The sequence below is a fragment of the Arthrobacter rhizosphaerae genome, from assembly GCF_023062595.1.
Classification (GTDB): domain Bacteria; phylum Actinomycetota; class Actinomycetes; order Actinomycetales; family Micrococcaceae; genus Arthrobacter; species Arthrobacter rhizosphaerae.
On sequence record NZ_JALLAN010000002.1, the window covers coordinates 190099 to 247769 of the forward strand.

The following is a 57671-nucleotide window of genomic DNA, read 5'->3' on the forward strand; positions in this document are numbered from 1 at the left end:
GTCAGCGGACGACGGCGGGACCCACCCGCCGTCGTCCGCTACCCGTCCGGTTCCGCAGCTTCCGCCTGGCAGGAGCGGAGGCGCGCACCCGGGCCAAAACGAAACACGATTCCGGGGAGACACGCCCGCTGTGCTGACAACCTTGGCCATGCCTAATGAGACCGGCGCAGTTGCTCCAGCTGGAGGGCGTCAGTTAATCAAACGCCAGCGCTGGAAAGGTACACTCACAGTCAATCGTCCTACCATTTCTGATCAAGACTCCCGGGAGGTGCGGCCCTAGTGTGGAGCACACATCCACATTTATGATCCCGATCACGCACGATAGGAAACGATAGGAAAAGGCCATGAATCACTTCCAGTTCGATGTTGTAGAGCCGGCGCTCCCGGAAATGGCGGAACTCTAAATGCCCCTCGACAGGGATAAGCAGGAACCAGCCATGGAGTCTTCGATTCCGTTACACCTCACCGCCGAACGGACCCGGGCCAAAGGGGTGGGCGATGAGTACACACCGCCTTACCCGTCCTACTCGGTGCGGTTCGCGGAAGGCGTCAGCAGTCTTGTCTGTGCCTTCTTCGGGGTCCAAAGCAGGCAGCCGCTGTCAATGGAGGCACGAGACGCTTCCGCTGGAATGTGGGAGCTGTGCGGACAGGAAGACGGGCCGATATCCCGTGAGTACGCCGTCCACACGGACGAAAGAGGTTTCGACAACAGAGTCATCATCGCCTATTGGGACGACGCCAGTACCTATGGGCGTTGGTTCGGTAAGCACCGCGATGAACTGATAGGCGCCGGGTTGGAGGTGGAGCACCATGGCCGCTGGATCGAAGCTGTCACTCCGGAAGCGAGCGGGTTTGAGACCCTGTACTCGTCCAACACGTTCCCGGAAGGGGCGGCCCGGGTCGCCACTGGAGGGTACAGTGGGGAAATCCAGGAACACGGGTACTGGGGAAGCATGCGTGACCGGCTCCCGATATCGCAGACTGAGGCCCTCGATCCAACCGGCACTCCGTTCGTCGCAGAAAACGTCCCAGAGAGCTCCGTTCCCGGGAACCCAAAGAACTCTGAGAACTCCAAAATCGTCCGGGTTGAACCTCACGAAAACCTCGCCATCATCCGCTCCGGCCAAGACTGGAGCCTCTGTGAGGCGGCAGAGCGGGCGTCCTATTTCGGCGAGGTGGAACCCCGGTTGAAAGCAGGAATGGATTTCCTGACGTCCGACGGCGCTTCGATCGGTTGCCACGCCAACAGGTACATGACCAGCAGCGACGGCGAGGGCAGACTCCTCGAGCAGAGTTTCGGCTTAAGCTTCTGGCACAGCCTGGCGGACATGGAGAAGTGGGCGGAATCGCACCCTACCCATGTGGCCATCTTCAGGGCGGCCATGAAATTCCTCCAGACAAACGCTGGTGCCAAACTCCGCCTTAGCCATGAAGTGGCGGTAGTTCCACGGAACCGGCAGTACTACGAATACAACAACTGTCACCCGACCACGGGCATGCTGGGTGCCAGCAGGACGGTAGCGATCAATACGGCGTGACCGCTCAGGCAAAAAGACCACATAGGCGAGATGGACGACGGCGGGACCTCCCGCCGTCGTCCGCTACCCGCACGGTTCCACTGGAGCTTCCGCCGGCGCCTTGGCAGCCAGATCACGCAGCCTGGCAATGAGATCCCTGGTGTGAGGGTCTTGTTCGAGTTCGGCGTAGACCGGGGTCATGGCAAGGCGGAAGGCATCCACTTGCTGGCGCGAAGCCGTCACCACCGTGCCGCCGTTCCGGCAATACTTTCGCGCTTCCTCCGAGAGGCCGGGGAGCAGCTCCGAGGCCTGGTGCCTCGTGGAGTTGGCGGCCTCAGAGAGAACTTGCCGATCACCCTCCTCCAGCTCATCCAACGCCTTCATGTTGATGACAAGGGTGTTGGCCTTTGACGAGATGACGACGTTTCCTGTTGCGATGGGCATTCCTGTTTTGGTGCGGGCGGGGCGTAGCTGGGCGGCGTAAGCGAAGGACGACTCGGCAGCACCCAGTTGCCCCGGGTCATCCTGATTGGCGAACTGAAGTTCCTGCACTTCCACCGGCACCGCCCCGAGCGCCGCCAGCGCTTTATAGGAGGTTGTCGACCGGGCAGCCCTGATGACCATTCCTTCAGTGTCTGCAGGCGTCAGGATCGGAGTCCTGAACGAAAAGAGCAGCTGCAAACCCTCAGGAATGAGCGTCAACCCCTTGAGCCCAACTTCGTCCAACCCTGCCAGCATTTCGTCCGCCAGTTCCGGCTCCACAGCATCGTTGAGAACACCGGACGAAGTCACAAGGAACGGCGCCGACAACGCGCGGAGAGACAGTATTCCCTCCGAGTCCCAGGTCCGGGACGGGACGAGAGCCATGTCGAGCTCTCCTGACACGACACTTCGCGCCACCGCTTGGTCATGATCCCAAAGCTCCTGCCCTCCGGCCCGCCACACGGGTTGGATGAGGAGCTTCCCGCCCGAACGCGTCTCCACCTGGCGCGCAAATTCCTCGATTTGGTCACCGGCCGGGCCCTGCCCGTCCTCAGCTGTACCTAGGCGGAGCACGGTTGGGTTTTCGAGAATCTCGTACGCACAGCCGGTCGCGGAAAGGATCAATCCGAACGCCAGGAATCCCGCCGCCCAACGCATCGCGTGCTGCTTCATCGCTGATCCAGGTCTTAGAAGGTTCAGATTAAGTCACGAGGTTCAGGTCAGGAACGTGTCGACTGCCGTCAGGGCCTCATCCACGATGGCCAGGCCCGTGGCGGCGTCGGAGTCGTTCACGTTGAGGGGAGGGGCGATGTGGATCCGGTTGACCAAAATCAGCGGTAACAAGCCCCGATCCAGGCACGTCTTGACGAAGGAAACCATGGGCGCGTTTGCGGCACCAGCGGCTCCTGTGGGCACGAGTGGCTCTTTGGTCACCCGATCGCGCACCAGCTCGATGGTCCAGAGGCCGCCGATCCCTCGGATATCCCCGACGGACTCGTGCTTCCCGGCAAGCTCCCTGAGGCCTGGCCCGAGGACGTCCGTACCGAGTCTGGCCGCGGCGGCGATGGTGTCCTCCTCCTGCATCGCCGTGATGGCGCCGACGGCAGCTGCACAGGCAAGCGGGTGGCCGCTGTACGTCATGCCTGCCGGGTAGGCGCGTTTGGTGAATATCTCGTAGATTGCATCGTTCACCAGCACGCCGCCCAGCGGCACGTACCCGGAGTTCACACCCTTCGCGAATACCAACAGGTCAGGTGCAACGCCCTCATGGTCAACGCCGAACCAGGCTCCGGTGCGGCCAAAGCCAACCAGTACTTCGTCGGCAATAAAGACGATGCCGTGGCGGTCGCACAGCTCGCGGACCCCACGAAGGTAGCCGGGCGGCGGCACGATGACGCCAGCGCTGCCGATCACCGGTTCCAGGACCAGGCCCGCGATCGTCGAAGGCCCTTCCAGAAGGATCACCTGCTCGAGATGGGCGAGTGCCCGCTCGCATTCCTCCTCAAGGGTGCTCGATCCGAATGCTGACCGGTACAGGAAAGGTCCGAAGAAGTGGACGGCGCCCGCCGCTCCGGTGTCCGAGGCCCAGCGGCGATGGTCACCGGTGAGGTGGATCGAGGCCGCCGTCGAGCCGTGGTACGAGCGGTACGCGGCGAGCACTTTCGGCCGCCCCGTGTACAGGCGCGCCATCCGAACCGCGTGCTCGATGGCCTCCGTGCCGCCGGTGGTGAAGAGCACATGGCCAAGGCCTTGCGGCGCAACCTCCACGATCAGGCGGGCGGCTTCGCCCCGGACATCGGAGGCCAAGCTGGGTGCCAGCGTGCATAGCCGGTCGGCCTGGTCCTTGATCGCAGCGACGATGCGCGGATGTTGATGACCCAGGTTGGTGAAGACCAGTTGCGAGCTGAAGTCGAGGTAGCGACGTCCGCTGGCGTCGATGAGGTAGCTCCCGGAGCCGCCCACCAGCGTAGGCACTTCGCGCGGTCCCTGAACAACCCAGGGGTGGAAGACCAGTTCGTCGAGATTCATGACGCCTCCGCTGCTTCAGTGCCGGATCATTCACCGTCACTTCACTCTGGCACCGTCATCCGGCAGCGTCCATAGCGTTACCCCTCGTCGCCCCCGGGCCACATCGCGGGACGCAGTTCGATGGTCTCCCCGGGTCCTGAGAAGCGGGCGGCGAGCTCCTCAGCCCGCTCGCGGGTGGCGACGTCGATCATAAAGAATCCGGCGAACTGCTCCTTGGACTCCGCGTACGGCCCGTCCGTTGCGACTGGCTTGCCGGACTGCCACCGGTAGAGCTTCGACGTCGCCGGGTCGGCCAGCGCCTCGCCGGCAACAAGTTCCCCCTTGGCTTCCATCTCCGCAAGCAGCGCGTCGAAGTCGGTATTCATCTGTTCGCGCTGTTCCGTCGGGAGAGCCAGGTTTTCGGCGACGTAGTCACCAGTCGGGTGACCCCATGGCTGGGGGTTGGAGTGGATGAGTATGACGAACTTCATGAGTCTGACCCTTTCTGCAACGTGGCCGTATGGCCCTGACATGTGGAGGTCGAGGCCGCGGTGGTGAGATCGACATCCCCGAGCCTACTTTCTAGCCCCGGGCCTACTTTGTGAGTAGAGCAGTCAGCTGTTGGACTCTGCTGCTTCCGCCACCCCCGAGACCGCCCAGCTTGCAAGGAGTTTGATGCGCTCTTCATGACTCGTTCCGGGCTCCGCCGTGTAGACGCTGAGAGTATGGACGGAGCGCGGGAAAATCGGCAGGGTCAGGGACTGGTAGGTCAGTTCAAGTTCCCCCACCACGGGGTGCCGCAGCCGTTTGATTCCTTCATGGCGGAAGCGGATATCGTGGGAGGCCCACAGCGTCCGGAACTCAGGGCTCAGCGTGGACAATTCGCCCACGAGTGCACGCAAGGACGGGTCATTGGGGGCTCGTCCGGCTTCAGCCCGTAGCAGCGCGGCCGTGGCGGCGGCACCAGCCTCCCAGTCGGCATAGAAGTCCCGCGAAGCTGCTTCCAGGAAGTGGAAGCGCCCGAAGTTGGCGTGGCCGTGCTCGCTGGTGGTGTCACTGGCGAACATCGGGGCGTGAAGTGCGCGGCCCAACGGGTTGCTGGCCACAACGTCGAGGCAGCCGTTGACGACGAACGCGGCTGACATGGTGATGGAGTCGAGCAGCCAATGGACAGGATCGGCCACTCCAACCTCCTTGCGGCGTGAGGCTGCGCGGCGCATTGGCCGCGCAGCCCGTGCCAGCTCGAAAAGGTACTGGCACTCTTCATCGCTGAGTTGCAGAGCCCGGGAAACAGCCAGGAGGACGTCGTCAGACACGCCGCTGATGTTGCCCTTCTCAAGCCGTGAATACCATTCGGGGCTCACTCCGGCGAGAACGGCTACCTCTTCACGGCGCAGTCCAGGCACGCGCCGTCTGTTGCCTGCCGGCAGCCCTACCTGCTCTGGCAGTAGCTTGGCCCGCCGGCTCGCCAGGAAGTCCCGGATGTCTGCGCGGTTGTCGGGCTGATTGTTCATGAATCCAAGATAGCCCTGGTTCGCGCCCGTTATAGGGGGAGAGTTTGTACCCCCTATGAACACAGCCTTCTTCGTCCGTCCGTTTCACGGTGGGATTGATGAAGAAATCATGCAAGCAGTCCAGAAGGAGAACTATGCCTACCGCTAATGCCTACGCAGCACCGTCTGCCACCGGAGACTTGGTCCCTGTCACCATCGAACGCCGCGACGTCGGGCCTCATGACGTGCTTATCGAAATCAAATTCGCGGGCATCTGCCATTCTGACATCCACACTGTCCGCGGCGACTGGGGACCGCAACAGTACCCGCTGGTCCCTGGTCATGAGATCGCAGGGATCGTCACCAAGGTTGGCGCCGAAGTCACCAAACACGCCATCGGCGACCGTGTCGGCGTCGGCTGCATGGTCAACTCCTGCCGGGAGTGCGCCAACTGTGTGCAGGGCGAGGAGCAGTACTGCCTCAACGGAATGATCGGCACCTACGGCGCTATCGACCGTGATGGCACCGTCACCCAGGGCGGATACTCCAGCCACGTTGTGGTGACCGAAGACTTCGTCGTCACGATTCCCGAGGGCCTGGAGCTCGACGTCGCCGCTCCGTTGCTGTGCGCGGGCATCACCACCTACTCGCCGCTGCGCCACTGGGGCGCCGGTCCCGGCAAGAAGGTGGCCGTCGTCGGCCTCGGCGGACTCGGGCACATGGCTGTCAAGCTCGCCCACGCCATGGGTGCCGAGGTCACCGTGCTCTCCCAGTCGCTGAAAAAGCAGGAAGACGGCCTCCGCCTCGGAGCGGACCAGTACTTCGCCACCAGCGATGAAAACACCTTCAAGGATCTGGCCGGCAGCTTCGACCTGATCATCAACACCGTGAGCGCCTCGATCGACATCAGCGCCTACCTGCAGCTGCTGGCCCTCGACGGCGCCCTCGTGAACGTCGGTGCCCCGGCCGAACCGCTGCCCGTTAATGTCTTTTCATTGATCCTGGGCCGCCGTTCATTCGCGGGATCGGCGATCGGAGGTATCCGTGAAACCCAGGAAATGCTTGATTTCTGCGCTGAACACGGGCTCGGTTCAGAGATCGAGGTCATCCCGGCAAGCAAAATCAATGACGCCTACGAGCGCGTCCTGGCTTCCGATGTGCGGTACCGGTTTGTCATCGACACGTCGACCCTGGGCTAGCGCCTAAAGAGCCAGACGGCAAACGAAAGGGGACGACGGCGGGAGCTCCCGCCGTCGTCCGCTTTCGTTTTGTTCCAGCTCGTCTGTTCTAGTGAGTGACACCCTCGAAGGTGGCGCCGTGCGGAACCTTACGGCTCAGGCTCACCGTGAAAGTGTTGGGCCCGCTGCGGGTCACGGCGATGCCGCATTTTGCAGCGTTGGCACGGGGTGAAAGGTCTTTTACGACCGATTCGAGAGTGTGGTCAATGGCTGACCGGTCCCAGATCTTCAGCGTCACGGAGTCGGTGGTATCGAACGTCATTATTCAGTACTTCCATTCATACAGCTGACGGCCCCAAGTCGTCATTGCAGAGGCCGCATCCTCGTCGGTGAGGAATGCTGGTTTGGGTGTTTCGGGAACGCATCCCTCATTTATGGTTCATGGTGCCCGGTGGCGGTTGCAAATTATTCGTCATGAATGTGAGCCATTACACGCTCTAAGGCCCAACTGTGTCGCTGCCAGCCTGGTCGGCCAGACGCTTGACCTGCTCGGGTCGGCTAGCCGCGCTGAGGGGCCAGCGCGTAGAACGGCGTAAACCTGCCCCTCGTTTCCGGGGAGATATCAGAACGGACAAGTGAAGCAGTCTCGAGCGCTGCCAGGTGGTACCTGACGCAGTCGCGCGAGCAGGAAATGGCGTTGCTGATATCGGATACCCTGCTGGCGCCATGCATTGCCAAGTAGTCAATGATCTCCGGTTTTATGGGCCTGATTCGCTTAACACTTGTGCGGGCGGGGCGGCGGCTGCCGCGTGAAGCAGCGGTGGGGCGGAGGAGCTCATTACTTCGGACTTCAACATCAACAGTCATTTCCATGGCCTTTCATAGGTGCTGGAACGGTCCTCGTCGTTGAGGGCCGCTTTCTGTTTTCGGACGGAATTAGGCGCGTCCTGGTGACCCCTGCCCCCAAAGGCGGGCAGAGGTGCTGGATGTTACGTGGATGCAACTGGGCCCACGCCGGCGGGGTTCCCTGATCGAGCTTGCGAGGTTAGGGGGCGGTTGGGGATTACTTGCTGAGGTTTGCCAGGCGTTGCGGGCTGAGCAGTTCTTCGAGCTGCGCTTCAGTGAGCAGCCCGTGTTCAAGGACCAGCTCCGCTACACCCTTGCCGGTGGCGAGGGCTTCCTGGGCGATTGCGGTGGCCGTTGCGTAACCCAGGTGGGGGTTCAGCGCAGTGACCAGGCCGATTGACTGTTCGACGGTCAACCGGAGGTGTTCGATGTTGGCGGTGATACCCCGGACGCAGCGGGCCGTGAGGGTGCGGCAGGCTGCTTCGAGGTGGGAGATGCTCTTGTGGAGGCTGTGGACGATGATGGGTTCGAAGGCGTTGAGCTGGAGCTGGCCGGCTTCGGCGGCCATGGTGATGGTGACGTCGTTACCGATCACTTCGTAGGCGACCTGGCTGACGACTTCCGGGATCACCGGGTTGATCTTGCCGGGCATGATGGAGGACCCGGACTGCACGGCCGGGAGATTGATTTCGCCCAGGCCGGCACGGGGACCGGAGGAGAGCAGACGCAGGTCGTTGCAGGTTTTGGAGAGTTTCACGGCGACGCGCTTGAGGACGCCGGAGAGGTGCACAAACGCGCCGACATCCTGGGTGGCTTCGATGAGGTCCGGGGCCGTGACCAGCGGCAGCCCCGTGATCTCGGCGAGGTGCCGGCAGGCGGCTGCGGCGTAGCCGGGAGGCGCGTTCAGGCCGGTACCGATTGCGGTGGCACCCAGGTTGATTTCGTGGATGAGCAGGTCGGCTTCGGCCAGCCGGAGCCGGTCCTCACCGATTGTCACGGCGTAAGTGCCGAATTCCTGGCCCAGGGTCATAGGTACGGCGTCCTGGAGCTGGGTGCGGCCCATTTTGACGACGGTGCGGAATTCAAGGGCTTTCTCGCCGAATGCGCCTTCGAGTTCTTCGAGGGCAGCGAGGAGTTCCCCCACAGCCAGGATGGTGCCCAGTTTCACGGCGGTGGGGTAGACGTCGTTGGTGGACTGGGAGAGGTTCACGTGGTCGTTGGGGTGCAGGTGCCGGTACTCGCCCTTGGGGTGGCCGAGGATTTCCAATGCCCGGTTGGCGATGACCTCGTTGGCGTTCATATTCGAGGAGGTCCCGGCGCCGCCCTGGATGACGTCCACCACGAACTCTTCGCTGAGCATCCCGTTCATGACGTCGGTGCAGGCCTGTTCGATCGCGGCGGCGCGATCGGGGTCCAGGAGCCCGAGTTCGAGGTTGGTGCGGGCCGCGGCTAGCTTGACGGCGGCCAGGCCCCGGACCAGGTACATGTTCGAGGAGAGCGGCTGGCCCGTGATAGGGAAGTTCTCCACAGCACGCAGCGTGTGGACTCCCCAATACGCGTTGGCCGGAACATCCCGGTCCCCGAGCAGGTCATGCTCGGAACGGACATCGGGGTTGTTTTCGATAATGCTCACGGGGGTCCTCGCAGGGCTTCGTTGACGGGTTTGGACAGTAATTCTGGATAGGACAAAAGTTCAAGACAAAAAGTTGGTGCGAGCCGGGGCCAGCCTGCGTGCGGAGTCAGGCCATTTGGCTGGTCCGGGAGTTTTCACTCCCCGGGATGATGGTGCCCAGGGCGCATTCAACCCCGTGCAAATGCATTCTCATGGCCTGCGAGGCTTCCTCGGCTGACCCGCGCTCGATCGCATCGAAGATGCGTGCGTGCTCGTCACCTGACTCCTTGCGGCGGTCAGCCACGAGGTTGAGCGTGTTTGACTGGTTTGCCATCGCGTCACAGATATCGGAGAGGAATGATTCGAAGACGCCGTTTCCGCTGCAGCGGGCGATGGTCACGTGGAATTCGGTGTTGAGGAGGACCCATTGATGAAGATCGTCCGCTTCCGACATTTCCCGGAGGATTTCCCGAAGGGCTTCAAGGTCCTCAGTGCTCCGGCGCTGGGCAGCGAGCCCGGCGGCCGGCACTTCCACGTGGGGGCGGGCCTCCACGAGAGCGCTGGCCGAGTACTTACCAAGCTTCAGGTCAGTGGCAACCTTGTCGGCGATGACGAAGGTTCCCTTGCCCGTATGCGTGGCAGTCAATCCCAGGGCGGTGCAGGAGCGGAGGGCTTCCCTGACCATGGTGCGGCTCACGCCGTACTGCTTGGCAAGTGATGCTTCGGAGTCCAAGCGGGTCCCGACAGGGATCTTCCCGCCTTCAATGGCACCCCGGAGGGATGCAAAAACCGCTTCAGCCGCGCCAACGCGGACCACACGGTCTTGTCCAGCTGTCCAGCTGTCCAACAGGTTCTCCATGCCTCAACTGTGGCATCCCCACAGCGTCCTGTCAAAGGGGTACCCGAATATTAGAAGTGGCTTACGTCACAAACCGTGCACGCCTAGCGCGTTGACCGCAACGGCGTATGCGTCAGGCTTTTCAGGGTGAGGTTTCCCCCGCCGGTCACCAGCTTGATATCCCGCTCCTCTGACCTGGGGAAGACCAGTGAGGTGAGGGTCTGCTCCCCGCCGTTGACGAACACTTCAATCGAGGAGTGGTCGACGTATACCGTCAGGTCCACGCTGCCGTTCCTGGCGGGAGCGGAGACGGTCCGTCTTTGTGTAAACAGCGGGCCAAGATCTCCAGCCGCCGGCTGCTCGCGCGTGACGAAGGCGGCCCCGTCCTGGAAGTTGTAGCCAACCGTGGCGAAAATCGCCTCACCACTTGCGAACTGCAGGAGAGCCTCTGATCCGTCACCGCCGCCGTCGACCGCTTTAGTCGTGCGTTCAATCGTCAAATCGAGCCGGTAGGCGCCGCCCGGCAGAGAGGGAAGTCCGGCAGTTCCGTCTGGGGTGATGGTCTCCGGGCCCGACGACGACGGGTCACCTTCCAGCCTGGCCAGGGATTTCGAGGGTGTTGAGACCAGGGCCGGCTTGCCGTCCACGGTCTTCAGCTTGATGTCACGCACGATGGAGTCCATGCCGCCCTGCCAGTCCTCAGTGGGCAGCTTCCGGGCGTAGTCCCAGTTGTTCACCCAGCCCAAGGCCTGCCGGGATTGCAGCCGCTGGCCCTCGGTAAGCCTCGGATCATCCCATGTCACGGCAGCGTAAAAGTCGGACCCGGCGTCCATCCACTGGTGCTTCTCATCGGCAGGGGTGAACGTTGTTCCGTCCCAGCTTCCGGTCCAGTAGGCGACGCCCGTGGTTCTGCCTTCTTCTGATCCGTTGGCACTGGCTGCGAGGACCCACGTTCGCTTGGCAGGGTCGCCGTCGACGTCCAGCTGGAAAAGGTCAGGGCATTCAAGGGTGCCCAGGCCTGACCGCTCGAAACCGGAGGCGTAACGCCAGCTCTTGAGATCCTTCGAGGTGTACATGCCCAGCTTGTGGCCCTCGGCCAGGATCATCAGCCATTGTCCGTTTGCCTCATCACGGACAATCTTGGGGTCGCGCCAGTGTTCAGCACCGGGGTTCTCCATCACCGGGTTTCCTTGGTGGGAAGAAAACGTGAAGCCGCCGTCGGTTGAATAGAAAAGCGACTGCCGCTGGACGCCCTTGTCCTGCTGTGTCAGCACCGAGATGACGGCATCTTTTCCGAAGCCGGCTGTGTTCTCGTGGTCCACTACGGTGCTGCCTGTTTCGATGTCACCAAGTCCGTTTTTGTACTTCTGGATGGCAACGCCCTCGTCCTTCCACGTCACCAGGTCCTTGCTGCTGAGGTGGTACCACTCGGTTCCGTTGCCTTGCGGATGGTCAGCGTTGTAGAGGTAGTAGTAGTGCCAGAGCCCGTTGAGGAAAAAGGGGCGCTGGGGATCATTCATCCAGTCCCGCTCCGGGGTGATGTGGTAGCTCGGGCGGTACTGCGAGGATCCGGCAGGCCGCTCGGGTTTTGTTCCCGGTGCCGGCGAGCGGTCGATCCTGCCAAGGTCACTGAGCATGGCATCGACGGCTGCAGGGGTAATACAGTCCGGCCGGCGCACTTCCCCGGCTCCCGCAGTTTTCGTTGTGTCGTCAAGGCTGGAGCGAAGGAAGATGTCGCTGCCGATCCGGGCTGCTGCCACCCAGCCGTCTGCGCAATTGATACTGCGGAGATCCTCTACTCCGGCGGCGTGGAGCGGTTGCCCTGCTTCGAGCGTGCGATCACCGCCTGCCAACCAGTACGAGCCGTAGGTTCCCCGGGACGTCTTGAAATCCGCCTGGGCGGTGGCAACGGAGGCGAGGGCAGTCTCTGCCCGGCTCTCGGCGTCGTCCGGTGTCTGAACGCTGACGATGAAAGCCACCACGGCTACCAGGACAGTGGCAGCCGCTGCAACTGCAATCCAGAAGTTCCGCTTGCCTGGGAGCGATGTAAGTTTGAGTTTTTCGGACATCATGGCCGTTCAAATAGGACCGGATACCGGCAAAAGGAGCGGGGAACCAAAAGGGAGCGGGGACCCCGTTTCCGGCGCCCCCGCTCATTACTTTGTCAGCGGGTTGCGTCAATCAATGGCAACCCGGCTGTTGTGAATTACTTGTACAGGCCTTCTCCGCCAACCTTGACGTTCGTAGGCAGGTAACCGTACGGGCCGAGGCCGTTCTGGCCAAAGGAACGGTCAACTTCGGAGATTCCGTTGCGGAAGTTGATCTTTACCGTCGGGGAGAGTGAGCCGCCCCTGACACCGTTCACGTTATCGATGAACGACTGCACCAATCCACCCGGCTGCACGTAGTGCGAGTAGGCCTGGAACTGGCGGCCGTTCTGCTGGGGGGTGGGATTTTCCGGTGACTCTGACGGCAGGTTCAGGTCAGTCGGCGAGCCCAGCGCCAGGCCGCTGTTGTTCAGCGGCTGGTAGTCGGACCGGATGCCGTCGCCCACAAAGCCGTAGACGCCGTCGGGACCGCGCACGCCTGCTGCGTAGGTGAACTGGTGGCTGATGGTGAAGAGGTAGTACTTGTTCTTGCCACCTTCGTTCTGGATGAAGATCTGCGGACGCTCAGTCTGGTCATTGACACAGTTGGCAGACAGGATGGGCGGCAGGAACGACCACTTGGTGAGGTCCTTGTTGTCAGCTACAGCCAAACCAACATTCGCCGTCTGGTAGTAGGCGCCGTCGCTGTTGACCTCATTCAGGTTCTCAGCGTGCGGATCGCCGGGCTTGTAACCCAGGTCCTCTTCCTTGCACTTGTATTCGCCACGGGTGCCGCCGGTGTTGCCCTCGAACACCATGTACGTCTTACCGGGGTGGGCCGGGTCCTCGAAGGTGTAGGGATCACGGAAGGCGAAGCCCGGGTTCTGGGCCTTGTTCTGGTACATCTTGCCGTCCGGTTCCAGCAGCTTGGTGTGCTGGAAGCCGTCAAAGGTAACGCCGTTCTTGTCGGCGTGGATGTTGCCCAGCGCCTTGGCGATGGCTGCATCCGGGGCGATTCCGCCGCCTCCGGCGTTGCGCTCGGCGACGTCGTAGAACGTGGTGGCCGTGTAGAAGACGTTGACGTGGTTACCCTGCATCAGGCGGGTTGAGCCGGACCACTCGGTGTTGCCGATGGACGCGCCGTCAGCAAAAATGTGTCCGCCGTAGTTCCACTTGTCCTTGGCCGGATCAGCATTGGTTTTCCGGAAGAAGTAGCCGATGCGGGCGTTCCAGTGGCGCTGGTCAAAGCCGTAGCCGGCGTGGCGGTCTGCCACGAGCGAGAAGATGACGTCCCAGCCCTTGTAGCTGATCTGGTTAGCGTTTTCGTCGGTCAGGGACCACGTGTCCCACACCCAGACGTCCTCGTTCATCGTGGGGAAATCTTCAGGGATCTCCGGCATGGTGACATCGGGGTTCATCGAGTTCTCACCCGGAGCCACGGTGGAATCACTCTGTGCCATGATCTGCTTGGCATCCGCGCGGGTCCACTTCGAGGTGAAGTCCGACGCCGGATCATGCGCCTCTTGGGTGTGCTCGGTGGGGAGCGGGAAACCAGGGGTGGGAGCCGGCATCTGCTCTGCGGCGGGCGGATCCGCCGGCTCGTTGGCCTGCGCCGACGGCACAGCCAGGAAAGTGGTGGCAGCTACAGCTGTGGCCAGTGCCAGGGCGGCAGGGCGCCACAACTGCATTCTTGGCGATTGGGGATGCTTATTCATGAATTCTCTTCTCGCGGAGTTTGAGACAGTTTTCGTGGAAGATGGGCGGATGCCCGGTTCAAAACTCCAGTGCCCCAGTGACTAAAGAGCTGCCGCAGGGACGCCTTTGTTTTGGGAGAGAAGGGTCTTTCGGCCCTTGCCATAGGCCGCTTGGGGTTACCTGTGCTGCGCCTGTCAACACCCTAAGCACGCTTCTCAAGGGCTTTCAAACCTCTTTACATCGGGCTTTTTGCCTTTCCGATGAGAAGTGTAAGCGCTTGCACCCTTCTTCTTTACGCGCGTTGCACAAAAAGGGCGAAGAGGTCAAATGTGTCGAAATATTCACAAGATTAAAAGCTTTGGCCTATGATTCAGGGCCACTTGTTGGCCAGGTCACAGTGGCTTCCCAGGAGTGGTTCAGCATCCCTTTTTGGTGCCTCCTCCGCCTTGTTCCAGCCCATCTTGTTCGGGCATCTTGCCCGGGCATTTTGTTCGGCTGGCGCCTTAATGTGTCCTTCGTGACCTTGTTTCAGCCTCCTCACCTCGGCAACGCGCCGAGGTCCGGGCGTGTCTCGGCTTGCGAGCCGCCAAAGAGGGTCATGATGGCCGTCCGCCCGGTTGGAGAGGTCTGCGAAAAGTGCTCGTTGACAAATGCAAAACGTTTTGTGTAGCGTGGCTCACACCAAATACAAAACGTTTTGCAAAGGAAGTCAATGACGACGAAGGTGGGAATCCGCGAGGTGGCGAAAGCTGCCGGCGTCTCAGTGACCACTGTGTCGCATGCCCTCAATGACGCCACCAGCTTCCGGGTCAAGGCGGCAACACAACAACACATCCGGGAAGTGGCCAAAGACCTTGGCTACGCCCCAAACAGGCTGGCCAGCGGATTGCGGAATCAACGCTCCCAAATCCTTGGCCTGGTAAGCGATGAAATCACCACAACACCTTTTGCCGGTGCCATGATCCGCGGCGCTCAGGATGCCGCCTATGAACGTGGCTATGTGGTGATGGTGGTTAACTCGGGCTTCGACAGTGAGCTGGAATCCCGTGAAATCAGCATGCTTCAGCAACACCAGGTGGATGGCGTGCTGTACGCCAGGATGTACCACCAAAGCGCCCAGGTCCCCACCCAACTGGGCGGGCTTCCCATCGTGCTCCTGGATGCAGTCACCGAGGATGCATCCATTTCCTCGGTTGTTCCAGATGAGGTGGGCGCAGCCGAGACAGCTGTTGAAGCACTTATCCACGCCGGCCACACCCGGATCGGGATGATCAACAACAGTGAGGACATTCCCGCCACGCATGGCCGGAGGGAGGGCTTCCTCAACGCTTTGCGGCGGCATGGGCTGGAGCATGATCCCAGCACCTATGGCATCGGAACGGCGCACACCAAGGGGGGCCGTGAGGCTGCTTTTGAACTTCTTGACCGGAAAGATCGTCCTACAGCTCTGTTCTGCTTCAACGACAGGGTTGCCATGGGCGCTTACCAAGCGGCTTTCGCTTTGGGGCTTCGCATACCGGAGGACGTTTCCATTATTGGGATCGACAACCTTGAAATCATTGCGGACGCCTTGTGGCCAGGGCTCACAACAGTCGCCCTTCCCCACTATGAAATGGGCCGTTGGGCTGTCAACCGGATACTGGACGAAATTGAGGGCTCTGGTAACTCCGGGGTCCAGATGCAATTGGGCTGCCCCCTCATCGAGCGGGGCTCGCTAGGCCCGCCGCCAAGTTAGCCGTCACCAAAACCACCACAGAACACCACAGCATCAACCAGCTTCACCACCCGGGGAGGCAGAAAGGGACGCAGCCGTTGCACCGGCCGCGTCCCCCACAGACCCGGGGCAATCCTCCACGCACAAATCAGCAGAAAGATTCACCATGATGAACAAGCGATTCACCCGGATCCTGGCCACCAGTGTAGCTGCGGCCGCTCTCGTCGGTACCCTGGGCGCCTGCGGCAAGGGCAGCGCGTCGGCTACTTCCGAAGGCTCGAATGAGATCACGATGTGGACCCATAATGCAGGAAACCCGGATGAGCTCAAGGCTGTCCAGAGCATTGTCGATTCGTATAACAAGAGCCCTGACGCCAAGGCCCAGATCAAGGTCCAGGCGTTTCCGCAGGACTCCTATAACGACTCCGTGGTCTCGGCAGCGGCGTCGGGGAAGCTTCCCTGCCTTGTGGACATCGACGGGCCGAACGTGCCCAACTGGGCCTGGGCAAAGTACCTGGCCCCGCTGAAGCTGGACGTGGATCTTTCCAAAAACCTGCCGAGCACGGTGGCGAAATGGGACGGCGAAACCTACGCAGTGGGCACCTACGACGTCTCCCTGGCGATGCTGTCGCGCAAGTCCGACCTCGCTGCGGCCGGCGTCCGGATAGCAACGGTCGAAAAGCCGTGGACCAAGGATGAGTTCCAGGAAGCCTTGACCAAACTCAAGGCCCTGGGCAAATGGGAGCACCCGCTGGATATGGGCACTGGAGGAACAGGCGAATGGCTGCCGTACGCGTACTCGCCATTCCTGCAGTCGTTCGGCGGGGACCTGATCAACCGCGACGGATTCCAGACTGCTGATGGATCCCTTAACGGTGAAGAGGCCGTTCAATGGGCCCAGTGGTTCCGAGGCCTGGCTGACGAGGGCTTCATGGCCACAAAGAGCGGCAAGGACCCGGTGCAGGACTTCGTGAACAACAAGAGCGCCATCGTTTACACCGGTTCCTGGGCTGCGGACACGGCCATGACAGCGGTGAAAGATGACCTGGCCATCATGCCGACCGTGGACTTGGGCAACGGGCCAAAGGTGGGCGGCGGCTCCTGGCAGTGGGGCGTAACCAGCGGCTGCGCCAACTCGGAGGCAGCCATGGACTACCTCTCCTACTCGCTCAAGCCTGAAAACATCGCTGCGATGGCCAAGGCTACGGCCACCATCCCTGCCACCGACGAAGCCGCCGCGATGCTGCCCGAATTTGCCGAGGGTGGCGCCAGCCGGATCTTCATGGACTTCTCCCGCGGGTACGCAGTGATGCGTCCTGAAACCCCGGCCTACCCCTTCATCGCTACCGAATACGGCAAGGCTGTCCAGGATATCCTGGCCGGCGCTGACGCCAAGACGGTGCTGGACAAGACGGTCAAGGCCATCGACGCCAATATCAAGTCCAACGGCGGCTACAAGGACTAGCCCAGCCGCCACCAGTACGACGACGGCGGTGGGCAACCGCCGCCGTCGTCGTACCCCAAGGCCCCTGCGCCCCTGAACCTCACTGTCAACGGAGAATCCCATGACAACCACCCGGCTTCCCGCCGTCCCTCCCAACCCAGCCCCTTCCAGCCCGGCACCCTCCAGCCGCAGGGCATCTGCCCCCGCTGCCCCAGGCAAACCGCGACGCCGACGCCACCTGCGCGAACAGCTCAGCGGCTGGGCGATGATCGCCCCCGCCACAGTCCTCCTGCTCGCATTCGTGTTCCTCCCGGCGATCCTGGGCTTCGGCCTTGCCTTCACGAACGCCCGGCTCGTTTCACCCCGGCCCATTGAGTTCGTCGGCACGGACAATTTCGTCCGCATGTTCACGGATCCCACGTTCTGGCGCTCACTGCTGAACGTCAGCTACTTCGCCCTTGTTGTAGTGCCTGTCCAGTCCGGCCTGGCTCTGGTGATGGCGCTGCTCATCAATAAGAAGTTCCGGGGCGTGAATTTTTTCCGCACCCTCTACTTCCTGCCCGTGGTCACGTCAATTGTGGTCGTGTCGCTGCTGTGGCTCTTCATGTACCGCAAGGACGGGCTCATCAATGAATTCCTGTCCAACGTCAGTTTTGGTCTCATCCAAGGCCCGGACTGGCTCAACGACCCCGCCACGGCCATGCCTGCCATCATCGCGTTGTCCATCTGGCAGGCCGCCGGGTTCCACATGATCATCTGGCTCGCAGGCCTCCAAAGCATCTCCGGCGAACTGTACGAGGCGGCCCAGCTGGACGGCGCAAGCCCCTGGCATCAGTTCCGCTACGTGACCTGGCCAGGTCTCCGGCACACACGCACGCTGATCCTGGTGACCATCACCATCCAGGCCCTCGGGCTTTTCGACCAGGTCAACGTCATGACCCAGGGCGGGCCCCTCGATTCCACCACCACCATCATTTACGAGGCGGTGCGCTCCGGCTTCAAGCAGCAGGAAACCTCCTACGCATCGGCCATCTCGCTCGTATTCTTCGTCCTGGTGCTGCTGATCTCCGCAGTGCAGCGCTACCTGACCCGAGAGAAGGACTGACGTGAAGAACGCTCTCAATTCCAGGGCCGTCGGCAGTGCCGGCACCATGGCGGTCCGCATCCTGTTCGCCGCCGCTGCAGCGTTCCCCATCGTGTTCATGCTGGTGTCCTCGCTCAAAACAGACCAGCAGATCTTCGGCGACATGTCCTCCATCGCCGCCTTCCTGCCCATCGGCAACATCTCCTTCGACAACTACGGAGCCGTGTTTGACCGGGTCCCGGCAGCCCGCTTCCTGATGAACTCCATCGGCATCTCTGCCATCACCGTTGTACTGGGCATTTTCGTCAACAGCCTCTGTGCCTTCGCCCTTTCCCGCATGGAGGTCCGCGGCAAGCGCATCGTGTTCACCGCGATTCTGGCCACCCTGATCGTGCCCTTCCAGACCCTGGCCTTGCCGCTGGTGTGGTGGGTCAACCAGTTGCCCTACTTCGAGCTCAACGGCTTCAGCCTCGAATTCTCCAAGGGTTGGCTGGACACCTATCAGGTCCAGATCATCCCGTTCATCGCCAACGCGTTCTCCATCTACCTCTACCACCAGTACTTCGAGTCCATCCCGAAGGAACTGGATGAGGCAGCAAGGATCGACGGCGCCGGCTGGTTCAAGATCTACCGCCAGGTGGTGATGCCACTCGCCGGGCCCGCCACCGCAACGGTTGCCATCCTGACCTTCCTACCTGCCTGGAACTCCTACCTGTGGCCGCTCATGGTGGTCCAGTCCGAGGAGCTCCGCCCGGTGATGATCGGCATCCAATACTTCTTCCAGCTGAACGTCTCCTGGGGCGAAGTCATGGCGTACGCCTCACTCATCACCGTCCCCGTGGTCATCCTGTTCATCGCGTTCCAGCGCTCCTTCATCAACAGCATCGCCTCCAGCGGCGTCAAGGGCTAAACCTTCATGAAAACAACCACCGGACTCGACTCCCAGTACCGGCCAGAATGGCACTATTCAGCAGAGCGCAACTGGCTCAATGACCCCAACGGACTCATCTACTCAAACGGCACCTACCACCTCTTCTACCAGCACAACCCGTTCGGCGACGACTGGGGCAACATGTCCTGGGGCCATGCCACCTCCGCGGACCTGAACCATTGGACCGAGCACCCGGTGGCCATCCCCTGCGATGACCAGGAGGGCATTTTCTCCGGTTCGGCGGTGGCGGACGTCCACAACACCAGCGGCTTCGGCGTCGGGGGAGTTCCTCCCCTGGTAGCGATCTACACAAGCGCCTATGTGGGGACCTCCCCGCTTGCGGGCCGTCAGGCCCAGTCCCTCGCGTACAGCATTGACGACGGCGCCACCTGGACCAAGTACGCAGGGAACCCGGTGCTTGACCGGGCGTCCTCGGACTTCCGTGACCCCAAGGTGTTTTGGTACGACGGCGAAGCCGGGGGCTATTGGGTGATGGTGGCCGTCGAGGCCCTCCACCGCGAAGTGCTGCTCTACAAGTCAGCAGACCTGAAATCGTGGGAGTACCTGAGCACCTTCGGCCCGGCCAATGCCACCGAAGGAATCTGGGAGTGCCCGGACCTGTTTGAACTCCCGGTTGACGGTGACGTCGCAGACACCCGCTGGGTTCTTGTGGTCAACCTCAGCCCCGGCGGCATCGCCGGTGGCTCCGGCGGGCAGTATTTCATTGGAACGTTCGACGGCGTGACGTTCAGTTCCGAAACCACGGTCACCGAAGGCCTGCAGCCCGACACGAGCAGGATGGCTGACTACGGCTGGCTCGACTGGGGCCGGGACTACTACGCGGCCGTGTCCTTCAGCAATGTGCCGGACGGGCGCCGGCTCATGATCGGCTGGATGAATAACTGGCAGTACGCCGCTTCAACCCCCACGGACGGCTGGCGGAGCGCGATGTCCCTGGCTCGTGAGGTCGGGCTTGTCTCCCGCGGCGGCCGGCCCGTGCTGGTGCAGGAGGCGGTGGATCCGTTCCGGGACCAGGAGCTCGGGCAGGGCGTGGAACTGTTCGCCCTGGGCCGGCAGCCGTTGACGCCCGGGATGACCTGGCTTCCTGCTGAGGCTCACGGCGACGTACTCCGGATTGATGCGGAGTTCGAGCCCGGCCCTGCAGGGAAGGTGGGTCTTGTCCTCCGGGCTGGTATGGAATCGAACCCGGCAGAGCGCACTGTCCTGGCCTACGACTCAGCAACCGGAGAGCTCAGCCTCGACCGGACCGAATCGGGCAACGTGAAGTTTGATGCAACGTTCCCCTCCGTGGAGCGCGTCTATGTGCCACTGGAGAACGGGCGGCTGAAACTTCGGGTCTTCGTGGACCGCTGCTCCGTCGAGGTCTTCGCGCAGGATGGCCTGGCAACCATCACTGATCTCGTGTTTCCAGCCAACTCGAGCAACGCCGTCGGCCTCTTGGCCGAAGGCGACGGGGGAACCCTGGTGAGTCTCGCCGTCGTGCGTTGACCGCCTAAGCCGTCCCGCACAGGGACCAACCAACAAGTAGGAGTCAACGGTGACTGGAGTACGGCGACGTTTTTGGGGGGCCACCGGCGGGGTATCCGGCCGGTGGCGAGCGGGCCGCAGCTTTTCGCGGAGATTGGCGGTGCTCGGGGTGACGGTTGGGATGGTGGCGGCGGGGGTGTGGGTCTTTGACTCTTCCACACCCCCGGCCGTTGCGGCTCCTGCTACTGAGGCCCCTGCTGTGGAGGGGGCGGGTGGACCAAGCTACCGGGATACGTACCACTTCACTGTTCCCGACAACTGGAAGAACGATCCACAACGCCCGGTCTATATCGACGGCAAGTTCAACTACTACTACCTGTACAACGCGGACTATGACGCCGAGATCGGTACAGCGTGGCGGCTGGCGACGACGACGGACAACGTCGCTTTCCAGGACCAGGGCGTCGCGGCGCAGAAGAAGACCAACGCCAACCATGATCTTTGGTCCGGCTCAGCAGTGGTCGACACAGCAAATACGGCCGGGTTCGGGGCCGGCGCCGTCGTCATGCTTGCCACCCAGATGGACCACCCCACTCCGCAGCAGATCGCGAACTCCACCGGCCCGCAGGCACAGTTCCTCTGGTACTCGCAAGATGGCGGGCGTAACTTCCACGCCTACGGAGAGACTCCGGTCATTCCGAACGGCGGACGCACCGACTTCCGCGACCCCAAGGTTATTTGGGATCCTGACGCCTCCCGCTGGGTTGCCCTGATCGCGGAGGGCACGAAAATCAGCTTCTACACCTCACCCAACCTGAAGGACTGGACGCGCGTCTCGGAGTTCGTGGAGCCGGGCCTCGGGATGCTCGAATGTCCAGATCTGTTCAAGATCCGCGCTGATGATGGCACTGAAAAATGGGTGCTGGGCCTGAGTGCCAACGGTTATCTGACCGGAGCCCCGAACACCTATGCCTACTGGACCGGAAGCTTCAACGGCACATCCTTCACCCCGGATACCGCAACCCCGCAGTGGCTGGATTACGGCTTCGACTGGTACGGCGCGGTCACGTGGGAGGACCCGGCCAATCCCGCGGAGCAGCGCTTTGCCATGGCGTGGATGAACAATTGGCATTACGCCCACACCACACCTACCTGGGCGGCCGACGGCTTCAACGGCACGGATTCCATCGTGCGCCAGATCAAACTCAAGAAGTACGGAACGGACTACAGCCTGGTGTCCCAGCCCACGCCGGCACTGGCTGACCATGCCACCAAGGTGACCAACCTCGGAAACTTTACGGTCAACGGAAACCTGGCCCTGCCCTACCGCGGAGAGTCGTACCAGCTTGAAGCGGACGTGTCCTGGAATGAGGCGCAGAACATCGGCCTGCAGTTGCGGGCGTCAGCGGACGGCATAAGACATGCCGACGTCGGAATATACGATAGCTTCAGCTACCTCAACCGCGGCCCCACCGGTAACCCGGACAGCTCCGGGACCAAGCTGGAAAGCCGGACGCCTTTTGATCCCAACGCCAACAATGTGCACCTGCGGATCCTCGTAGACCGCACCACCATAGAGGTCTTCGTGGATGACGGCCGCTACGTTCACTCAAGCCAGGTGTTCGCAGACCCGGGCGACGACCGCATCAACCTCTACTCCAGCGGAGGGGCCGCCAGCTTCACGAACGTCACGGTCACTGAGTTCGAAAACCTTGCCCAGCGGCCGGCCCGGCTGATCGCTGACTTCGAAGGATCATCCTGGGGAGAAGGATGGACCGGCAACGGCGACTTTGCAGCGGCAGGTCCGTCCTCGACGTCGGCAGCGGGACGGGTAGGCGCGAAGGTCGCCGACACCTTCGTGGGACCCGGCGACCCTGCTACAGGCAGCATCACCTCGCCGGAGTTCGTGATTGACCGGGACTTCCTGCACTTCCAGCTCGGGGGCGGCAACCATCCGCTCGGCACGGAGCCTGCAACCTCTGTGCAGCTGCTGGTGGACGGCCAGCCGGTGCGGACGGCCACGGGGGAGAACTCCGGTTCACTGCGCCATGTCTCGTGGGACGTGCAAGACCTCGCCGGCCAAACGGCCCGGTTCCAGATTCTCGACGACGCCACCGGGGAATGGGGCCACCTCATGGTGGATCAGGTCATGCTGAGCGACTGAGAAACGCTCCCTGGTACCGGCGTCAGAGCGACGCCGGTACCAGTCGTTTACACACTCTTAACCTCACTGTTTCAGGTTTCGTCTTGCTCCCTCGCTGTTCATCATCCAGACTGGCTACAGATCCCGCAGGAAGAAAACTTCCGCCGATCCAGCCCGCCGGATAATTCGGCCGGCCAGCCCCATTCGCAGAAATGCATTCAGCGAACGCATTCGGAGAGTGCCGGGCATCCCTTCTGGAACCACCGCTTTCCGCCTCCCCGGCTATGCCCGGACCCGGAAGCCTGTGGCCATCAAGCGCCCGACTCTCTGTGTTGAGAAAGAGAATCCCATGATCAAGCGCCACTCGGACATCGTCCTGGAAATTACTGCCCACGATCCCCACACCGTCGAAAACGACCTGAACACGGCCGTCGAGATCGCCCGAGAACACGCCATGAAGGAAAGCCGCCACGGCATCCTGGTCACCAGGCACAGCCACACCAGCTACACGGTGGCCGTCAGCCGCGACGTTCCCTACGGACTGACCCAGGAACGGCGCGAGTAAGAGGACCCATTGACACGCACCAACCACAGGCATATCCTACAACCAAATGGTTGTAGATCAGATCAGTGAAGCCGAAGTCGACCGCCTGTTCCAGGCGCTCGCAGATGGCACCCGGCGGGACATAGTCCGCCGGGTGACGGTGGGGGAGTACTCGGTCTCCGGTCTTGCTGCCCTCTACGCCATGAGTTTCGCCGCCGTCCAAAAGCACGTGGCGGTTTTGGAACGCGCTTCTCTGGTCACCAAGCAAAAGCGCGGAAGGGAGCAGATCGTGCGTGGCAATCATGAAGGCCTGCAGAAAGCCCGGCGGCTGCTCGATGAATATGAGGCGATTTGGCGGCAGCGTGCCCACCGGATCGCAGACATTCTGGCTGAAGGATAGGAAAGGTTCCGCAATGACCGTTATCAGTTCCACGAAGAACCTCGAGGGGTTGAACTTCACCCTGGTCGCAGAGTTTGACGCTGGCGTCGACCGCGTCTGGCAGATCTGGGAAGATCCCCGGCAGCTAGAGCGCTGGTGGGGTCCGCCAACCTGGCCTGCCACGTTCGAACAGTTCGACTTCCAGCCCGGGGGAAAGGCCGCCTACTTCATGACCGGTCCCGACGGAGAGAAAGCCCGTGGCTGGTGGCAGTTCACCTCCATCCAGGCCCCCAAGCGTCTTGCGTTTGACGACGGATTCGCCGACGACGACGGCGCCCCTGTAGAGGGGATGGGAACCACCCACGCCACCGTCAACCTGGAGGACATTGGTGGCCGCACCCGGATGACCATCTCTTCCGCCTTCGAGTCCGAAGAGCAGATGGAACAGATGGTTCAAATGGGCATGGAGGAAGGCATGAAAGAGGCAGTCACCCAGATCGACGCCATCCTCTCCGAGCACGCCCGCACCTGACAGACGTTTACCAACCCACATAACAGCGAAGAGGACGACGGCGGGACTTCCCGCCGTCGTCCTCTTCTGTAGGCCGCCAGCTGGCTTGCCTGGGAGGGCTGACTAGAGTGGCTGCATGGTGAACTCAGTGGTTAACAACGGGCTGCTGGCCGCGATCCGTCTGGGGCTGGCGGAACGTTGCGACCCGGCACGTGCTGCGGGGGCGCAGGCGTACATGAAATCGGCCATCCCGTCCCTCGGCGTCAGGGTTCCCGAGGTTCGGCAGCTAACTAAGGTTATGGCTGCCGCTCATCCCTTCGAATCGCTGGAGCAGTTGAGGGACACCGTGCTGGAACTGTGGCGCAACGCCACTTTCAGGGAGGAGCATTATGCCGCGATCGACCTCACCGGTCTAAGGCTGGCTGCCCGGGAACCTCTGATGCTGCCGGTGTACGAGGAAATCATCAGGACCGGAGCCTCGTGGGACTTCGTTGACGGTGTGTCCGAGCGGATCGGCGGCCTGTTGCAGGCCGACCGCCCCACGATGACAGCCGTGCTGCGGAACTGGAGCCGGGACGCGGACTTCTGGATCAGGCGCGCCTCCATCACCGCCCAGCTGAAAGCAAAAGCCCACACAGACACCGGGCTGCTCCGCGACGTCATCGAAGCGAACCTGGCGGACACTGAGTTCTTCATCCGGAAGGCCATTGGCTGGGCACTGCGGGAATACGGCAAGACGGATCCGGAGTGGGTGCGGGCCTTCGTGGCAGAGCATGGCGATGACCTCAGCCCGTTGTCCCGCCGGGAAGCACTGAAGAACCTGTGAACTGGGTCTAGCTCCGAAGCTGGGGCAGGCACATGCAGCGGATCTCGAAGAAGCGCAGTCCGGCAGGCTCCAGCCCGTGCCCGGTTGATACGAGGTACTCATCCTCGAGGAGATACACGGGCAGTTGCGGTGACAGGTAAGGGTTGTACCTGGACGGGTACACCCACTGGCCGCTGATGTCGAAGGCCGGCAGGGCGTAGGGGTCGCGGCGGTTGTGCGCGCTGGGAAAAAGAGCGTCGCCCATCCACAGATGGCTGGACAGGCCATAGAGATAGTCGTGATTGCTGGCTGTGGGAAAAAGAATGGCCTGCAAGAATTTCACCCTCCTGTTGACTTATTGGGCTCTGCCGGTTGGCTCCGTCGGCTGCTTGGGGCGGACTGCGTCGGCTGGCTGCTCACGCTGTACGGGACTCGAATCTTTCGCGGGTAAGGAACACCAGCTGTGCTTCCTTTTCGGCAAGCTGCACCTTGGGCCCGGGTTCAAAACCGCACCCCTGCAGCCGCTGGATGACCTTCCCGTTACGGGCATCAGGTTCCGCCACCACTCTGTCCTTGGTCGGATCGGAGAACAGGAAACGGATCAGTCCTCCAATGAGGGTGGGAGTGAAGTTTGTGACCGGTCGTTCCGCGGGAGCCAGCAGCAGGTGCAGGCCGGTATCGGCGGGTCGGGCCTCGTAGGCCTCGCCCACCGGATCCTCAAGCGGCTCATAGGTCTGGAAGATTCCCACCGGCTGGTCCTCCACGGACATCAGGTAGGCATGATGCGTTTCCAGGCTGTCCAGAAACAGATAGATGTCCCTGACCTCGTCCCGGCTCAGATCGCGCATGCCCCAGAAACGGGCACGTTCTTCCCTTACCCAGCTGTAGACCAGGTCCGCGTCAGCTTCGGGAATGAGTGGAAGGAGCCGCAATCGGCCCAGGGCAGGCAGGCTCTCCTCGTAGACCGAAGCCCTGGCAGAAAGCGGGAGGGCGGTGTCAGCGCGGGTCATGGGTCTCCTTGGTCAGCTGCTCCCAGTCCGTGACGACGGGGATGAGGTCCCCAGCGGCCCATAGAGGCAGCTGGCTTCCGAAATGTGGGTCTTCGGGACGGCCTGAGGCACCAAACGGCACGATCCAACGGCTGTTGGAGCGATCGTGAAGGTCCCAGACATAACGGGCCACCGGCCCGCGGAAGGATCTGTCGGTGACGCCCGGCAGGCTTTCGGTGGACAGGACACAGCCTGTGTCACCGGACAACTGTGTGTGGGGGACCGCCGGTGCTGAAGCGGCGGCCGATCCGTGGTCGGCCAGGCCATGCAGGGGCAGGACTGTATGGCTGGATCCCCACGTTCCCGAGGGAGGGGCTGCGGCAACTTCTTCCAGTGCTTGCCGGGCAGCGAGGTCCACGTCGATCCCGAATCCCGGCCCCTTGGCAAGGAGGGTTTCGAGGGCGAAACCGATGCGGGCCTCCGGATGCAGCCATGGCGCGAACAGCGGGGAGTGGCCGTTCGCAGCGGTGAGCGGATGCAACTCCGGGGTGCTCCCCAGACCGCGGACCAGGGCCGACCGCCAGGCGGCAAAGGCGGCGGCCTCCGTGCAGTCTGCGTCCATGCGTCCGTCCCACGCCACCAGGCGCTCGCGGAATGAGCAGCCGGTGTCTGACAGTGGGGTGAGCTTCAGCAGCAGAGCACGGAAGGCAGGCCAGGAGCCGAGCTGTGTGTCCATGTGGATGCGCTGCATGGCTGCCGTGGTGAGACCTCCGCCGCCCAGGTCTGCCCCGTGATCCACCAGCAACTGCCGGATGCGCTGAGCACGGTGGGCCGGGGCGAATTCGAGCCCGAGCCGGTCACCGCCCCCGGCGTCGCGGTCGTTGGCATGCACAGCCAGCGCGGCTACCGAGGAGCGGGGCAGCCTCTCCCACGCTCCCGCCCACTGGTGTTCGGACGACGACGCCGGAACCGGCCGGAGGCGGTTGTCCCGGCTCCGCGCGGGGACCTTCCCTGCCACGAGCTGGAGCACAGCACCGCTGGAATCAGCGGCCAGCACGCAGTTGACTGGTTCCACCCAGTTTTCCAGGGCTGCCTCCACGTCGTCCACGGAACTGCTCAGCAGGAGCGGGAGGAGGGCATCGAAGCCCAGCTTTTCCGCCGACCGTGAGGGCGTACGAAGGCTCAGCGCCCCGCCGTTGAGCCCTCCGGAGATGACAGGTCCGCGGTCGGTTTCAATCACGTCCACGGTTTCCGGCGCAGAACCCCGGACGCTGATCACTTCCTGATGATGCGCGCGGACGGGTCTCCAGCCTTCGGGTCCGAGGGCCAGGAGTTCGCTGCCGTCGCGCCTCAACTCCTCGCTGTACAGGTCCTGGTAGTCCGCCATGGCGTTCGTGACCGCCCAGGCAACGCTGCCGGTGTGCCCGAAGTGCGGCAGGCCGGGAACACCCGGAAAGGCAAGCCCAACGACGTCGAACGCCGGGCACGCCAGGCGCACCTGCTGATACACGCCGGGGAGTTCCATCAGGCGGTGCGGGTCCCCGGCAATGAGGGGAGACCCGGATTCGGTCAGGCTGCCGGATGCAGCCCAGGCGTTGCTGCCGGCCCATACCGGTGCCTCGATGCTGAAAATATCCACGGCTTCGGTGCCGAGCGTTTCCGCGACGTGGGCGCGCCAGAGCTTGTTCGGGAACGTGCCGAAAAGGATGTGATGCACCAGGAAGACCCCCAGGGGTGTCCACGGTTCCCAAAGAGCAGGCGCGGTGCCCGTGGCGGCAAACTCCTCGGCGTCACGGCGGCCGGATTTCAAGGCATCGTTGACGCCGTCGACATAGGCTGTGCACCAGCGCTGCGTGTCAGCATCCAGGCTTTCAAAGCAGCGCCGGGCGGTGTCATCGAGCCGTACACGCCGGGCAAACCGGTCCCAGAGAAGGCCGTCCGCTCCAAGGTGCTCAGCAGTCCTGCCCTCCGAGCGCCAACGCTCCATCTCGATCTGCCACGAGCGGTCGGTGGCTGCATTGGACCCCTGCAGGAAGGCCAGTTCGTCCGGGCTGTCGGCACGAAGATGGGGGATTCCCCACGGGTCCCGGTACGTCTCAGACATCGGCGGCAAGGCAACAGGACAGGTGGCAGCCAAGGGCAGCAGGCACGTGATTCTCCGGACATTGTTAGGTAAGGCTTAGCTAACAACAGGATAGGGTGCTGATTCTGCGTTCCCAAAATTGGGCGGTAACAAAGCCCCAAGGCCGTAGCCCGGACAGCAGGAAGCGGGGGCACCCGGATCTCTCCCGGTGCCCCTGCTTTGGCTGGTGTCTGCTTGGCGAGCGTGAGGTCTTAGCCCGCCTTGGTGAGCAGCTCCACTTCTGCAAGGTTGGTGTTGCCTCCGTGCTCGTCGAGTACCCGGACTTGGGCGTAATCGGCCCGTGACGGGAGCGGGAAAGTGTACCAATCGGCGGCGGACATGCCCGTGATGGTCAGGAACGTTGTCCACGTTGTCCCGCCGTCGTTGGAGCCTTGGATCACCGTGCCGTTGCCGCGGCTGATGTGGCTCGAGCGGGGGAAGACCCGGACGATGTCGGTGACGATGCGTGTGCCGTCAGTTGGCTTCACCGTGACCCAGCCGTTCGCCTGCGTGGTGTCTGTGAAGGTGGCGGTATTCCTGTCAAACATGCGCCAGCCGTTTGCCTGGGTGGTGCCCGTGCCCGGCCAGGCCGGCGTGGAGGCGTTCACCCATCCCTGCACTACCGGAACGCGCTGGATCGCAGTATTCCAGAGGGCCAAGCGGCTGCCGTCGGTTGTGGCTGTGAGCGTGGTGCCGACCTTGCCGGAGACCGTCCGGTACTCGAGGCTGAACTGCACATCGCGGCCGTATTCGACGCCGGCAGGCAACACCGCTGCGGCCTTCCAGTTGATCCCGTCAGTGGACGTGGCCGTGGCAGACGCTCCCTCGACGACGACGTTCAGCTCCGACAGCGGCTCGGTGGCCACTGCGGCCAGCGTCACCGTGTCACCGTTTGTGGCCAGGCCCTTATCAGCGTTGGAGGTTGAAATGGCCAGCGCGGAAATTGCCGTCGCCATCTCATGCCGTTGGCCGTGGATGCGGAACTCACCGAAGGACGAGATTCCCGGGTAGGCGGGGTCCGTTGGCACACCGGGGTGGTCCACCTGGACCTTCAGGTAGCGGAACGTCTGCCCTGCCACCTCGGCGCGCACCGGGATAGTCTCCATCGCGAAGTCGATCGCCGTCGTGTTGGTGGTCTCCCGCTCCGTCAGCAGCGTCCACGTCCGTCCATCACGGGAGCCGTACACGTTGGCACCTTGGGAACGGTTGGCGAAGTTATACCTTGCCTGGAGGCCAAATGCATCGGCGGAAACCTGGAAGCCTTGGCCGAAGTCCACAGTGAACGGCGCCCGCAGGTCTCCGGTGGTGGAGTGGAAGCTTCCGTCCACGAGGTTCCTCGGCTGGACGCCCGTCGGGTTGGTGGTGACGAGCCCGCGGTAGTCGATTGATTTGTCGTCTGCCAGCCGGGGGGTCAGGAGCCTGAGCTCTTTCACCGCTTTCTGAAGCCGAGCAAGCTGCTCAAGGTAGCCGGCGTCGTCGGCCGTTTCCATTGCCGTCCTGACTTCATTCCTCACTGTCCCGAAGGATGCGAAAGATGGCGACTCATAGACAGCGTTTGGATCGAATCCGGTGAGGGCGGTGTCAAAGGCTGCCTGCCGGTTGGCGGCGATGACCACTGTGGCGGAACGGGTGGCGACGGAAGTGCCGTCGTCGGCCGTTACCTTGAAGCTGTGTTCGCCGACTGCCTCGGCTGCCGGAGTCCAAAGAAGCTGACCGGTTGCGGCGTCGATCCGGGCGCCGGCGGGCAGACCGATGGTCGAGTACTGCAGCGGCTCCCCTCCTGCATCGGTCGCAGCGAGCGAACGGGAAAGCGCGGCGCCCGATACTCCGATAATGGGAGTTGCAGTGTCTGCAGGGAACTGCGGCACTGTCAGCTGCGTCTTGGCTTCGAGGTTGACGTAATCGAAGTCCACCTCTGTGCCGTCCGCTCCGATTACCGTGAAGTAGGCCAGATTTTCCCCGCCCGGGCTCACGCCGTTGAGCTTCTCCGCGTCCACGTCGTACGTCACATAGCGCCACTGCCCCTGGGTATCGGGAAGAGGCACTTCCAGCCGCTTAGCCGGGTCGTTTCCGATGGCGAGGGTTGCGGGCCCGTTGGTCCTGAACTGGATACCGACCGGGCTGTAGCCGGTGCGGCTCACATACATGAGGGTACGGGCGGCAATGGTGCGGCCCTTATCTGCTGCACCGAGGTGCACAAACGTGCGGCCGTCCTCGGTCCTGACTTTGAGCTTCTTTCCGTCCGTTGCGGAGCTGCGGGTCTCGAACTGGATCTTCGCATCAGTGGCGACGGGACGTGTCTGGCCCGCTACCTGAGCCGGGAGGGAAAGCCAGTACTCGGGGCTGTAATCCGGGTTGCTTTCCCAGGAGTTGTACGCGCCGGTGCCCCAGAAGAATTTGGGTCCGTCCGCTTTGGCGTGGAGTTCGGCGACATACGGCGCTTCCGTTTCGACGTCGACGCCCAGGTCGTATTTGTAGACGTGGTACAGCTCGTCGATCGGGTTGAACATGCGGCCGCGGTAGGCCTCGGAGAGACTGCCCGGTCCACCGGTGGTGTCGATCCACGGCGTTTCGTACCCAAGCATGTAGCCGGTGAACGCATTCGCGGCCTTGAGGAGGCGGTCGCCGAGGAACTTGTACGGCGAGACGGCATTGGCGGCTGTGGAGACGGTGCCCGCCAAGGGATCGATCTTGGTGCCCTGGACGGTGAGGAAACGGGCCAGTGCTCCCTGGATGTTGATGCCGTCCCACGCGTGGGCCTGGTCGCGGCCCATTTCCTGGTGCTGGACAAAGGAGTAGCCGTAGGGGTTGAGGGGATCATCCTTGGAAATGAGCGGGAAGAGGGCTGCAAGCGAGCCGTTCTGCTCGGGACGGGACGTGTTCGCGTTGACGGTGTACCACTCCACTGCCTCGGTATACCGCTCGCGGTTCTCAGTGAAGATGTAGCCTGCGATCGCACCGGTGAGCGGGTAGCCGTGCTGGTTCAGGTAGCGCCAGTTGGTGTGCAGGAACGTTTCCGTCATGGGTCCGATGAGGTTGGCGCTCAGCTTGGCGGTGTCCTGCTCGTTCCAGTTCAGGTCATAGGCCGCGTAGCCCCCGGGGACGCTGGTGGAGCGGAAAATCTCGGCGGCGGCAACCATCCGATAGAGCGGCACGCCGGAGTGGATGTGGGCGTCCGGGTAGTACGCGTACTTGGCCGGGTCCATGTTGCTCCAGGTGCGGATGAGCCGCATTCCGTTTTCGCGGTACACGGGGTCGCCGGTGATGACGTAGAGGGTGGCCTGGGTGTAGGCACCGAAGGCGTCCCGGATGAGCTTGCTCTGGACTCCCTGCGAGTTGAATGCCGTGGTGCCCGGCTGGTCGATGACCGCGCTGGCGTTGGAGGACCGGAAATTCTTTGCGGCGAAGGGCGTTTCGGCCATGGCGTCGTAGTAGGTCTTCCACGGTTCGGTGCCTGCCTTGACCATGCTCCGGGCGTTGCGCAGGCTGTCAGCACTCACCCCGATGCCCGGATGGACGAATCCGTTCGCGCCCACAGTCTCAGTGATGGTTACGTCCTGGCCGGTGTCCGCCGTCGCGGGAGCGGTGCCGCCCGGCGCGGGGAGGCCGGTTGTCGGGGCCACGAGGGAAAGTGCAGCGGCAAGCCCGAGCATGCGGGTCCATCGCCTCATCGTTGAAGGATGTTTCATCGGTCCTCCTGGATCGATTGGTGGTGCCAGTTAAGTTGGGTTGGCAGTGAAGCCGCGCTAAAGGGGATAGGGATTGGCAAGCGCTATCCGGAAGCATAGCCACGATGACAGTTTCAGGCAATCGTTATCCTGAAATCATTGGTTTTGCACGGAGAACAAACGTTTGTTGTGGACTTTAACGCCAGCAGACGACGGCGGGAGGTCCCGCCGTCGTCTGCTGTGCTTTGGTTGGTGGAGGGTCAGCGGAAGGAGCTGCGTCTTCTGCTGTCAGGTCCGGCGCAGCCCGCTGAGGTCCACGAGATCAGTCAATGGCGGCCGGGTGCCTCTTCGATGCACCATGCCATCGGGTAATCCCGCAACGTCCACGCGAGACCCGGAAACATCGAGCGTAATCCTCGCCTCTCCAATTGGCAGGTTGGTCGTGTGCAGGCTTCCCCAAGCTTCCGGGAGGGCCGGATCTATCCAGAGCTCACCCCGGGAGACGTGTGGCTCATAGCGCAGTAGGCTCCGGACAAGCATCACAGGCGTGGCCGATGCCCAGGCCTGCGGAGAGCATGCCGTTGGATAGGGGAGGGGCTCCGGGTACTCCGCCCGGCTGAACCCGCAAAACAGCTCCGGAAGCCGGTTCTCGGTGAATTCTGCGGCCTCCATCAGCGCCGAAGAGAGCCGTTGAGCTTCCGTCACCAGGCCGTACCTCATCATGCCGGCAACGATCAGCGCATTGTCGTGGGGCCAGACCGAGCCGTTGTGGTAGCTGACCGGGTTGTAGGCCCCCATGTCCGTGGCGAGGGTGCGTACGCCCCAGCCGCTGAACATTTCCGGGGACATGAGCCGCCGGGCGACCAGTGGCGCCTTGTCCTCGTCCACAATGCCGGACCAGAGGCAGTGGCCCATGTTTGAGGCGCAGGCATCGACGGGCCGTTTATCCCGGTCGAGCGCGATGGCGTAGTAGCCACGGTCCGGCAGCCAGAACTGCTCGTTGAACTGTCCCTTCAGCCGCTCGGCACGTTCCCGGAGGTCAATGGCGAGCGCGTCGTCACCGGCATCGTAGGCAAGCCAGGCCCGGGCGATGTAGGCGCTGTAGACGTAGCCTTGCACCTCACACAACGCAATCGGGGCCTCCGCGATCCGGCCGTCCGCGAAGTTGATTCCGTCCCAGGAGTCCTTCCAGCCCTGGTTGACCAGGCCTTGATCGCTGAGCCGTTCGTACTCAACGAAGCCGTCGCCGTCGAGGTCGCCGTAGTCCCGGATCCAGTCCAGCGCGCGGTCGGCATTGGGCAGCAGTGCGTTGATGTCTTCAGCGGGAAGGCCCCACCGGCTTGCTTCCCCGAGGAGCGTGACGAACAGGGGAGTGGCGTCAGCCGTGCCGTAGTAGACCGACCTGCCGCCCAGTGCAAGGCCCGTTCCGACGTCGAGCCTCACCTCATGCAGGATCCGGCCCGGCTGCTCTTCGGTCACCGGATCCACTTTCGAGCCCTGCCGGTCAGCCAGGGTCTGCAGGGTGCCCAGGGCCAGGGTTGCGTCGACGGGCAGGACCATGCAGGAGGACAGCAGCGCATCCCGCCCAAACAGCGCCATGAACCACGGCGCCCCCGCGGCCACCACCATCCGGTCCGGATGCAGGGGGTCCACGATGCGGAGGGCTCCGATGTCGTCATGGCTGCGGATAAGGCTTCGTTCGATGGACGGATTTCCCGTGCGGGGAAGCGGAACCCGCTCTTCCCAGGCCTTCTGGCGCCTCTGCTGAGCCGAGACGAGATCCGCCGAAAGAGCGACCGTGGGTACGCCGGCGTCGACATCTGTCTCCGCTGACAGCGGCAGCACCGTGGCCCGCACCGTCCACTTTCCATGTGCCGGGACCACCATGTTTACGACGAGACCATCGGCGGAAACCTCGGCATCGCGTACGCGCACCACGATCCCGTTGTGCGATCCCTGCCAGGTGGCTTCGATGGTCACCGAGCCGGCCCTGGCTCGCCGGGTCTGCTCCCAGCGGCGAAGGAACCGGCCGTCCTTGACCTCAAAAAGATCCGAGAAATCCGCCTCCACGGACAATGCGACCTCACACGGGGCAGGCTCAACGGAGTAGTTGTAAACGGTGATGTCCTCCACAAAACCGGCGCCCAGTTCACGTTTCCGTTCTACCGTCAGGGGGCTGTCGGCGCGGCCGTCGGAACGCGTTGCCCTGCCGACATACATGCCCTGGAACGGAGACGACGTCCACGCCCCCAGCGGCTCAAGCGGCTGTCCGTTGACAGTCAGTGCCCACCGCGACAGGATCCTGGTGTCCTGGTAGAAGACGCCGTGAGGGTGATGCGGGAAGATATCCCCGTTCGGGAGCGATATGCAGAAGGAGGATCCTGCCACCAGCGTGACGGCTCCCTGCCCGGTGCTCCCGGCTGCGTTGTCGGCATTCCATCCGGCCATCTGAGGCTCCTTATGAAAAAGGCCACACATAAACTGAGCCGAATCTACGCCGATCGCAGGGCGCTTACCAGAAGGGGCCCGCCGCCTCTTGCGCACCGGCCCCCGCCTCGGCGTAGCCCCAGACCGGCCCTGCCCCGCACGGACGGCCCTGGCCAAGGCCGGTCAAGCGGGGCAGGGCCGGTCCTGCCGGGAGCAGCGCCGTCCTACATCCAGCGGGGGGCCGGCTGCTCGGGTTGTTTCCGGGAGCTGACACCCCGTGCGCCACGCCCCGTTGCCCAGGCCGCAATTTCGGCCAGGGTTCCATCGGGAAGGGTGGTTTCCTCACCCCGTTTTTGCCAGTTTCCGGTGATGTCCTGAATGAGGCGCTCGAGAACGTCGTCGGGGATCTGGTCAAACATGGCGCCGTTATCCAGATCAATCGCGTGGACCCAGACCTCGCGGGTGCGCATCCACACGGTTTCGGATGCCGGTACCGTGCGCCCCTGGGCTGTACGAACCTCGTGGCCCCACGCGTCCGAAGCAGTGTCCCGCCACTCCACGTTGAGATGGATGGCTGAGTGGTCAAAGAGGTTTCGAAGGGCCGTGGGGCTGAGGGTGGCACCGAAGTCTATTTCCTTGTTGCGTTCCTCCGGCGAGGAATACATGGGCGTCTCAATACCCGTGTTGGCCCATTCGACAAGCCGGGAAAGTGCCCGGGCGTTGTAGCTGACGTGTGAGACGACGTGGCGCCGCGTCCAGCCTGGCAGCAGGGACGGCGCATCGAGGTCGGCATCGCGGAGCTCGTTGAGCTTGCGTGCAAAAAATGCCGTTCCCCGCCGCGCCGTCAGCAGCTGTGCCTGCAGCAATGGGTCCTGGGTGAGGTCTTGCCGTGCTACCAAGGTTTTCCCCTTAGTCCGTGGCAGAACCGGAAGCCGCCACTGCCCTGTTGCGCAGCGTTCCGATCCCTTCGATGCTGGTTTCAAGGATCTGGCCGTGGCTGAGGTACCGCTGCGGTTGGCGCGCGTGGCCTACACCGCCGGGGGTGCCCGTGATGATGACGTCCCCTGGGTTCAGGGTGATCATCGTGGAGATGTAGGAGACGAGGAACTCCGGGCCGTGCACAAGATCCCCGGTGGAAGCCTCCTGCATCAGTTCGTTGTCCACCCGGGTGCTGATGGTTCCGCCGGGCGTCCACTCGTCGGTGGTAACCAGGACGGGTCCCAGCGGAGTGCTGTTTTCCCAGTTCTTCCCCTGCAGCCATTCCTTGGTCCTGAACTGCCAGGTCCGCATGGAAACGTCGTTGCAAATGGAGTAGCCGGCGATGTGGTCTGCGGCGTCCGATTCAGCGATGTGCCGGCCGCTTTTCCCGATAATGACGGCGAGTTCGGCTTCCCAGTCGATCGCGTCGTCCTGCTCCGGGAGCTCGATATCGTCGTTTGCGCCAATCAGCGTTTCGGCGTATTTGGAGAACAGCGTCGGGTACTCGGGCAGGTCGCGGCCCATTTCCTGGATGTGGGTGCGGTAGTTCAGGCCAACGCAGATGATCTTGCCCGGCTTCGTAATCACGGAGGCGAGGCTGGCGCCGTCGAGCGCTTCAGTGCTGGTGGCCGCTTCAGCGATTGTTCTCCACTCGGGGTTGGCGAGCAGTTCGCCGACGTCGGCATAGCCGGGGATGACCGTGAACTTGCCGTCGTCCTGGCGGGCCGCCACGGTGTTGGTGCTGCTGGTAGTGCTGTTGCTGGTGCGGAGCGTGGCAAGTCTCACTGGTCAGATCCTTCGATGTAAGTGCGGTTGAGGTTCAGGCGCTCAATGATGGGCTGGTCGCCGAATTTGAAGAGGTCGAACTGGGTTTCCGCTTGCAGAGAGCAGGCAACCCATGAAGGCACGACGGCGAGGTCCCCCTTTTCGAGGTGGGTGGTCTCACCGTTCAGCACAATCGAGCCGCGGCCTTCGAAGACCTGGTAGATGCTGGAACCGACTTCGCGGGTTGGAGGCGTCGTCGCTCCGGCGCGCAGCCTGTGGAACTCAGCCCGGATGGTGGGCATGACGTCCCCGCCGGTGGTGGGGTTGGTGTAGCGGACGGCAGCATGTCCCTGGGAAACAGTGGCCGGTTGGCCTTCGTCTTCGAGGAGAAGCTGTTCAGTGAGGGCCCGGTCCGTATATTCCCAGCGGTAGGCACTGATGGGCGAGTTCACAGTGTTCTGCAGCCCGGAGAGCGGCCGGAGGCCCGGATTTGCCCAGAGGCGCTCGGAGCGTGAGACGTTGGGAGTGGACTCGTCAGTGACGCGCTCGCTGCCGAATTCGAAGAAGGCACTGTCGGTGTAGTGGACGAACGGGATGTCCAGCCCGTCAATCCAAGCCATGGGTTTGTCAGTCTCGTTGTGGTGGCCGTGGAAATTCCAGCCGGGTGTCAGCAGGAAATCCCCACGGGACATCCGGACAGGGTCGCCGTTGACCACCGTCCATACTCCTTCGCCTTCCACCACGAAGCGGAACGCATTTTGTGAATGCCGGTGCTCGGGAGCAGTTTCGTGGCCGCCGAGATACTGGATGGCGGCCCAGAGGGTGGGCGTGGCGTAGGGGCGTCCGCCCAGGCCGGGGTTGGCCAGCGCGATGGCCCGGCGTTCGCCACCCCGTCCCACCGGCACGAGGTCTCCCGACCGTTCTGCCAGCGGCAGGAGGGAATTCCATCTCCAAACATGCGGCACCGCTTGCGGTTTGGGGGTCATCGGCATGAGGTCGCCGATCTCCGTCCACAGCGGGATCAGGTTCTCCCGGTCGAAATCTTTGTACAGCTGGTCCAGTTGCTCCTGCTCCTCAGCGGTGGGTGCAGGCGCAATCATCTGGTTCTCGCTCATAGCGGCCTCTCCTTATCAGTCAGGGGTGCGTAGTGGAAGTGGATGCCTGCAGCAGGTGGGCAACGTCCTCGCGCAGCTGCTTCTTGTTGATCTTGCCGACCTTCGTGGTGGGGATTTCGTCCACCACCACGAGCTTCTCGGGAATCTTGAAGGCGGCAACGCCCGTGCGGCGCAGGCTCTCCTGGATGTCGGCCAGGGTAAGTTCAGCGCCGGGTTTGAGCGTGACGAAGAGGCAGAGTTTTTCGCCCAGCACGGGATCAGGCATGCTGACAGCGGCGGCGAGCGTCACGGCGTCGAGCCTGTACACAAGGCTTTCAATTTCCTCGGCGGAGATCTTTTCCCCGCCGCGGTTGATCATGTCCTTGTCCCTGCCCTGGACAATAAGGTTGCCGTCCGGGCGGCGTTCCACAATGTCGCCGCTGCCGTACCAGCCGTCGGGAGTGAAGGCCCGGAGGTTGTGCTCGGCTGCCTTGTAGTAGCCGCGGGGAGTGTAGGGACCGCGGGTGAGGATGGCCCCGGGGACGCCGTCCGGCAGGTCATTTCCGGCCTCATCAACAATCCGGATTTCGTCCGCCTCCGAGACAGGGCGGCCCTGCGTCATGCAGATCACGTCATCCGGATCGTCCAGCCGGGTCATGTTGATGAGACCCTCGGCCATACCGAACACCTGCTGCAGGGTGGCGCCAAGGACAGGCTTGACCTTCCGGGCGATCTCGTCGGCCAGTCTTGAGCCGCCCACCTGCAGGACTTCCAGCGTTTCCAGCTGGTCGCCGTCGTGCTCCTGCTGGTATTCAATCCACCGCTGGGCCACCGCCGGAACGGCCGCGGACAGGGTCACGCCTTCATTTTTGATCGTGGCAAATGCCTTGCCCGGTTCGGGGCTCGGAAGCATTACCACCCGGCCGCCAGCGAACAGGACGCCGAGGATACCCGGGCAAGCCAGCGGGAAGTTGTGGCTGACCGGCAGGGTGCCCAGATAAACGGTCTTGGCCGTCACGTTGGAGACAACGGAGGTGGCCTTGATGTTGTAGGCGTAGTCGTTGTGAGTGCGCGTAATCAGCTTCGGAAGGCCCGTGGTCCCGCCGGAGAGCAGGAAGCAGGCGGGGTCATCGCCTGCCGGGGCAATGGAGTCCAACTGGATTCGGGCCGCGGCCGGGTCCGTGGCAGGAGCGAGCAGCGCGTCAAGATCGACGTTGCCGGCGTTGACCTGTCCGGAGACCAGTACGTGCGCCATGCTCGGTGTCACTTGGGCGATGTGGTTGGCGAGGTCCTGGTGGCTGAAGTCTTTGATGGAGTCGCGGACGGCGATGGCACGGGACTCGGACAGTTCGGCGAGGTAGCTGAGCTCAAACTGCCGGTGTGCGGGGAGGGCCATCACCGGGACGATTCCGCTCCTGAAGCAGGCCAGGGTTAGTACGGTGAACTGCCAGCAGTTGGGAAGCTGGACCAGGACCCGGTCGTCCTTGCGCAGGCCAAGATCCAGGAGCCGCGCTGCCGCAGCGTCCATCCGGTCGGTGAGTTCCCGGTAGGTCATGCGGACATCTCCGTCCACCAGTGCGACCTGATCAGGGAAATGGTCAGCGGTGTCCAGGATGTAGGCGCCGAGCGGTTTGTCTTCCCAGTAACCCTTCGCCCGGTACATGGCTGCGTCTTCCGGGGGCCAGGGGACCGCTCCTTCGCGGGTGTGGCTGGTCATTTTGTGTTCTCCTCAGTAATGACGACGGCGTCAAGGGCGACCAGACCATCAGCGGTCAGGCGCAGGGGATTGATTTCGATTTCGGCGATGCCGTAGTTGGCCAGCAGGGCATTGCCGAGCCTGACGACAATGCGTGCCAGTTCTGACCGATCGAGCACCGGGCCGTTTCGGAAGCCATTCAGCAGTTCCCGGGCCTGGAGTTCATCAGCCATAGCGGCGGCGGTTCGTTCATTTAGCGGAACTGTCCGGATGGCGACGTCGGCCAGCACCTCTGCAGCAGTTCCCCCCAGACCCAGGACGATAATGGGACCGAACACCGGGTCGCGGCGGGCACCTAGTACAAGGTCTACGCCTGGGGATGCCATGGTTTCAACAAGGAATTCCTTGGCGCCCACGGACTGGAGCGAGTCGAGTGCAGCGTCGAGGGAAGCCGGCGAAGTGATGCCCAGGTGGACACCGCCGATGTCTGTTTTGTGCAGGATTTCGGCGTCCACCAGCTTGACTGCCACGGGTGCGCCCAGGTCAGCCAATGCCTGATGCGCGGCTGTCCTGTCGTCACAGCGCTTCCTCGATGGGGTGTTGATTCCCAGAGCGCCAAGAAGCTCCTTCGAGCGGATTTCATCCCAGGGGCCGGTGATGTCCAGTTCCTGCACACCCAGTCCCGCGACGACGGCGTTGCTGCTTCCAGCGTCAGCGGCAGACTGGGCCGTCCTCTCGAACTGGGCCCGGGCGTCGTCGACCAGCGCTACAAGACCGCGAGCCAGCGACGTCGGACCCGAAAGCAGCGGCAGCCCCAGATCATGGGCGGATTTTCGTGAACGCTCCACATCGCTGTCCGGTCCGTCCACCCCAACGAGGATGGGCAGTGAGCCGGCGGCCCCTGATTCCGCGATGGATGCCGGCAGGTCGGCGATGGGTTCGGTCAGTCCGTAGACGGCCAGCAGATCCACTGACGGATCCGAGGCCACGGCCGCAACGATCCTGTCATAGCCGGGACCCGGCCGGCCCGTATCCACCGGGTTCGCCTGGAAAGTCAGCGGAGGAAGCAACCCTGCAATGGTTTCCTGGCTCGAGGCAGACAGGCGCGGTACGGAAACGCCGGCACTGTGAAGGGCATCGGCGATCAGGAGGCCGGGTCCTGCCTGCCCGGTGATCAGGCCAACGCCTGGATTGGCAGAGGGTTTGAGCCTCTGCCCGGTCAACGCTGCCACAGCCTCAACCAGTTGCACTTCGTCATCTACCAGGACCGCGCCGGCCTGCTTCAGCGCGGACCTGGTGGTCCGCCAGGAGGTTGCCAGGGCACCTGTATGGGACTGGGCAAACTCCGAAACATCATTGCGGCCCACCACCAAGGCGACCAAGGGCTTGGACGCCGTGAGTTTCCGGACTGCGTCCAGCAGGGCGGGGCCATCCGCAACATTTTCGAGGTGCAGGGCCACGACCTTGGTTTGTTCGTGGGTAACCAGGTATTCGAGGACTTCGGGGGCGCTGATGTCGATGCCGGCCCCGATCCCGATGCCAAGGCTCACGCCCACCCCCGCCTTTTCCAATTGGAAGGCAAGGACGTGGTTGACTCCGCCGCTCGCTGCAACCACTGCCACGGAGCCTTGGCTGAGTTCGGCCACCCCGGGGACAAAGCTGGCCCGGAGGGAGCGGTGTGGCACGAAGAAACCGGACGTGTTGGGGCCCAGCAGCCGGATGCCGGTGTCCTTGACTGCCTCGACCACCTGACGTTCGAAGACGGCGCCGGGTTCCCCTGCTTCGGAGAAGCCTCCGGCACAGACCAGTGCTGCCTTCACTCCGCTGGCGGCACATTCCCGGAGAGCCTGACCGGTCACCGAAGCGGGAACGCAGAGGACGGCCAGGTTCAAGGGGGACGGCGATGCGGCGACGGCGGCAGCCACCGAGGAGTGCATGGTGCCATCGCCGTTGCGGCTGTTGACCAGCGCCACGGGGGAGGGGAAGGAGGCCAAGGACTCAGCCATCGCGGCCCCCAGCTTCCCGGGGCTTGCGGAGGCGCCGACGACGACGATTCCGGCGGGTTCGAAAAGCGCAGAAAGATTATGCACGGGAAGCCCCCTCTTCGTTGCTGGTGGAGGCCTCAGCGAAGGCCACGGCGTCCGCCCGGCCGGACAGAACCAGCGTGGTGGCGGATGCGACGTCGGCCTGATCATTCACCACGATGCTTGGAATGCCCCGGGCGAGCCTTGCCTCCTCGGAAAGCAGGGCACGCGTGAGGGGGCTGCCTCCCTCGATAACAACGTAGGGAGGCGTGGATGCCAGTTTTTCGAAGGCTTCGTTGAGCCCATCCTCGGTCTCAGGAGCCGCAAGGAGCAGACCCGTTGATCCCGTGGCTTCTTCAGGCACCTCCGTCAGGGGGAGTTCCTGTGCGCCGGAGTGCAGCCGGCTTTCATCCCCGTTCTTCGTCAGGCTCAGGAGTCGGCCGCCGAACAATACCGGGCCCGCCTGCAGGGGAGTGTCCAGCGGGTCGGAGCCGTAAATGCCGCGCCATTCCTTCTCGGCGGCATCTACCAGCTCAGGGTCTCGCTGGCGGATCTTCTCGATGTCGATGCTTCGCGAGAAGAAGTGGAAGGTGAACTGCAGCGGTTCGAAGGCCTGGTGGTAGCGGCCAAAATGTTCCCACCAGCTTAGGCTGGGCCGCGCCGAGTTCTGGATCTTGGCCACATCGGGCTGGCGTTCCGCCTCATAGTTCGTCAGGGCAAGCTCGATGTCATCGGCGTGGGAGGCCACTTCGCGGGCCAGGACCACCGCATCCTCCATGGCCATCTTGGTTCCGGAACCGACAGAGAAGTGGGCCGTGTGGACCGCGTCGCCGAGGAGGACGACGTTGCCCTTATGCCATGTCTTCGTTTGCCGGGTGCGGAAGTTTGCCCAGCGGGAGTTGTTGGACACCAGTGGCTGGCCTTGGATGTCTTCGGCGAAGAGCTTCTCCAGATAGCGTTGCGTTTTTTCGTCGGACGGCCCCGGGGGCTGGCTGACGTCGAACTCGTCCAGACCGGCCTTCCGCCACGTTTCCTGATCGGTTTCGACGATGAAGGTGCTCAGCTCGTCGCTGATCGGGTAGGCGTGCGCGGCAAAGTTTCCATGCTCGCTGCGGCGGTGGATGAACGTCAATCCGTTGAACAGATTGGTGGTTCCGAACCAGATGAACTTTGCCGTTGCCGTCTCGGCCGTGTGGCCCAGGGCTTCCCCCAGCTGTTCGCGGGTCTGGGAGTTTGCACCGTCTGCACCGACTATCAGATCAAAATCACCAAGGTCCTCGAGACGGGGTGCCACCTGTCCGAAACGCATATCCACACCCACTTGCGCGGCGCGCTCCTGAAGGAGCCTCAGAATGGTCTTGCGGTGGATGGCAGCCATTCCGTTGCCGCCAAAGGTGGTCCGCTCGCCTTTGAGCCACACCTCGATGCTGTCCCAGTGCTTGCCGAAGTTCTTCAGGCCGTCCCTGAGAACAGAGTCGGCTTCATTGATGCGCCGAAGGGTGGCGTCCGAGAAAACGACGCCGAAACCGAAGGCGTCCGAAGCCTGGTTGCGTTCGAAAAGAACAACCTCGGCCTCAGGCATTCTCTGCTTCAGCAGCGCCGTAAAGAACAGGCCGCCGGGACCACCGCCAATGCAAGCCACGCGAATCGCCATTGATTTCACCTCAAGGTATTGAAAAAGAGCTGTCCCGATCATTATGTAACGAAAATCAGGGCAACGTCAACGTGTTGTTACATGAGGATCTCCCGGCCCTGCTCAACCTGCTGTCCTATTACCCCGGAAACAAAGTCCGTGGCTGCCGGTCCAAGCTGCCGGTGGATGGCGCCGAAAAGGGCATATGCTTCACCACTCGGCCAAGCCGCCGGCTGCAGCTCGAGGGGAAGGACCGGGTCGCGGAAGGGAAACCTCCGGAAGTCGCCGATGACCTGCATGCGCTCAATGAGGGCTGTCTGCCCGTCCTTCTGCGCATTCACTGGCTCGTTGTCGAGGTGGTTGTAACTGCGGATGAACTCGCGGTAATCCGAACCAAGGTGCTCCAGATCCCAGCATCGGCCTGCAATATCCCTGTCCTGCTCAAGATCGCCGGTTCCGCACCACAGCACATCGATCTTTGCCAGTGGATACTCCGCGGCGAGCCCGCGGACGTCGTCGAACAAGTCATGTGGTGCCAGCCAGGTGGACGGAGACAATTGCCCGAATCCGTGCCAGGCCAGCCGTTTCCGGAGTTGCTCACGGACGGCGCGTTCGGACTCTGGGACCTGGTAGATCACCATGGTCCAACGGCCCTGCCAGCTCTCCTCCCGGTGGCGGAAAATTCTTTCCCGGCCTTCGTCCAGGATTTCCAGCATGTGCGGGGTGAGGGAGTAAACCGTCTCCCGCCCGACCCTTCGGGTGGTGAACCAGCCTTCCTTTCGGAGTCGTGAAAGGTTGACGCGAACGGTTGCGGGCTCGACGTCGAACGTTGCCAACAGCTCCGTTATGTCCGCCAGCCTCACCTCGCTCCCGGCATAGCGGAGGTAGTCCCCGAAGAGATCCAGGATCAGGGCTCTGGGCTTCCACTGCATAAGACTCCTCAAATCGTGCCGTCCGGGTGGAGGGATATGTAACAACTCTATTGACGAACAACATCTTTATGTTACATTCAGTTGTGGGTCAGGTCACAAGTAGACCGCCCCAATCTCTGGAACACCCACAACGTCGTGTATATCACCTGGAGTCCCCATGGCTTTCCCTTCGCCAGCATCCCCCTCGGTCCGTCCACGTAAATCGGCCGCCCTCGTCATCTTCCTCTGCTTCCTCGCCATCGTCTTCGACGGCTACGACCTCGTCGTCTACGGGGCGATCGTTCCCAAACTCCTGGCCTACGAGCCGTGGGGCCTCACGCCTGTACAGACCGGTGCAATCGGCAGCTACGCCCTCGCCGGCATGTTCATTGGCGCCATCCTCATCGGATACCTGACGGATGTGATCGGCCGCCGAAAGATCATGATGGTGTCCATTGCATCTTTCTCGCTGCTGATGCTGCTGACGGCCTGGGCGCCAACTCCGGAGCTGTTCGGCCTGTTCCGCTTCCTGGCTGGCCTCGGCCTGGGCGGTGTCATCCCGACAGCCATCGCCTTGACCGTTGAGTTCTCCAAGCTGAACCGCCGCAACTTCAACAATGCGCTGATGTTCTCCGGGTATGCAGTCGGAGGAATCCTCGCCGCGCTGCTCTCCCTCGCGTTCCTCCCCTCGCTCGGATTCCAGGGCATGTTGGCTCTCGGCGGCATCCCGCTCGTCGCCGTCGTTCCCTTGCTCTTCAAATTCCTGCCGGAATCTCCCGCGTACCTCGCTGCGAAGGGAGAGCGCGTCCGCGCCGAACAGCTCGTAGCCGACTATGGGCTGGAGCCGCTTCCGCCAGTCCGTGTGAAAACTGATGCCCCTGAAACAGGCAGATTCCGCACGCTCCTGTCCGGACGCCTGCTCGGTGCCATGGTCCTCTTCTGCCTCGCAGGGATCTGCGGCCAGACGCTGGTCTACGGGCTGAACACCTGGCTGCCGCAGCTCATGGTCATTGCCAAGTATTCGCTCGCCTCATCCCTTACCTTCCTTCTGACCGTCAACATCGGCGCTGTGGTTGGTGTGCTGGTGTCCTCCCGGCTTGCTGACCGCTTCGGCCCCCGGCCCGTCACGGCCACCGCCTTCGCCAGCTCCGGAATCGCCCTGGTGCTCATGGGAACCGGCATCATGCCGCTCCCTGCCATGTACCTTTTGGTCGCTGTGGTGGGCTTCGGTTCAGTGGGCGCCCAGATCCTGGTCAACGGCTTCGTGGCAACCTACTTCTCAGGCGCAACCCGAGCCACAGCCCTTGGAATCACCCTCGGCATCGGGCGGATCGGAGCCGTGCTGGCCATTTCCGGCGGCGGCGTTCTGGTGGCGGCTTCCCTGGGCAACTTCATCAACTTCTCCGTCTGGGCCATCGCAGCAGCAATCGGCGTGGTGGCAGTTTTGTCAGTACCCCGGCTCGCCGCGCCTGAAGTACCAGATTCAACAAATTCCACAGTAGGAACCGGCAAGACGGCGGCCAGAGCTTCCAATGACGTCTTCATCCACTGACGTCCGTCAAACTCATCAACAGACAACCTAAGGAGCCACCTTGCAAGCCCAGCTCATCTCCACCCACACCGTAGAGTCAGCAGACGGCACGTCCATTGGCTACCGCAAGCTCGGAGCGGGCAGCCCCATCGTTCTGGTCCATGGCAGCATCTCCACCGGCGAGCAATGGCTGGGTGTGGCCGAGCATCTGGCCCAAGCCCACACGGTCTACATCATGGATCGACGCGGCCGGGGGCTCAGCGCCGATGCCGAGGATTACTCGCTGGGCACGGAGTCGGATGACATCAAAGCCATGATCGGCGTCGCCGGTGAGGGCGCCGCACTGCTGGGGCATTCCTATGGGGCGATTTGCACCCTCGAGGCCGTTCGCACGGGGGCGGCAGTCTCCTCCCTAGTGCTGTACGAGCCGCCGCTGCCCATCGATGCCCCGACGGCCGGCGCAGCCTTGGCCGACTATGCGGCTGCGGTGGAAGCGGGAGACGGGGACAAGGCCATGCGCATAGCTGCCGAGCACTTCCTCCGGATCTCGCCCGAAGAAACAGAAGGCCTGGCTGCATCCCCGCTGTGGCCAGGCATGGTGGAGCTCAGCCCCACCTGGACCCGTGAACTGAGCGAGATCGATCTGACTGCCGCTCTCATCGACCAGTACAGCGCGCTCAGCGTCCGGACGCTATTGCTTGTTGGCGAGGTCAGCCCGTCCCACCTGGTGGGCGCTTCACGACACCTCGGGCAGAAACTCCCGGACGTAACCGAGACGGTATTTCCCGGGCAGAACCACTTTGTCCACGTGATGGACCCGGCAGGAACTGCTGAAGTGATCGCAGCTTTCCTGCGCAAGTAATACTGCAGGCGGACGACGGCGGGACGTCCCGCCGTCGTTCGCCTGCTTTTGGCTCGATGGCAGCAGTGACTGCCATCATGCAGCCTTGTCGCAACCTTTGAACTCCTAGCATGGGGCAGGACGAAGACGTCTGTTCCCTAGAGGAGTTAAACCATGACTGTTTATACACAGCCCGGCCAAGAAGGATCCAAGGTCCAGTTCAAGGATCGCTACGAGAACTGGATTGGCGGCAAATGGGTGGCTCCTACTACCGGCCAATACATCGAGAATGTCTCGCCCGTGAACGGTAAGCAATTCACTGAAGTAGCCCGTGGTGCCCCCGCGGACGTCGAGCTCGCACTGGATGCCGCGCATAAGGCCGCACCGGCGTGGGGTAAGGCTTCGGCCACCGAACGTGCCGCCGTGCTGAATAAGATTGCGGACCGCATCGATGCGAACCTGGAATTGCTGGCTGTGGCGGAGACCTGGGACAACGGGAAGCCCATCCGTGAAACCCTCAACGCTGACATTCCGCTTGCCGCGGACCACTTCCGCTACTTCGCCAGCGCTATCCGGGCTCAGGAAGGGCGCCTGACGCAGCTCGACGACGACACCACCGCCTACCATTTCCACGAACCCCTGGGCGTCGTTGGCCAGATCATCCCATGGAACTTCCCCATCCTGATGGCCGTCTGGAAGCTGGCGCCGGCACTCGCGGCCGGCAACGCCGTCGTCCTCAAGCCTGCTTCCAATACCCCTGCCTCCATCCTGGTCCTGGCCGAACTCATCGCGGACCTGCTGCCGCCGGGGCTGCTGAACATCGTCAACGGCTTCGGCACTGAGGTGGGCAAGCCGCTCGCGTCCAGCCCGCGCATCCGCAAGATCGCCTTCACCGGCGAAACCTCCACGGGCCTGCTGATCAGCCAGTACGCGAGCCAGAACCTGATTCCGGTAACGCTGGAGCTCGGCGGCAAGAGCCCCAACATCTTCTTTGCCGACGTAGCAGCAGCCAATGACCCCTTCTACGACAAGGCGCTGGAAGGCTTCACGCTCTATGCCTTCAACCAGGGCGAGGTCTGCAGCAGCCCTTCCCGCGCACTGGTCCAGGACTCCTTCTATGACTCGTTCATGGAAGACGCTGTTGCCCGGACCAAGAAGATCATCCAGGGCAACCCGCTCGACACCGCTACCCAGATGGGTGCCCAGGCTTCTGCTAGCCAGATGGAAAAGATCCTTTCCTACATCGACATCGGTCTCGACGAGGGCGCGAAAATCCTGACCGGCGGCGCACAGACGGAGCTTGAGGGAGACCTGGCCGGCGGCTTCTACGTCCAGCCGACCATCTTCGAGGGTGACAACAAGATGCGGATCTTCCAGGAGGAGATCTTCGGCCCCGTAGTTTCCGTGGCACGCTTCACGGACTACAACGACGCCATCAGCATCGCCAACGACACTCTCTACGGGCTCGGCGCCGGGGTCTGGTCCCGCAACGGCAACGTCGCCTACCGCGCCGGCCGCGAAATCCAGGCCGGCAGGGTCTGGGTCAACAATTACCATGCCTACCCGGCAGGTGCGGCGTTCGGCGGCTACAAGTCCTCAGGCATCGGACGCGAAAACCACTCGATGATGCTGGACCACTACCAGCAGACCAAGAACCTCCTGGTCAGCCACTCAGAAAACAAGCTTGGCTTCTTCTAGAGCCCGGTTGAGCAGCAAACACATTTCACGAAGGCACTACGAAAGGGTTATCTGAATGACGAGAATGTTGATTATTGGCCCGCCCGGTTCCGGCAAAGGCACCCAGGCGGAACGGATTTCCGAACGCCTCGGAGTTATCGCGATCTCCACCGGCGATATCTTCCGTGCCAAGGTCAAAGGGGAGACGCCTCTCGGCGTCGAAGCCAAGACGTATATGGACAATGGAGACTTTGTTCCGGACAGCGTCACCAACAAGATGGTGCGTGACCGCCTCAGTGAAGACGACGTCGACGGCGGCTTCCTCCTGGACGGCTACCCCCGCACCACCGCCCAGGTGGACTATCTCGACCGGATCCTCGCCGACGGTGACCAGCAGCTCGACGTCGTCCTGCAGCTGACGGCCGACGATGGGGAACTGGTTACCCGCCTATTGAGCCGTGCCAAGGAAACAGGCCGGAGCGATGACAATGAGACCGTGATCCGCCACCGTCTTGACCTGTACCACGAGCAGACGGAAGCCGTGGTCGCAAAGTATGCCGAGCGCGGCATTCTTGCCCGGGTGGACGGCATTGGCAACATTGACGAGGTCACGGACCGGGTGACGCGCTGCTTCGAAGGCCACCTCACGGTCCCGATCACCAGCAGGCGCTAGGCCTCAGGTACTCCGCTACCAGTCACCGCTGTGCCCGAAAGCAGTAGAGCCTGTCCGATACCACTCTGGTATTCGGCAGGCTCTACTGCTGATCAGGCGTCTTGGTCCTGGCTGAGTCACCGTAGTAAAGACCGGAGGGACGCCGCGATCTGCTGCATGACTGTGTTGTCGGCGAGCGTGGTGGCGTCTCCGACGTCGCGGCCTTCGGCGACGTCTTTGAGGAGGCGGCGCATGATTTTTCCGGAGCGGGTTTTGGGCAGTTCGGGGACGATGAGGATGGTTTTGGGTTTGGCGATGGGGCCGATTTCGTGGCCGACGTGGTTTCGGAGTTCCTGGACCGTGGCGTCCCCGGTGTCGACGGCGTTCCCGCGGAGGATGACGAACGCGACGATTGCCTGCCCGGTGGTGGTGTCCGCGGCGCCGACAACTGCCGCTTCGGCGACGGCGGGGTGGGAGACGAGGGCGGATTCGATTTCGGTGGTGGAGAGGCGGTGCCCGGAGATGTTCATGACGTCATCGACCCGGCCCAGGAGCCAGATGTCACCGTCGTCGTCCTTTTTGGCACCGTCTCCGGCGAAGTACATGTTTTCGAATCTGGACCAGTAGGTGTCTTTGAAGCGTTGGGGGTCTCCCCAGATCCCGCGGAGCATCGCGGGCCAGGGTTCGCGGATGACGAGGTAGCCGCCGGAGCCGTTGGGTACTGATTGGCCTTGCTCGTCCACGACGTCCACGGCGATGCCGGGGAGCGGTGTTTGGGCTGAGCCTGGTTTGGTGGCGGTGACTCCGGGCAGGGGTGCGATCATTTGCGCGCCGGTTTCGGTTTGCCACCAGGTATCGACGATCGGTGCGTTGTTTCCGCCGATGACTTCGCGGTACCACATCCACGCTTCGGGGTTGATGGGTTCCCCGACGGATCCGAGGACACGGATGGAGGCGAGGTCGTACTTGGCAGGGATGTCCTTGCCCCACTTCATGAAGGTCCTGATGGCGGTGGGGGCGGTGTAAAGGATGGAGACTTTGTACTTCTCGATGATTTCCCACCACCGGCCCTGGTGCGGGGAATCCGGGGTGCCTTCGTACATGACCTGGGTGGCGCCGTTGATCAGCGGTGCGTAGGTGACGTACGAGTGCCCGGTGACCCAGCCGACGTCGGCCGTGCACCAGTACACATCGGTTTCGGGGTGCAGATCGAAGACCGCCTTGTGGGTGTACGCGGTCTGGGTGAGGTAGCCGCCGGTAGTGTGCAGGATGCCCTTGGGCTTACCGGTTGTCCCGGAGGTGTAGAGGATGAACAGCGGGTGTTCGGAGTCGTGCCCCACCGCCGTGTGCTGGGTGGAGGCGGCGCCAACGGTGTCTTCCCACCAGTGGTCGCGGCCCTCGTGCCAGTCCACGCCCTGGCCGTTGCGTTTGACCACGATGACGTTCCGGACGGTGTGCCCGTCGCGGGCGAGGGCGTCGTCCACGGCGGGTTTGAGGGCGCTGGGCTTCCCGCGCCGGTAGGTGCCGTCGGCGGTGACGACGAGTTTGGCTTCGGCGTCCTCGATCCGGGAGCGCAGGGCGTCGGCTGAGAAGCCGCCGAACACCACCGAGTGCACGGCCCCGATCCGGGCGCAGGCCAGGAGGGTGATGACGGCCTCGGGGATCATGGGCAGGTATACGGCCACCCGGTCGCCTTTTGTCACGCCCAGGGATTCGAACGCGTTCGCGGCTTTCTTGACCTCGTCGGTGAGCTGGGCGTAGGTGTAGGTGCGGGTATCGCCGGGTTCGCCCTCGAAGTAGATGGCCACCCGGTCACCGAGCCCGTTCTCGACATGCCGGTCCAGGGCGTTGTACGCGGCGTTGACTTTACCGCCCACGAACCATTTCGCGAACGGCGGCGTGGACCAGTCCAGTGCCTGGGTGAAGTCCTGGTCCCACGTCAGCAATTCCCTCGCCTGCCGTGCCCAGAACGCGGGACGGTCGGCGTCGGCCTCTGCGTAATCCGCCCCCGTGACCACAGCCCGGGCAGTGAACTCCTCGGACGGCGGGAAGCTGCAGTCCTCAACGGTTTGGGCGTTGGACATGGTGGAACCTCGTGCTTCTACTGAATTACCTGCAATGGGAAAGGGCCAGGCCTGACTTCTGACACTGGGCCCAACTGAGTAGCAGCAGGTGTCCTTTTGAGCTTCCAAAACGACACCTGCTGCTACCTGCTTGGGGAGGTATGGCCTCAGTACTGGATAACGACGCGGCCGTCGATCTTGGCGTGCTTCATCTCGTCAAGGACGGCGTTGATTTCCGAGAGTTTCCGGGTGGATACCGTCGGGTGGATCTTGCCCTGGGCGTAGAAGTCCAGAGCCTCCTCCAGATCCTGCCGGGTGCCCACAATTGAGCCGCGGACGGTCAGGCCCTTGAGCACAATCTCGAAGATCGGCGCGGGGAAATCTCCCGGCGGCAGACCGTTGAACACAATAGTGCCACCACGGCGGGCCATACCGATCGCCTGACCGAACGCTGACGGGTGCACTGCAGTGACCAGGACTCCATGGCAACCTCCGGTTTCGCGCTGGATGACTTCGGCGGGATCTTCGTGCAAGGCGTTGACTGTCAATTCGGCTCCGTGCTGCTTTGCGAGGGCCAACTTGTCATCGGCGATGTCCACAGCAGCAACGCGCAGGCCCATGGCCACGGCATACTGGACCGCGATGTGGCCTAGTCCGCCGATTCCGGAAATGGTGACCCACTGGCCCGGCCTGGTCTCGGTCATCTTCAGGCCCTTGTAGACCGTCACCCCTGCACAAAGCACCGGCGCCACCTCCACCGGGTCAGAACCGGCTGGAATGCGGGCTGCAAAACGTGAGTCCACAAGCATGTACTCTCCGAAAGAGCCATCCACGCTGTACCCGGCGTTCTGCTGAACCTCGCACAGTGTTTCCCACCCGGTACGGCAGTGCTGGCAATCCCCGCATGCCGACCAGAGCCACGCGTTGCCCACCAGGTCACCAACTGCCAGGTCGGTGACGCCATCACCAAGAGCCACTACCTCGCCCACGCCCTCATGGCCAGGAATGAAGGGTGGTGAAGGCTTCACCGGCCAGTCACCCTCTGCGGCGTGGAGATCCGTGTGGCATACTCCCGTAGTCAGCACCTTCACGAGGGCCTGCCCACGGCCAGGGGTGGGGATCGGAAGGTCCTGGACCTGAAGATCCGTGCCGAACTCAGTAACTACAGCTGCTTGCATCGTCGTCATTGTCGATAGTCCTTCGTTTGTGCCGGCACCAACCGGTGCACTGGCAATAAGTGTGGAACGGCACCGAAGGCCGGAATTTCTTGGCCTGCCTTGGCAGTGCATTCATCGCCATGTGTGGGTGAGCAGGACGATGGCCGTTGTCTTCACAGTAGGGGCGCGAGGGTTGCGACGAGGTTGCAGCCTTGTGAGTCAGCTCACGTTGACGGGGTCCTGCTGATGGCCGATACCGAGCAAGTGGGATATCGTTTTCCGAAAGAAGGCCTTGGGGCGGTCCTTAATGGCAGAGTTTCAAGGAGGCCAAAGAGTGTTGTCCTACCGTTTGTCGCTGCCGGACGCAGCGCCCACCGCGGTCGTTGTTGCCATCCACGGCCTCGTGGAGTCGGCGGCGTGCCTGGAGGCCGCTTTTCCGGACTGGGTTTCCGCCGGTTGGGCGGTCCTGGCCTTGGACCTGCGCGGACACGGGAACTCGCCCCGCTGGTCAGATGACGATCTTCAGAGGCATCCAGGGGACGTTATGGTGCAGGACGTTCTCGAAACCTTCAGCGCCGCGGAGCTTCAGGTACTGGAGAGCCTCCCCGCGCTGTACTACGGGCATTCTGCCGGTGGCGGGGTGGCAGCAGCCGTCGCGACGGCGGCTTTGCAGTCCGGAAGGGGAACGTTTGTTCCGGCGGGCGTGCTCCTCGAAGATCCCTTTTGGCGGCTTCCCGTCACACCTTTTCAGGAGCGCAGTGTGGCCGAAAGCGCCCACGCACACCTTGTTGACGTCCAGTCAAGAACAGCTCCGGAGCGCAGGGCCATCAGGAAGCGCGAATGGCCCAACTGGAGTGCCGCTGAGATACTCCGGAGCTGCCAGGCGCAGGAGGATTGCGATCCCCGCGTCGTCCTGAACGGCAACGTTATTCCCGCAACGCCATGGCCGGACCTGGTTGCTACCCTGACGAACTCCACCGTTCCCGTCCTCATCATCACGGGAACAGTTCGAACCGGGATCACGCCTGAACACCAGCGTTTTGCCCTGGAAGCCGGCGCCCGCGTGGAGGTCTTTGAGGGCGCATCCCACTTCGTCCGCCGGGACACGGAGGACAGGTTCATGCGCGCCGCCGCATCCTTCTTTATCGCCAGTTTGTCAGCGACTGTTGCGGCTCCTGGCTAAGCAGCTGCCCCTGTCGTCAGGAAGGTGAAAAGCTCGACGGCGGGACCGTTCCCCGCCGATTCCGGGTTGACCGGTCTGGAGTCCATCGCGATGGAGAAATGGGTGTGGTGCTGAACCGGGTCCGGAAGAGGTCCGGCAATCCTGACTCCCGGAACGGCCTGAAGCTCGCTCAATTGCTGCACGGCCAGGTCAGATCGCCCGTCCAGCAGCGCCAAGGCGGTAAATCCGTGATCCACTATGGCCGCCGTTTGGTTCACGTGTTCCGAGATGCCCAGCTCCCTCAATAACCGGGCAAAATAGACGCCGCTAGGTCCGTTCCGTGAGTAGGCTACGGAGCGCGCCGCCATCAGGGCAGCGATGAGCGACCTTACGGTGGAAACGTCTGGAGGGTCCGTCCCGGGAGGAACCGCGACGCCGATGCCGGACTTAGCGAACGGCGCCAGCGAGGTGGGATCCAGGAACCCCGTTGCCCCCAGCCGCTCCACGGCTGCGGTGACGCCGATGACGACATCCGGGCGGGCGCCGTCGTCGATTTCCTGGAGGAGAACGTTCGTCGGAGCATAGTGTGCTTCCACCGTTTGCCCTGACACTTGCCTGAATTCAAGGAGTCGCTCTTCGACTGCTTTTCGCAAGGCGATGGCGCAGAACAGGGACAATCCGTGGCTTAGCTGCATGGCAATGCTCAGACCTCAGCCGGGGCCAAGACAATGTCGAACCGCGTGCGGGCCCAGTCGCGGCCGGACAAGTCCCGGCCGTCGGGAGTTGGCCTGCCCGGCGCCTGGAGTTCGAATCTTTTGATCAGGGATTCCTTGACGCCGAAGACGCTGTCGCCGATATCGATCCGGGGATCACCCTCCACGAAGATGTGCGTCACCAGAGTCCTCAGCCCCGCGGCCGTGACCATGAAATGCAGGTGGGAGGCGCGGACAGGGGAACGGCCGGTAGCTTCAAGCATTTTGCCGACGGGTCCATCATGGGGAATCGGATAGGGCGTCGGGGTGAGGCCCCAGAACGCGTACTTGCCGTCCTCGTCCGAAAACAAGTGGGCGCGTCCGGCAACCCGGTGGTCTGTGTACTGGACGTCGTAAAAACCGTCTTCGTCCGCTTCCCAGACCTCGATCCGCGCCCCCGGGACAGGACGCCCCTCAGTATCGGTAACTGTTCCTTCAACCCAGCATGGCTGCCCCGCGGCTTCTCCGGCGATGTCCCCGCCGATGGGGATCTCCGGCGCATCGGTGACGAAAAAGGGTCCAAAAACCGTGGCCTCGGTGGCGCTCTTGTGAGCCTGGTTGTTGATGGCGATGGTCTGCATAGAGGCTCCGAGGACATCCGAGAGCAGGATGAACTCCTGCCGGGTGTCATCAGTGATGTGGCCGGCGGCTGTCAGGAAAGCGATGCCCGCGTTCCATTCCTCCTCGGTCAGGCGCACTTCGCGGATGAAGGCGTGCAGATGCCGGGTCAGGGACTGCATGAGTTGCCTGAGCCGGGGGTCTTCCGTTTTATCGAAAGAAGCGACGACGGTGTCCACAAGGGACTGCTCGACGGCGGCCTGCTCGGCAGTGATTTCGTGTGGACGCAGATGCCGGCTGCTTTGGATTGTCTCAGACATGGCTGGCTTCCTTGTTCCTGGTTGGATCAGAGGTTGCTGGATCAGAGGCCGGGGTGGTTCCGGAGTAGGCGGCACGGAGGAGTTCCTCCAGATTCGCCGCTGTGACAGGGCGGGGGTTTCCGGCAGGAATGGCCGGCAGGATCAGTTCCACGGCTTGAGGGATGTTGGCCTCCAGGAGGCCGTGTTCCTTCAGCGCAGTTGGCGCGTCCAGAGTGGAGCGGAGAGCGTTAAGCCCGGTGACGGCGTCGTCAGCCCCCAACGCCGCCGCAATCCGGCGCTCCGCGTCAGGCGCGAACGGCGCGTTGAACGCAAGGACATACGGCAGGACGGTGGCGTGGGTCTCGGCGTGGGGCATGTTGTAAGCCCCTCCGAGCACGTGGCAGATCTTATGGTGCATCCCCGAACCAGCCGAGGCGAAGGCCACCGCTGAGAGATAGGCGCCATACAGGGCCTGCTCCCGGCCGGGAAGGTCCTGGGGATTGTCCTTGATACGGGGAAGCCCGCTGGCAAGGGCACGAATGCCTTCCGCCCCCAGTGCCTGGTTAATAGGATCGGCCCGGGGAGCCCACATGGAATCGACGCAGTGTGCCAAGGCGTTCAGGCCTGAAGCGACCGAGAGCCGGGGCGGCAGCGAAAAGGTCAGCTCGGCGTCGTAAATCACCGTTCCGGGAAGGACATTGTTGTCCACCCCCGTCGCCTTCCTGGACGCTTCCGTCAGACCCCACACATTGGTGGCTTCCGAACCGGCGTATGTGGTGGGCACCGCGATAATCGGAAGCTTCGTGGTCATGGCGACGGCCTTGGCCAGCCCGGTGGTGGAACCGCCACCAACACAGACGAGAAGGTCGATGCCGTGCTCGATTGCCGCTGCGCGGGCCTTCTCTGCCTTTTCGATGGGCACATGCGGTGCTACATCGCTGTAATAAAGGGCGACGTCGATGCCTGCGCTGACCCTCTCCACGATGGGCGCTTCGAACTCGCTGGCAATCACCATGACCCGCGTTGCACCGAGACGATCCACTTCGGCGCTGAGGTTCTGCGCAGCCTTCCCCGTGCCGAAACGGACGCGCTGTCCCAAAGTCACATGCTCAAAAGTCAGAGTCATTGATCTACTTCCTAAACGGCTCCGGCAGAAACCAGTCCGGTTGCCGCATCCGCACTGCTGCCCAGCCGCAAAAGCTTCTCGGCGTTGCGGAAACTGATCTTCTCGCGATCCGATTCACTGATGGGTGCGGTGTCCAGGAACTTCGCTGCTTCCTCGATGGTCTCGAAGGGGTAGTCAGTACCAAAGAGAATGTGGTCTGCACCCACCGCAAGCATCGCGCACAGCAGCGGAGCGGGGGAACACACTCCGCTGGTGGTGATATAGAGGTTGTCCCGAAGGTATTCGGAGGGCTTTCCCTTGGCCAGTTCGATGCCGTGGTGATTGTGGAAGTCCCACCTGGAGTCCAGCCGCCACAGGACATACGGCAGGCCCTCGCCCATGTGTCCCAGCAGCAGCTTGGCGTTCGGGAAGTCGTCAAACACTCCGCCGAAAATCAACCTGAGCGCGTGGGTGGACGTGTCGATGCCCCAGCTCCACATGGGGCCAACCAGCTCAGGATGCCCGCTCAGCACATCTGCGGTGTCCACGCCGTTGGCCGGGTGCAGATACAGCGGCACGTCGAGTCCTTCGGCCATTTCCCAGACGACACGAAGCTTGGGGTCATCGAGGTACATGCCGTTGGTGTGGGCGTTGACCAGGGCACCCTTCATGCCAAGTTCAGTGACAGCACGTTGTAGTTCCTTGGCTGCGGCTTGGGGGTCCTGCAGGGGAAGGGCTGCGAAGCCCGAGAAGCGGGTGGGGCGTTCCGCCATGACTCCGGCGAGGAAGTCATTAACCGTTTTGGTCTTGGCCACCGCGGTTGCCGGATCCTTCTCCGCCTGGATGCCGGGGGAGTTCAAGGAGAGGACTTCCATGTCGATTCCGTGGAGGTCCATTTCAGGAAGTCGCTCTTCGGTGAAGTCGAGAAGCCGCCTCGAGGCATCGGCCCACGCCTGGGGCTGGGCAATGGAACTGGTGCTGGCTCCGTACCCCACCAGGTCCGGAGTGACGAAGTGTTCTTCGAGGGCAATCTTCTTCATAACGATCTCCTTTGGCCGTAAATCAATTCACTAATATGCATTGACTTCACTAATAATGAATCCTACTCTGGCACTGTGTCAAGGATCACAGGAGTGGTCCGATCCAGGGAATTTGAGGATGACGATGGAAAAATTTGATGTTGCCGTTGTGGGGTACGGCCCGGTGGGAATGGCCACGGCAGCGCTGCTGGGCCAGGCCGGACACAAGGTGGTGGTGCTGGAAAGATACTCAGGGCTCTACAACCTGCCCCGTGCCGCTATTTTCGACGACGAAACCATGCGGACCTTCGCCCGCCTGGGGATCGCACAGGAACTGCTCCCCAAGGTCAACGCCCAGCGCAATTACGAGTGGCGCAACGCCTCCGGTGAACTGCTGATTGAACACGAGTTCGCCCTCAAGGGGGCGTCGGGGTGGGCGGAGTGGTACATGATGTACCAGCCTGAGCTCGAGGACGCCCTGGGCCGTCTTTGCCGGTCCCTGCCCAACGTGACCGTGCGGTTCAACTCACCGGTCGACGGCTACGCAGAAACCGCAGACGGTGTGGAGGTGAACTGCCCGGACGGCGTTGTCACCGCCGGCTATGTGGTGGCGTGCGACGGCGGGAACGGCTTTACGCGCGGATGGTTGGGTTCAGAGCTGGAAGACTTCGGCTTTTCCGAACCATGGCTGGTCTGCGATTTCCGGCTCACCGGTGAGGTTGACCTCCCGCACGCACGCCAGGTCTGCGATCCGCGGCAGCCCCAGTCCGTCATTTCGCTGGGCCCCTCCCACCACCGCTTCAGCTTTATGCTCGATTCCGAAGAGGCCTTTCTTGTGGAGCGGGATCCTGAGAAGGTATGGGCCAGGGTAGTCAATTATCTGTCGCCGAATCAGGCAGAGCTCATCCGCGTGGCAACGTACACCTTCCGCTCCCTCATAGCCGGGTCGTGGCGGCAGGGGCGGATTCTCTTGGCGGGAGATGCCGCCCATCAGATGCCGCCGTTCCTCGGTCAAGGGATGTGCTCCGGGATCCGGGACGCCCAGAACCTCGCTTTTAAACTTGACCTTGTGCTCACGGGCAGGGCCGAGGACACTGTTCTTGACAGCTACCAGACCGAGCGCGAGCCCCATGTTGCGGCAGTTGTCCAGAAGGGTATCGAGCTCGGCAAGGTCCAGACCATGCGTGATCCTGAGAAGGCCCGGCAGCGTGACCTCCAGTTCCTGGAAAACCGCCGGAACAATATGAAGCCGGAGAAACTGAGATTTCCGGGGCTGGGGCCGGGGTTCATTGCAACCACCGACCATCCCGCCAACGGCCGGCTTTTCATCCAGGACGAAGTCCGGACTGATACCACGTCAGCCCTGTTCGACGACGTCTTCGGCTACGGATTCCGTCTCCTCTGCGATGCCAGGTGGTACTCGGAGGCAGCCCTGTCCGCTACAACCGAGTGCGGAGACGTCGTCGTGATTGACCCGGATTCCGGCGAGGTCAGCGGTTCCTTTACAGACGTCAACGGGAGTTACCTGAACTGGTTCCGGGACAACGATTGCGGCGCTGTCCTGGTCCGTCCTGATTTTTATGTGTTCGGCGCCGCGCGCACAGCCAGCGAGTACGAATCCCTCGTCCATGAATACCAAAAAGCCTGCTCAACGGTGAGCAGCACGGCAGCATCAGTAGGAGTGTAAGCCATGTCCACAATCCATAAGAAAGCCGGGCCTGGGGAAGTCCGCACCATTACCGAACGCAT

Annotated in this window: 47 protein-coding genes (1 of these 47 running past the window's edge); 19 read left to right on the forward strand and 28 right to left on the reverse strand. The window is 62.7% G+C overall.

Features of this window, described 5'->3' with window-relative positions; all coding sequences use genetic code 11:
- Window positions 1–437 precede the first annotated feature (437 nt).
- Window positions 438–1538 carry a phenylacetaldoxime dehydratase family protein gene (locus MU551_RS03515; RefSeq protein ID WP_247040765.1) on the forward strand — a complete coding sequence of 367 codons (1101 nt, stop codon included), beginning with the start codon at window positions 438–440 and terminating at the stop codon, window positions 1536–1538.
- A gap of 63 nt (window positions 1539–1601) precedes the next feature.
- Here the strand turns inward: MU551_RS03515 and MU551_RS03520 are convergent, their stop codons facing one another.
- The 4 genes from MU551_RS03520 to MU551_RS03535 form a co-directional block, all read right to left on the reverse strand.
- On the reverse strand, window positions 1602–2672 hold the full coding sequence (locus tag MU551_RS03520) for a TRAP transporter substrate-binding protein (protein WP_247040766.1): 1071 nt from the start codon (window positions 2670–2672) through the stop codon (window positions 1602–1604).
- Window positions 2673–2714: 42 nt separating this feature from the next.
- Window positions 2715–4028 (reverse strand): aspartate aminotransferase family protein, encoded by a 1314-nt coding sequence (locus MU551_RS03525; RefSeq protein ID WP_247040767.1) that lies wholly within the window; start codon window positions 4026–4028, stop codon window positions 2715–2717.
- Between the two features lie 77 nt (window positions 4029–4105).
- Window positions 4106–4498, reverse strand: coding sequence for a YciI family protein (locus MU551_RS03530; protein WP_247040768.1), 393 nt, complete (start codon window positions 4496–4498; stop codon window positions 4106–4108).
- Window positions 4499–4621: 123 nt separating this feature from the next.
- Window positions 4622–5521, reverse strand: coding sequence for a helix-turn-helix domain-containing protein (locus MU551_RS03535; protein ID WP_247040769.1), 900 nt, complete (start codon window positions 5519–5521; stop codon window positions 4622–4624).
- Between the two features lie 134 nt (window positions 5522–5655).
- Between MU551_RS03535 and MU551_RS03540 the strand changes: the two genes are divergently transcribed.
- Complete coding sequence (locus MU551_RS03540) at window positions 5656–6699, forward strand: NAD(P)-dependent alcohol dehydrogenase (protein WP_247040770.1); 1044 nt, start codon at window positions 5656–5658, stop codon at window positions 6697–6699.
- A gap of 88 nt (window positions 6700–6787) precedes the next feature.
- On the opposite strand, the gene MU551_RS03545 is transcribed toward MU551_RS03540, so the two are convergent.
- The 6 genes from MU551_RS03545 to MU551_RS03570 form a co-directional block, all read right to left on the reverse strand.
- Window positions 6788–7000, reverse strand: coding sequence for a hypothetical protein (locus MU551_RS03545; protein WP_247040771.1), 213 nt, complete (start codon window positions 6998–7000; stop codon window positions 6788–6790).
- Between the two features lie 236 nt (window positions 7001–7236).
- Entirely contained in the window at window positions 7237–7545 is a 309-nt protein-coding gene (locus tag MU551_RS03550) for a helix-turn-helix domain-containing protein (RefSeq protein ID WP_247040772.1), read from the reverse strand.
- Window positions 7546–7741: 196 nt separating this feature from the next.
- Entirely contained in the window at window positions 7742–9157 is a 1416-nt protein-coding gene (locus MU551_RS03555) for an aspartate ammonia-lyase (protein ID WP_247040773.1), read from the reverse strand.
- Between the two features lie 106 nt (window positions 9158–9263).
- A complete protein-coding gene (locus MU551_RS03560; RefSeq protein ID WP_247040774.1) occupies window positions 9264–9995 on the reverse strand; it encodes a FadR/GntR family transcriptional regulator in 732 nt (243 codons plus the stop codon).
- Window positions 9996–10078: 83 nt separating this feature from the next.
- On the reverse strand, window positions 10079–12046 hold the full coding sequence (locus MU551_RS03565; protein WP_247040775.1) for a glycoside hydrolase family 32 protein: 1968 nt from the start codon (window positions 12044–12046) through the stop codon (window positions 10079–10081).
- A 134-nt stretch (window positions 12047–12180) separates the two neighbouring features.
- Window positions 12181–13776 carry a glycoside hydrolase family 68 protein gene (locus tag MU551_RS03570; RefSeq protein ID WP_247040776.1) on the reverse strand — a complete coding sequence of 532 codons (1596 nt, stop codon included), beginning with the start codon at window positions 13774–13776 and terminating at the stop codon, window positions 12181–12183.
- 692 nt (window positions 13777–14468) lie between these two features.
- Between MU551_RS03570 and MU551_RS03575 the strand changes: the two genes are divergently transcribed.
- From MU551_RS03575 to MU551_RS03620, 10 genes are all read left to right on the forward strand, one after another.
- Window positions 14469–15491, forward strand: a complete 1023-nt coding sequence (locus MU551_RS03575; protein ID WP_247040777.1) for a LacI family DNA-binding transcriptional regulator — start codon at window positions 14469–14471, stop codon at window positions 15489–15491.
- 145 nt (window positions 15492–15636) lie between these two features.
- Window positions 15637–16935: a sugar ABC transporter substrate-binding protein gene (locus MU551_RS03580; protein WP_247040778.1), complete on the forward strand. Its 1299-nt coding sequence runs from the start codon at window positions 15637–15639 to the stop codon at window positions 16933–16935.
- A gap of 100 nt (window positions 16936–17035) precedes the next feature.
- On the forward strand, window positions 17036–18019 hold the full coding sequence (locus MU551_RS03585) for a carbohydrate ABC transporter permease (protein WP_247040779.1): 984 nt from the start codon (window positions 17036–17038) through the stop codon (window positions 18017–18019).
- A 46-nt stretch (window positions 18020–18065) separates the two neighbouring features.
- Window positions 18066–18908: a carbohydrate ABC transporter permease gene (locus tag MU551_RS03590; protein ID WP_281506888.1), complete on the forward strand. Its 843-nt coding sequence runs from the start codon at window positions 18066–18068 to the stop codon at window positions 18906–18908.
- Window positions 18909–18914: 6 nt separating this feature from the next.
- Window positions 18915–20438 (forward strand): glycoside hydrolase family 32 protein, encoded by a 1524-nt coding sequence (locus MU551_RS03595; protein WP_247040781.1) that lies wholly within the window; start codon window positions 18915–18917, stop codon window positions 20436–20438.
- 148 nt (window positions 20439–20586) lie between these two features.
- A complete protein-coding gene (locus MU551_RS03600; RefSeq protein WP_247040782.1) occupies window positions 20587–22581 on the forward strand; it encodes a glycoside hydrolase family 32 protein in 1995 nt (664 codons plus the stop codon).
- Window positions 22582–22909: 328 nt separating this feature from the next.
- A complete protein-coding gene (locus MU551_RS03605) occupies window positions 22910–23125 on the forward strand; it encodes a hypothetical protein (protein ID WP_247040783.1) in 216 nt (71 codons plus the stop codon).
- A 46-nt stretch (window positions 23126–23171) separates the two neighbouring features.
- Window positions 23172–23504, forward strand: coding sequence for an ArsR/SmtB family transcription factor (locus MU551_RS03610; protein WP_247040784.1), 333 nt, complete (start codon window positions 23172–23174; stop codon window positions 23502–23504).
- A gap of 13 nt (window positions 23505–23517) precedes the next feature.
- Window positions 23518–24015 carry an SRPBCC family protein gene (locus tag MU551_RS03615; protein ID WP_247040785.1) on the forward strand — a complete coding sequence of 166 codons (498 nt, stop codon included), beginning with the start codon at window positions 23518–23520 and terminating at the stop codon, window positions 24013–24015.
- Between the two features lie 115 nt (window positions 24016–24130).
- On the forward strand, window positions 24131–24820 hold the full coding sequence (locus MU551_RS03620) for a DNA alkylation repair protein (RefSeq protein ID WP_247040786.1): 690 nt from the start codon (window positions 24131–24133) through the stop codon (window positions 24818–24820).
- A gap of 7 nt (window positions 24821–24827) precedes the next feature.
- On the opposite strand, the gene MU551_RS03625 is transcribed toward MU551_RS03620, so the two are convergent.
- From MU551_RS03625 to MU551_RS03680, 12 genes are all read right to left on the reverse strand, one after another.
- The gene (locus MU551_RS03625) at window positions 24828–25142 is read right to left on the reverse strand and encodes a hypothetical protein (protein WP_247040787.1); all 315 of its coding nucleotides are present in this window, start codon (window positions 25140–25142) and stop codon (window positions 24828–24830) included.
- A gap of 73 nt (window positions 25143–25215) precedes the next feature.
- Window positions 25216–25809 (reverse strand): GNAT family N-acetyltransferase, encoded by a 594-nt coding sequence (locus MU551_RS03630; protein ID WP_247040788.1) that lies wholly within the window; start codon window positions 25807–25809, stop codon window positions 25216–25218.
- Window positions 25796–27892 carry a penicillin acylase family protein gene (locus MU551_RS03635; RefSeq protein ID WP_247040789.1) on the reverse strand — a complete coding sequence of 699 codons (2097 nt, stop codon included), beginning with the start codon at window positions 27890–27892 and terminating at the stop codon, window positions 25796–25798. The genes MU551_RS03630 and MU551_RS03635 overlap by 14 nt, the downstream gene beginning before the upstream one ends.
- 230 nt (window positions 27893–28122) lie before the next feature.
- A complete protein-coding gene (locus MU551_RS03640; protein ID WP_247040790.1) occupies window positions 28123–31599 on the reverse strand; it encodes a putative Ig domain-containing protein in 3477 nt (1158 codons plus the stop codon).
- A 267-nt stretch (window positions 31600–31866) separates the two neighbouring features.
- Window positions 31867–34026, reverse strand: coding sequence for an amylo-alpha-1,6-glucosidase (locus tag MU551_RS03645; protein WP_247040791.1), 2160 nt, complete (start codon window positions 34024–34026; stop codon window positions 31867–31869).
- 203 nt (window positions 34027–34229) lie between these two features.
- On the reverse strand, window positions 34230–34904 hold the full coding sequence (locus tag MU551_RS03650) for a maleylpyruvate isomerase family mycothiol-dependent enzyme (RefSeq protein WP_247040792.1): 675 nt from the start codon (window positions 34902–34904) through the stop codon (window positions 34230–34232).
- Window positions 34905–34914: 10 nt separating this feature from the next.
- The gene (locus MU551_RS03655) at window positions 34915–35769 is read right to left on the reverse strand and encodes a fumarylacetoacetate hydrolase family protein (RefSeq protein ID WP_247040793.1); all 855 of its coding nucleotides are present in this window, start codon (window positions 35767–35769) and stop codon (window positions 34915–34917) included.
- Complete coding sequence (locus tag MU551_RS03660) at window positions 35766–36863, reverse strand: cupin domain-containing protein (protein WP_247040794.1); 1098 nt, start codon at window positions 36861–36863, stop codon at window positions 35766–35768. Before MU551_RS03660 ends, MU551_RS03655 begins: the two co-directional genes overlap by 4 nt.
- A 19-nt stretch (window positions 36864–36882) precedes the next feature.
- Window positions 36883–38559 (reverse strand): (2,3-dihydroxybenzoyl)adenylate synthase, encoded by a 1677-nt coding sequence (locus tag MU551_RS03665; protein ID WP_247040795.1) that lies wholly within the window; start codon window positions 38557–38559, stop codon window positions 36883–36885.
- Window positions 38556–40628, reverse strand: a complete 2073-nt coding sequence (locus tag MU551_RS03670; RefSeq protein WP_247040796.1) for an acetate--CoA ligase family protein — start codon at window positions 40626–40628, stop codon at window positions 38556–38558. Before MU551_RS03670 ends, MU551_RS03665 begins: the two co-directional genes overlap by 4 nt.
- Entirely contained in the window at window positions 40621–42216 is a 1596-nt protein-coding gene (locus tag MU551_RS03675; protein ID WP_247040797.1) for an FAD-dependent monooxygenase, read from the reverse strand. The genes MU551_RS03670 and MU551_RS03675 overlap by 8 nt, the downstream gene beginning before the upstream one ends.
- A 77-nt stretch (window positions 42217–42293) precedes the next feature.
- The gene (locus tag MU551_RS03680; protein WP_247040798.1) at window positions 42294–43127 is read right to left on the reverse strand and encodes a PaaX family transcriptional regulator; all 834 of its coding nucleotides are present in this window, start codon (window positions 43125–43127) and stop codon (window positions 42294–42296) included.
- A gap of 157 nt (window positions 43128–43284) precedes the next feature.
- Between MU551_RS03680 and MU551_RS03685 the strand changes: the two genes are divergently transcribed.
- The 4 genes from MU551_RS03685 (at window position 43285) to MU551_RS03700 (ending at window position 47828) form a co-directional block, all read left to right on the forward strand.
- Complete coding sequence (locus tag MU551_RS03685) at window positions 43285–44658, forward strand: MFS transporter (protein WP_247040799.1); 1374 nt, start codon at window positions 43285–43287, stop codon at window positions 44656–44658.
- A 40-nt stretch (window positions 44659–44698) separates the two neighbouring features.
- The gene (locus tag MU551_RS03690; protein ID WP_247040800.1) at window positions 44699–45499 is read left to right on the forward strand and encodes an alpha/beta fold hydrolase; all 801 of its coding nucleotides are present in this window, start codon (window positions 44699–44701) and stop codon (window positions 45497–45499) included.
- A gap of 153 nt (window positions 45500–45652) precedes the next feature.
- Window positions 45653–47176, forward strand: coding sequence for an acetaldehyde dehydrogenase ExaC (gene exaC, locus MU551_RS03695; protein ID WP_247040801.1), 1524 nt, complete (start codon window positions 45653–45655; stop codon window positions 47174–47176).
- Window positions 47177–47240: 64 nt separating this feature from the next.
- Complete coding sequence (locus MU551_RS03700) at window positions 47241–47828, forward strand: adenylate kinase (protein ID WP_247041115.1); 588 nt, start codon at window positions 47241–47243, stop codon at window positions 47826–47828.
- Between the two features lie 116 nt (window positions 47829–47944).
- On the opposite strand, the gene acs is transcribed toward MU551_RS03700, so the two are convergent.
- Both acs and adhP read right to left on the reverse strand, forming a co-directional pair.
- Window positions 47945–49891, reverse strand: coding sequence for an acetate--CoA ligase (gene acs, locus MU551_RS03705; protein ID WP_247040802.1), 1947 nt, complete (start codon window positions 49889–49891; stop codon window positions 47945–47947).
- Window positions 49892–50037: 146 nt separating this feature from the next.
- Window positions 50038–51048 carry an alcohol dehydrogenase AdhP gene (gene adhP, locus MU551_RS03710; protein WP_247041116.1) on the reverse strand — a complete coding sequence of 337 codons (1011 nt, stop codon included), beginning with the start codon at window positions 51046–51048 and terminating at the stop codon, window positions 50038–50040.
- Between the two features lie 313 nt (window positions 51049–51361).
- Between adhP and MU551_RS03715 the strand changes: the two genes are divergently transcribed.
- Complete coding sequence (locus MU551_RS03715) at window positions 51362–52210, forward strand: alpha/beta fold hydrolase (RefSeq protein ID WP_247040803.1); 849 nt, start codon at window positions 51362–51364, stop codon at window positions 52208–52210.
- Here MU551_RS03715 and MU551_RS03720 read toward each other — a convergent pair.
- The 4 genes from MU551_RS03720 to MU551_RS03735 are packed head-to-tail and all read right to left on the reverse strand — an operon-like array spanning window position 52207 to window position 55943.
- Window positions 52207–52884: a substrate-binding domain-containing protein gene (locus MU551_RS03720; RefSeq protein ID WP_247040804.1), complete on the reverse strand. Its 678-nt coding sequence runs from the start codon at window positions 52882–52884 to the stop codon at window positions 52207–52209. The genes MU551_RS03715 and MU551_RS03720 overlap by 4 nt on opposite strands.
- An 8-nt stretch (window positions 52885–52892) precedes the next feature.
- Window positions 52893–53819, reverse strand: coding sequence for a hydroxyquinol 1,2-dioxygenase (locus tag MU551_RS03725; RefSeq protein WP_247040805.1), 927 nt, complete (start codon window positions 53817–53819; stop codon window positions 52893–52895).
- Window positions 53812–54924: a maleylacetate reductase gene (locus MU551_RS03730; protein ID WP_247040806.1), complete on the reverse strand. Its 1113-nt coding sequence runs from the start codon at window positions 54922–54924 to the stop codon at window positions 53812–53814. Before MU551_RS03730 ends, MU551_RS03725 begins: the two co-directional genes overlap by 8 nt.
- Before the next feature lie 11 nt (window positions 54925–54935).
- Window positions 54936–55943, reverse strand: coding sequence for an amidohydrolase family protein (locus MU551_RS03735; protein WP_247040807.1), 1008 nt, complete (start codon window positions 55941–55943; stop codon window positions 54936–54938).
- A 118-nt stretch (window positions 55944–56061) separates the two neighbouring features.
- Between MU551_RS03735 and mhpA the strand changes: the two genes are divergently transcribed.
- Window positions 56062–57609 (forward strand): bifunctional 3-(3-hydroxy-phenyl)propionate/3-hydroxycinnamic acid hydroxylase MhpA, encoded by a 1548-nt coding sequence (gene mhpA / locus MU551_RS03740; RefSeq protein WP_247040808.1) that lies wholly within the window; start codon window positions 56062–56064, stop codon window positions 57607–57609.
- A gap of 3 nt (window positions 57610–57612) precedes the next feature.
- Window positions 57613–57671, forward strand: partial view of an MFS transporter gene (locus MU551_RS03745; RefSeq protein ID WP_247040809.1) — the 5' end (the start) only. It continues 1288 nt past the right edge of the window; 59 of the gene's 1347 nt are visible here — the first part of the coding sequence; the start codon lies at window positions 57613–57615; the stop codon falls past the right edge of the window.

Bases quoted from the DNA above. Each gene is read 5' to 3' on its own strand.
- MU551_RS03565 (WP_247040775.1), bottom strand. From the start codon at position 12,046: ATGATGTCCGAAAAACTCAAACTTACATCGCTCCCAGGCAAGCGGAAC.
- MU551_RS03590 (WP_281506888.1), top strand. From the start codon at position 18,066: ATGGCGGTCCGCATCCTGTTCGCCGCCGCTGCAGCGTTCCCCATCGTG.
- MU551_RS03665 (WP_247040795.1), bottom strand. From the start codon at position 38,559: ATGACCAGCCACACCCGCGAAGGAGCGGTCCCCTGGCCCCCGGAAGAC.
- MU551_RS03720 (WP_247040804.1), bottom strand. From the start codon at position 52,884: ATGCAGCTAAGCCACGGATTGTCCCTGTTCTGCGCCATCGCCTTGCGA.
- adhP (WP_247041116.1), bottom strand. From the start codon at position 51,048: ATGCAAGCAGCTGTAGTTACTGAGTTCGGCACGGATCTTCAGGTCCAG.
- acs (WP_247040802.1), bottom strand. From the start codon at position 49,891: ATGTCCAACGCCCAAACCGTTGAGGACTGCAGCTTCCCGCCGTCCGAG.
- MU551_RS03520 (WP_247040766.1), bottom strand. From the start codon at position 2,672: ATGAAGCAGCACGCGATGCGTTGGGCGGCGGGATTCCTGGCGTTCGGA.
- MU551_RS03615 (WP_247040785.1), top strand. From the start codon at position 23,518: ATGACCGTTATCAGTTCCACGAAGAACCTCGAGGGGTTGAACTTCACC.
- MU551_RS03605 (WP_247040783.1), top strand. From the start codon at position 22,910: ATGATCAAGCGCCACTCGGACATCGTCCTGGAAATTACTGCCCACGAT.
- MU551_RS03545 (WP_247040771.1), bottom strand. From the start codon at position 7,000: ATGACGTTCGATACCACCGACTCCGTGACGCTGAAGATCTGGGACCGG.
- MU551_RS03630 (WP_247040788.1), bottom strand. From the start codon at position 25,809: ATGACCCGCGCTGACACCGCCCTCCCGCTTTCTGCCAGGGCTTCGGTC.
- MU551_RS03595 (WP_247040781.1), top strand. From the start codon at position 18,915: ATGAAAACAACCACCGGACTCGACTCCCAGTACCGGCCAGAATGGCAC.
- MU551_RS03530 (WP_247040768.1), bottom strand. From the start codon at position 4,498: ATGAAGTTCGTCATACTCATCCACTCCAACCCCCAGCCATGGGGTCAC.
- MU551_RS03675 (WP_247040797.1), bottom strand. From the start codon at position 42,216: ATGGCGATTCGCGTGGCTTGCATTGGCGGTGGTCCCGGCGGCCTGTTC.
- MU551_RS03635 (WP_247040789.1), bottom strand. From the start codon at position 27,892: ATGTCTGAGACGTACCGGGACCCGTGGGGAATCCCCCATCTTCGTGCC.
- MU551_RS03515 (WP_247040765.1), top strand. From the start codon at position 438: ATGGAGTCTTCGATTCCGTTACACCTCACCGCCGAACGGACCCGGGCC.
- MU551_RS03560 (WP_247040774.1), bottom strand. From the start codon at position 9,995: ATGGAGAACCTGTTGGACAGCTGGACAGCTGGACAAGACCGTGTGGTC.
- MU551_RS03620 (WP_247040786.1), top strand. From the start codon at position 24,131: ATGGTGAACTCAGTGGTTAACAACGGGCTGCTGGCCGCGATCCGTCTG.
- MU551_RS03550 (WP_247040772.1), bottom strand. From the start codon at position 7,545: ATGACTGTTGATGTTGAAGTCCGAAGTAATGAGCTCCTCCGCCCCACC.
- MU551_RS03725 (WP_247040805.1), bottom strand. From the start codon at position 53,819: ATGTCTGAGACAATCCAAAGCAGCCGGCATCTGCGTCCACACGAAATC.
- mhpA (WP_247040808.1), top strand. From the start codon at position 56,062: ATGACGATGGAAAAATTTGATGTTGCCGTTGTGGGGTACGGCCCGGTG.
- MU551_RS03570 (WP_247040776.1), bottom strand. From the start codon at position 13,776: ATGAATAAGCATCCCCAATCGCCAAGAATGCAGTTGTGGCGCCCTGCC.
- MU551_RS03585 (WP_247040779.1), top strand. From the start codon at position 17,036: ATGACAACCACCCGGCTTCCCGCCGTCCCTCCCAACCCAGCCCCTTCC.
- MU551_RS03660 (WP_247040794.1), bottom strand. From the start codon at position 36,863: ATGAGCGAGAACCAGATGATTGCGCCTGCACCCACCGCTGAGGAGCAG.
- MU551_RS03735 (WP_247040807.1), bottom strand. From the start codon at position 55,943: ATGAAGAAGATTGCCCTCGAAGAACACTTCGTCACTCCGGACCTGGTG.
- MU551_RS03610 (WP_247040784.1), top strand. From the start codon at position 23,172: ATGGTTGTAGATCAGATCAGTGAAGCCGAAGTCGACCGCCTGTTCCAG.
- exaC (WP_247040801.1), top strand. From the start codon at position 45,653: ATGACTGTTTATACACAGCCCGGCCAAGAAGGATCCAAGGTCCAGTTC.
- MU551_RS03580 (WP_247040778.1), top strand. From the start codon at position 15,637: ATGATGAACAAGCGATTCACCCGGATCCTGGCCACCAGTGTAGCTGCG.
- MU551_RS03640 (WP_247040790.1), bottom strand. From the start codon at position 31,599: ATGAAACATCCTTCAACGATGAGGCGATGGACCCGCATGCTCGGGCTT.
- MU551_RS03730 (WP_247040806.1), bottom strand. From the start codon at position 54,924: ATGACTCTGACTTTTGAGCATGTGACTTTGGGACAGCGCGTCCGTTTC.
- MU551_RS03685 (WP_247040799.1), top strand. From the start codon at position 43,285: ATGGCTTTCCCTTCGCCAGCATCCCCCTCGGTCCGTCCACGTAAATCG.
- MU551_RS03700 (WP_247041115.1), top strand. From the start codon at position 47,241: ATGTTGATTATTGGCCCGCCCGGTTCCGGCAAAGGCACCCAGGCGGAA.
- MU551_RS03680 (WP_247040798.1), bottom strand. From the start codon at position 43,127: ATGCAGTGGAAGCCCAGAGCCCTGATCCTGGATCTCTTCGGGGACTAC.
- MU551_RS03540 (WP_247040770.1), top strand. From the start codon at position 5,656: ATGCCTACCGCTAATGCCTACGCAGCACCGTCTGCCACCGGAGACTTG.
- MU551_RS03535 (WP_247040769.1), bottom strand. From the start codon at position 5,521: ATGAACAATCAGCCCGACAACCGCGCAGACATCCGGGACTTCCTGGCG.
- MU551_RS03525 (WP_247040767.1), bottom strand. From the start codon at position 4,028: ATGAATCTCGACGAACTGGTCTTCCACCCCTGGGTTGTTCAGGGACCG.
- MU551_RS03645 (WP_247040791.1), bottom strand. From the start codon at position 34,026: ATGGCCGGATGGAATGCCGACAACGCAGCCGGGAGCACCGGGCAGGGA.
- MU551_RS03575 (WP_247040777.1), top strand. From the start codon at position 14,469: ATGACGACGAAGGTGGGAATCCGCGAGGTGGCGAAAGCTGCCGGCGTC.